Raw genomic sequence first — 57,226 nt, forward strand, 5'->3', positions numbered from 1 at the left:
CCCGCGCTCAGTAGAGCACCCGGAAGTTGCTGAAGGCTCCGGTGGCCGGAGAGATCCGCTCGTCCACGTGGTCCACCCGTCCAGGCGCCTCCGGCGAGCGCAGCCAGGCCCGGAACTGCAGCACCACCGCCTGCGGGCCCTCGACGACGACGCCGACCGTGCCGTCRTCGTTGTTCCGCACGGTGCCGCGCAGGGCGAGTTCCTCGGCCTTGCGCACTGTCCAGTACCGGAAGCCGACCGCCTGCACCATGCCCTGCACCCGGGCCGTCAGACGCACGGCGGCACCCGCGTCCGCAGCCCCGGATCCACCAGCAAAATCAGCCATGCCTCCAATGTAGTCCCGGTCCGGCGCTGCCCACATCCGGGACCTTTGCCCCTTTCAGGCTTGTCCCGGGCCAAGGAGGGTGGAAGAAGACCTCCGGCACAGCGCACTCAGCGGACACCCCGCGACGCCTGCCGGAACGCCTGAAAGGAAAAGACAATGGCAGGACAATTCGAAATCTTCACCGACGCAGAATCGAACGTCCGGTTCCGGCTGCTGGGGGCGGACGGCACAGTGCTCGCTGTCTCAAAAGCCTTCGAGGACAAGCGTTCCGCGGCGGACGGCATCATGGCAGTCCGCGAGTGCGCCGGCACCGGACTGATCCGGGAGACCCATTCAACTCCCTGGGGCGGCACCACCTGGACCAAGAGCAGCACGGCGGCCCGCCCCCACAGCCGCCAGCGACGGCACTTCCCCGCCGTGTAAATTTTGGGATGCGGGCGCCGCGCCTGGGCGCCGCGCCTGGGTGCGGCTACCCCGTCGCCTTCGCCGGCCGCAGGGTCGTAATCATCTTCCGGATTGATTGGTATTCCTCCGTGCCGGCGTAGCGCTTCGCCTTCTCCAGATACGGCAACGAGGACGGGCCGGGGGTGAGGTTGTTCGCCGGGTTGTAGGTGCCGCCGAACAACGCCCCGCTCGGCGGCCAAAGGAAGAGATGGAACATGGGGCAGGCGAGCGGCCCGGTTTCCTCCGGCATCATGGTGATCCCGTAGGCGGCCGTGGTGCTCGGGCCCGGTCCGGTGCCGTCACCGCGGGATTCGAAGACATAGCGTGGAACGCCCCGGTCCGCGCTGCCCGCTTCCACCAGGGCCTGGAGCGGTTGTGAATCGTAGACCTGGTACGGGTACTGCACGGTGCACTCCGCGCCGGTGACGATGTTGGTGCGCAGCTGGGCCATCGGTTTCCCGGCCGTATTGGTGACATCCACGAAGGCTCCACCGAGGTCACCGCCGGGATCCCGGGCGGTCCAGCCGGGCGGGTAGTCGAAGGACAGGCCGTCCGAGGTTGTGAAGGTCTGCCAGTCCGACGGCGTTGTCTCCGGCGGCGTTGCCGTTGCTGCAGTCGGTGAGCCGGGCGCCGTCGTAGTGGTGGGTGCCGTGCTCTCCGTCGGTGTTACCGGGGCTGCGCAGCCGGCGAGCAGTACGGCCAGCGCAAGCGCGGCGCCCGCCATTTGCCGAGCACGTGCCACCGGCGGACTACTTCCCCGCCGGTCGCAGGGAGAGCAGGGCTTGCCGGATGATCTTGTACTCGGCGGTGTCCTTGTACACCTCCGGCGTGTCCACATGCATGGGCTTGCCGGGCGTGGTGTCGAACGGGTCATAGACGCCGCCAAAGGACGCCGTGTTCGGCGGCCAGGTAAAGGACTGCGCGAACGGACAGGCCTCGGTTCCGGCGGGCTTCGGCGCGGAGGTGATGCCGTACGCGTAGGTCTGCGCCTTGCTCGGATCGGCCGCGGCGGAATCGACCCGTGCCTCATAGGCGAACCTTGGGGTCACTCCGGACTGGGTGAGGGCCGGGATCGGCGCGGAGTCGTAGGCCATGAACTGCGACTTGGTGCTGCACGCCGGTGCCGGTCCCGCCTGGGTCCGCAGCGTGGCCATGGTTTTGCCGTAGTCACTCACCAGCGCGGCAGCACTGCCGGTCACTTTGACCGACCAGGTCGCCGGGTAGTCAAACGTCAGGGTCCCGTCCGGCGTCGTGTACGACTTCCAGCCCGCCGGGGCCGTCGTCGTGGAGCTGGGTGCGGAACTGCTCGAGGGAGACGGTGATTCCGCCGTCGGCGAGGCGCTCGCGGTAGCGGAGGCCGACGTCGTGCCTGGCGACATGCTGGCCGGCGCACTGCTGGCTGGCGCCGCCGCCGGCGACCCGCACCCAGACAACAAAACCGCCGCGCAGAACGCGGCGGAACCGAATGTGCCGAATGAGATCCTATGGCTCATGTCACCCTCCCCCAGAGATGCAAGTGGTGGCACTATTCTGGGGCTTTGCACCGCGAATCCTAGGGGCTTAGGTCCCGAATCGTCTCCGGTGGGGCACGGATGCCGCGCGGGAGCGTTGGGGTGACCAGACCCACGTTGACATTCCACCGATTTCAGTTGATCAGCGAAGCTTGCTAGACCTTGAAGGATGCAAGACTTTCTGAGCTCTGCCATGCCCTTCCTCGCCGTGGCCCTGGCCGTGGCCGCCGGGCTGACCGCCTCCTGGCTGGTGCGCCGTGTCATCCTCCGGCTCAACCGCAAGCAGGAGGCCCTCCGGGAAACCTCCCGGATGGCACGGCTGCCGCTGCGCTTCGCGCTCTGCCTGATCGGGGTGCGGATCGCGCTGGCTCTGACCACCCACGACGCCGACTGGCGCCGCAACGTGGACCACGCCCTGGCGATCGCGCTGATCGCCTCCGTCGCCTGGCTGGCGATCGCCGTGCTGCTCATCATCGAAACCATGGTCCTCACTCGGTACCGGGTGGACGTGGCGGACAACCGGCGTGCCCGGCGGCTCCGGACCCAGGTGATCCTGGCCCGCCGGATCGGCGTCGCGCTGATCGCGGTCGTGGCGCTGGGCAGTATCATGTTGACCTTCCCCGCGATCCAGGCCCTCGGCGCGGGGCTGCTGGCCTCTGCCGGCGTGATCTCGATTGTGGCCGGTCTCGCGGCGCAGACCTCACTGGTCAACGTCTTCGCCGGCATCCAGCTCGCCTTCACGGACGCGATCCGGGTGGACGACGTCGTGGTGGTCCAGAAGGAGTGGGGCCGGATCGAGGAGATCACCCTGACCTACGTGGTGGTCCACATCTGGGACGACCGCCGGCTGATCCTGCCCTCCACGTACTTCACCACCACCCCGTTCGAGAACTGGACGCGGCGCCAGTCCGAGGTCATGGGCACCGTGGAGTTCGACCTCGACTGGCGTGCCCCCGTGGAGGCCATGCGGGCGGAGCTAAAGAAGGTCCTCGCCTCGACCGAACTCTGGGACAAGCGCGTGGGCATCCTGCAGATCACCGACGCGACGGCTGGCTTTGTCCGGGTTCGCATCCTGGTCAGCGCCGGGGACAGCGCCTCGCTCTTTGACCTGCGCTGCCTGATCCGCGAAGAGCTGGTGCTCTTCCTGCAGCAGGAACACCCGACGGCGCTGCCGCACGTCCGGCTCGAGTCCATGCCGGCCGCCGGAGCCTCGACGCCGCCCGCGCCCCGCCGTCCGGGCAAGCTCTCCGCGGCGGACGACACCGCCTCGCGCTTGCCCTCCGACCCGCACGATTCACAGCTGTTCACCGGTTCCATCGAGGCCGTGCAGCGTTCCCGTGCGTTCTCCGGCCCGGGCGAGGATGTGTTCGAGGACCGCGACAAGTCGATCGCGGCGCAGAACTAGGCCCGCCCTGCCGGGCCAGTCTTCCCTCGCGGCTGGTGCAGGTCGATAATCGGAGCCATGACCATTCCCCCAGCGCCCGAGCCATCCCCGTTCCCGCCAGAACCGGGGCCGACGTCGCCCGAGCCGCAGCCCGGCGATCCGTTCCCGCCGGAACCGGGGCCCACCCCGCCGTCGCCCATGCCGGCGCCCGGGCCAAGTCCGACGCCGGGACCCACGCCGACGCCGGGTCCGCTGCCGATCCCGGATCCTGGGCCGGTCCCGCCGCCGTCGCCTGTGCCGCCGCGGCCCGACCCCACAAGGTTCTGAACCGCGGTTTAAAGCAACGCGGGGTCACTTACGGCCCATCCCGATAGCCAGGATGGGCCGTAAGTGACCCCGCGTTGTTTGTAGAGGGTCGGGACTGACTCCTCGCCGGTCGCCTAGTCGATGACGATGTCGTGGGTCCGGTGGTCGTACTGGATGACCAGCAGGCCGCCGCGGTGGTGCACCTCGTGGTTGGCGCCGTCGAAGTGGCCGAAGGCGCCGTAGTTCTCGTCCCAGGACCGGTTGATCGCGATCTTGAAGCTGTAGGAGCCGGGCGGCAGTTCCGCGGCGAGCTTCCAGAGTTGGTCCACCTCGTCCAGCTGCATCTGGACCTCGTCGTACTGCGGGGCCCAGTTGGCAGGCGCACCCAGCAGGACGGTGAAATCGCCGGCAACGGCAACCGCCTCTGGTTGCTCGATGGCCTCCACGCCTGCTGCAGGTGCGGCTTCGGCGGACGCCTCGGACGCCGCCTTACGCTTCCGGACGGCCTTCGCCACCGGAGCCACGGCCTCTTCGACCAGCTTGGCAGCTGTGTCGGCCACCTTTTCGGCGACCTTTTCCGCCACCTGGACGGCCTTCGGGGCTGTCTTGGGAGCCGGCTTGCCGGCGGCTTTCCCGGCCGGGGCGGACGGCAGCGGGGTGTCGGCCGGGACCGGAGTACCGGCGTCGAGCGCTGCAGTGAAGGCGGCGGGGTCGGCGAAGGCGACCGTAGCGCGCTGGCCGTCCTCGGTGATGGTCCAGCCGGAGCGGCCCTTGACCAGCCAGCCGGCCTTGACCAGCTTGGCCGTCGCGGTGGTGAGGGCCTTGTGGCCGCGGGGAATGCCGCCGCTGAGCAGTTCGCGCTCATGGTCATTGAGCGGCACCCGGGCGATGGCCTCGCCCAGCACGACGCCGGCGTTCAGTTTTTCGCCTGACCAGACCCCCTCGGCCAGGACGTCCAGCACAGCCTTAAGCCGAAGGTTCGTGTTTTCCGCAGCGTTCGCGCCCATGGGTCTCCTTTAGAAGCAATTGATCCACCTGCATTTTGCCAAGGTTCGGCAGGTTCCGCGACCGGACCGGGTTAACTCTGGGTGTCGTGACCCACTATGACGGACCGGAGTGCCGCTGTGCGGCTAGATCCGGGGGATCAGCACCGGGGTGTTCTTCTTGTAGGCCTCGTAGTCGGCCTGGCCGCCCCACTTGGTGTCGGCTTTCTTTTCGAGATGCGGTACGCCGCTGACCTTGGTGATCAACAGAGCCACGAACACCGGTGAGATGAGGGCAACCCACTGCCAACCTTGCAGTGTGGGCAAGGCAATGATCGCGACGCCGACCCAGAGCAGGATTTCGCCAAAGTAGTTCGGGTGCCGGGACTTCGCCCACAAACCTGTCGAGATGAACTTGCCCCTGTTGGCGGGGTCCGCACTGAACCGGGACTTCTGGGAGTCCGCCAAAACCTCGCAGCCGAAGCCCGCCACCCACACCAGGAGGCCGGCTACGGCGAAGCCATCCAGCGCTACCCGGTTCGCGGATGTCATGGCCACCCACGCGGCAGCGGCGGTGAACGCCACCCAAATGCCCTGCATGGTCCAGACACTGAGGAAGCGGACAAAGGAGGGCTTGATGTCGTCAAAACGGTCATCCTTGCCGGCCCGGCTGATCCGACGGAACAGGAACGTACCCAGCCGGACCGCCCAGACAAGCACCAAACCCGCGAGCAACAATCCCCGCGCGTCGATGCCCGGAGTGAGCAGGACGAGCAGCAGCGTGACGGCGATGTAGCTCAGCGACCCGGTCAGGTCGAAAAACTTTTCCGTCTGCGCCAGGAACGCCGGAATGAACGCCAGCCACTGGATCAGGAAAGCGGCCCCGACGGCCAGCGCGAAAACGGGAATCCCGCCGGCCACGGCGCCGCCCTGGCTGCCGGCAACCGCCAGCAGCGCCCCAATCACGACAACCCCGGGAATGCTGGCGAGGGCTTTGCGGTCCGAGTCTTTCATCAGGATGTTCCTTTCACAGGCGTCGCCAAGCGCTGGCGCTCCGGGGCGGGGAACCCCGCCACCATCAGTATTGTTCAATACTGGAGAATCGCAGCCCTGACTGGCCGCCGCCTATACTTCGGGGAACGCCAGCACCTTGCCGACAAGAGGAGCCACCATGACCGGTCCCACCAAGAAGTGGCTGCTCGCTTACGCAGTTGCCGCCGTCATCTTTGCCGGCATCGACGCCCTCTGGATCAGCACCGTGGCGAACAACCAATACCGCAGCCAGATCGGGCACCTGCTCCCCGCCAGCTTCAACGTCCTGGGCGCGGTGCTGTTCTACGTCGTCTACGTCGTGGGCATAGTGCACTACGGCATCCGCCCCAACGATCCCAATGCCACACTGCGGAGCCGGGCGGCCGGGGCGGCGCTGTTCGGTTTCTTCACCTACGCAACCTGGGCCCTGACCGCGTTCGCGATCCTCAAGGACTTCCCCGCCGTGGTGGCATTGACCGACATCGTTTGGGGAGCCGCGGTGTGTGCGGCCGTCACCGCTCTCACCGCCCTGCTGCTGCGGCTGGGCAAACCCGTTGCCCACGGCAAACAAGCTGGCTAGAGTGGGTTGATCGCCGCCGCCCCCGCTCGCTCGGGGCTGATCCGCGGCACTCCCCTCTGGTTCAGGAGATCTCCATGGAATCACGCACCCTCGGCTCACTCACCGTCTCCGCCCTTGGGCTCGGCTGCATGGGCATGAGCGAGTTCTACGGCCAAGGCGACGAAAAGGAGTCCGTCGCCACCATCCATGCCTTCCTCGACGCGGGCGGAACGCTGCTGGACACCGCGGACATGTACGGCCCGTTCACCAATGAAAAGCTGGTAGGCAGCGCGATCGCCGGCCGCCGCGACGACGTCGTCCTCGCCACCAAGTTCGGCAACGAACGCCGCGAGGACGGTTCGTGGGTCCGCATCAACGGCACGCCCGAATACGTCCGGGCCGCGTGCGACGCGAGCCTGCAGCGCCTCGGTGTCGACCACATCGACCTGTACTACCAGCACCGGGTGGACAAGACCGTGCCGATCGAGGAAACCGTCGGCGCCATGGCCGAGTTGGTCCAGGCCGGCAAGGTCAAGCACCTGGGCCTCTCCGAAGCCAGCGCCGACACCGTCCGCCGCGCCCACGCCGTGCACCCGATTACCGCGCTGCAGACCGAATACTCTTTGTGGGAGCGCGAGCCGGAGACCAAGATCTTCCCGGTCCTCGCCGAACTCGGCATCGGCTTTGTCCCCTACAGCCCGCTGGGCCGCGGCTTCCTCACCGGCCAGCTGCGCAGCGAGGAAGACTTCGCCGAGGACGATTTCCGCCGCCACTCGCCGCGTTTCCAGGGCGAGAACTTCACCCGCAACCTCGAGCTTGTGGACCGGGTGACGGAACTCGCCACCGAGAAGGGCTGCACCCCGGCGCAGCTGGCCCTCGCGTGGCTGCTGGCCCAGGGCGAACACATCGTGCCGATCCCCGGGACGAAGAAGCGCGAACGCCTGCGCGAGAACCTGGGCGCCGTCGACGTCGAACTCTCCGAGAACGACCTCGCCCGGCTCGATGAGCTGGCTCCGGCCGGCGTCGCGGTCGGCGCGCGCTACCCGCACATGGACAGCATCGACGTCTAAGACCACAACGCGGGGTCACTTACGGCCCATCCCCAGGGGTGGAATGGACCGTAAGTGACCCCGCGTTGCGTTAAGGGCTTTAGCGTCCCGAGGCTGCCAGTTCGGCCAGCAACTCGGTTTTGCGTTCCTCGCTCGCGAAGGAGGACCGGATGGAGTTGGCCGCGAGCCGCACGCAGTCGAACTCGGAGAGCCCGATCACGGACTTGAGCTGGGCAAAGTTCTCATCCACGTACCCGCCGAAGTAGGCCGGGTCGTCCGAGTTCACACTGACGTTGAGCCCGGCCGCGAGCATGCCCGGCAGCGGGTGCTCGGCCAGGGTGTCGACCGCGCGGAGCCGGACGTTGGAGAGCGGGCAGACGGTCAGCGGCATGAGTTCGTTGACCAGGCGTTCCACCAGCTCTGGGTCCTCCATGCAGCGGATGCCGTGGTCGATCCGTTCCACGCCCAGCACGTCCAGCGCCTCGATGATGTACGACGGCGGGCCCTCTTCGCCGGCGTGCGCGATGCGGTGCAGTCCGGCCTCCTTGGCGCGGGCAAAGAGCCGTTCGAACTTCGACGGCGGGTTGCCCACCTCCGCCGAGTCCAGCCCGATGCCGGCGATCGGCGCGTCCATCGCCAGCAGTTGCTCCAGCACCTCCAGCGCCGACTCCTCGGAGAGGTCGCGCAGGAACGCGGCGATGAGCAGGGTGGAGACGCCGAACTCCTGCGCGGAGGTGGCCAGCACGGAGGCCACGCCGTTCACGCACGTCGCCAGCGACACGCCGCGGGACAGGTGCGCCTGCGGATCCAGCATGATCTCGGCGTGCCGCACCCCGGCTGTGGCGGCGCGCGCCAGGTACGCGCGGGTCATATCGGCGAAGTCCTGCTCGGTCTGCAGCACGGCCATGTTGGCGTAGTAGAGATCCAGGAACGACTGCAGGTCCGTGAACTCGTACCGCGCGCGCAGCTCGTCCAGGTCCGCGTAGGGCAGCGCGATCCCGTTTCGTTCCGAGAGCGCGAAGATCAGTTCCGGCTCCAACGTGCCCTCGATATGCAGGTGCAGCTCGGCCACGGGCAGCGCGGCATGGACTCCTGCCGGGACCTCCGCGAACTCGGGGACGCCCTCAGCCTGGGCCGCGTCGACGCCGCCATTGTTAGTTTCCATTCGGTAAGGATATGCCTGCCGGAAGCAAGGACGGATAGAGTCGAACAGATGCAGAATAATCAGCAGGCTTCCGATCTTGCCGGCCTGGCGCCGGACCGCCCCACGGATGGTTTCGTCCGGGTCCGCGGCGCCCAGGAAAACAACCTGCGCAACGTGGACGTGGACGTGCCCCGCGACGCGATTGTCGCCTTCACCGGCGTCTCCGGCTCCGGCAAGTCCTCCCTCGCCTTCGGCACCATCTACGCCGAGGCCCAGCGCCGCTACTTCGAATCTGTGGCGCCCTACGCCCGGCGGTTGATCCAGCAGGGCCACAACCCCAAGGTTGAGCTGATCACCGGGCTGCCGCCCGCCGTCGCGCTCCAGCAGCGCCGCGGCACCCCCAGCTCCCGTTCCACCGTGGGCACGGTCACCACGCTGTCCAACTCGCTGCGGATGCTCTTCTCCCGCGCCGGCAGCTACCCCGACGGCGCCGCATCGCTGGACTCGGACGCGTTCTCCCCCAATACCGCGGCCGGCGCCTGCCCCGAATGCCACGGTCTCGGCATCGCGCACACGGTCAGCGAATCCTCGCTGGTCCCGGACACCTCGCTGAGCATCCGCGACGGCGCCATCGCCGCGTGGCCCGGCGCCTGGCAGGGCAAGAACCTGCGCGACATCCTCACCCACCTGGGTTACGACGTCGATACCCCCTGGCGGAAGCTGCCCAAGAAGGACCGCGACTGGATCCTCTTCACCGAGGAACAGCCCGTGGTGGAGGTGACGCCGCAGCGCGACCGGGTGGCCAAGCCGTACAAGGGCCGCTTCTGGAGCGCCCGCAGCTACGTCCTGCACACGCTCGCGGACTCCAAGAGCAGCACCATGCGCGAGAAGGTGCTGCGCTTCATGGAAACCGGCCCGTGCCCGCGCTGCGGCGGCAGCGGGCTGCGTCCCGAGGCGCTTGCCGTGACGTTCGCGGGCAAGACCATCGCCGAGCTCAACGCGGTGCCGATGACCGAGCTGGCCGCGATTATCCGCCCCACCACCGAGCTCACGTCCGCGGGCACGGCGTCGCGGAAGCAGTCCTCGGGCGAGTCCAACGAGGTGGCTGTTGCCATCACCCGCGACCTGCTCCAGCGCGTCACCGTGCTGCTGGACCTGGGCCTGGGCTACCTCGCGCTGGGCCGTTCCACCCCCACCCTCTCCCCCGGCGAGATGCAGCGGCTGCGGATCGCCACCCAGCTGCGCTCCGGGCTGTTCGGCGTGATCTACGTGCTCGATGAGCCCTCCGCGGGCCTGCACCCGGCCGACGCCGAGCCCCTGCTCGCCGTGCTGGACCAGCTCAAGTCCTCCGGCAACTCGGTGTTCGTCGTCGAGCACAACATGGACGTGGTGCGCCGGGCCGACTGGCTGGTGGACGTGGGCCCGCGCGCCGGCGAAGGCGGCGGCGAGGTGCTCTACAGCGGCCCGGTGGCCGGCCTCGCCGAAGTGGAAGCCTCCGTCACCCGGCCCTACCTGTTCCCGGATGCTGCCGGCAAGGCGGACGACGGCGGCCCGCGGGCCCGCCGGGAGGCGGCCGGCTGGCTGGAGTTGCGCGACATCAGCCGCCACAACCTGCAGGAGCTCGATGCCAGCTTCCCGCTCGGTGTCCTGACCGCCGTCACCGGCGTCTCCGGCTCCGGCAAGTCGACCCTGGTCAGCCAGGTCCTCGCCGAGGTGGCCAATTCCTGGCTGCACCCGGACTCGGACGCCGTCACCACAGAGGAAGCAGCCGACGACGCCGGGGAGCCCAGCGCCCCGCTGAGCGTGGGTCCCGTGTCCGGGCTGGAGCAGATCGACCGGCTGGTGAAGGTGGACCAGAAGCCGATCGGACGGACCCCGCGCTCCAACCTGGCCACCTACACCGGGCTATTCGACGCCGTCCGCAAGGAGTTCGCGGCCACGGACGAGGCCAAAGCCCGTGGTTTCGGCGCCGGACGTTTCTCCTTCAATGTGGCCGGCGGACGCTGTGAAACCTGCCAGGGCGAGGGCTTTGTGGCCGTCGAGCTGCTCTTCCTGCCCGGCAGCTACGGCCCCTGCCCGGAATGCCATGGCTCGCGCTACAACCCGGAGACCCTGGAAGTAACCTACCGCGGCAAGAACGTGGCGGAAGTGCTGGGCATGACGGTCAACGCGGCGGCCGATTTCCTCACCGAGGTCCCCGCCGCCGCGCGCGCCCTGCAGACCCTGCGCGAAGTCGGGCTGGGCTACCTCCGGCTAGGCCAGCCCGCCACCGAGCTTTCCGGCGGCGAGGCCCAGCGCATCAAGCTCGCCACCGAGCTGCAGCGTGCCCAGCGCGGTCACTCGCTCTATCTGCTGGATGAGCCCACCACGGGACTGCACCCGGCCGACGTCGAACTCCTGATGGCCCAGCTGCACCGGCTGGTGGACGCCGGCAACACCGTCGTGGTGGTGGAGCACGAGATGGACGTCGTGGCCGCCGCGGACTGGGTGATCGATCTGGGACCGGCCGGCGGCGACGCCGGCGGCAAGATCATCGCCGCCGGGGAACCCGCCGTCGTCGCGCGCTCCAAAACAAGCAGGACCGCCCCGTACCTCGGGGCGGTCCTGAAGGGCTAGAGCCGGGACGGGCGTCAGGCAGTCTTGGGGAGTTCGCGGATGATGCGGACCTTCCACGCGGCGTCGTCGCTGGTGTCCAGCAGGGCCACGGTGCCCTGCGCAAGGTGCAGCGCGACGCGCTTGGCGGCGAGCAGTTCCAGGTAGAGCTGTTCGTTCATCCGGGCCGGGGTGTCGATCACGTACTTCACCGCGTCGCGGACCTTGCGGTAGTTGTCGCTGCGCTCCCGGTGCAGGTGGAGTTCGAGCAGCCGGCGCTGCCGCAGCCGCGGCTCGTGCCGGTTCAGCCATGACACGGCCGCGTGCACGGCCACCACGAGGGTCAGCGAGATGGCGTAGATTTCCCAGCCGCTGGAGAGCAGGAAGAGCGGCAGGTTGGCGATTGCGACGAGGGCGATGAAAAGGCGGAACGCGAGCAGGCGGCGCATGGTCAGGGCCACCGAGGCCAGGGCCGTGCGGAAACCGCTCTGCTCCTTGCGGGCCGCGGCAGGGTCCAGGGTGAATTCTTCGAGGACCAGGATTCCGTTGGCTTCCGGGCCGAGCATTTGTCCGTACTTGGGCGCAAAGGGCGCCGCTGCTTCAAGGGTCATGGCGGGTCTTCCGTGCGGCTGGGGTGGTTGGGCTAAATGATAAATCCCGAGGCTGGGAGCTGTCTGTAGGTATCCGCGATGTGAACACGCTCACCCGCGGCGCCCAGCAATTGGCGTTGCGGGCCCGTGGCCTCAAACTGGAGAGATGCAGACTTTCCTCCCCTTCCCCGATTTCCAGCAGAGCGCCGCGGCCCTTGACCCCGCGCGGCTCGGCAAGCAGCGCGTTGAGGCGCTGCAGATGCTGCGCGCGCTGGTGATTCCCGAGTACGGCTGGCAGTCCCACCCGGCCGTCCGGATGTGGATGGGCCACGTCCCCGCTTTGACGATGTACGGCCTGGCCATGGTGGACGAATGGACCGCCCGCGGCGGCGAAGACACCACCCGGGAGAAGATCATGGAGTTCGCTCCGCAAGCCGCGCACCCGGACTACGCCGCCAAGATCCCGATGCCGTACTGGCTGGGGAACCCGGACTTCCACGCCAGCCACCGCTCCCGGCTGCTCGCCAAGGACCAGCGGTTCTACACTGCGGTGTTCCCCGGCACGGATCCGGATCTGGAGTACGTGTGGCCTGAACCCAAGCACGAGTTGCTGCCGGAAGATCCCGCAGGAGACCGCATGTGGGTCCTCCGCCTGCCGCTGGGCGATACCGATCCAAAGCAGCTGGACACGATCAGCCTGCCGCCGGTTCGCGGCAAGGCAGCAAACGCCGGGGACGACGAGTACGAGTTCGTCTACGCGGACAACGGGTCGCGCCGGCCGGACAAGAACGCCCGCAAGCGCCCCGCCAAGCCACTGGTGAAGAAGCCCACCCGCAAGCGCCAGGCCCAGGAAGAGGCGTTCACCACGCTGCCAGGGAAATCCGTCGTGGCGATCCCGCTCGAGGGCGGCCGCTCCTTCGCCGTCGGCGAGGTCCAGGGGCGTCCGATCACGGTGGACGGCGTGTTTGCACGCAACTTCCAGGTCAACGAGGTCCTGGCCCGCCGGGACTTCGACTACCCGGCGCTGCTGCAGGATCCCCGGGCGTTCTTCCCGATCCCGGCACGGTAGCGCGGTAGTTCGGGGCGCGCGGTTAGCGGCTCCGGGCGACTCTCCTGCTCGCGGGTTCGGTCCGCCGTCGGCGCTTCCGAACGTCGAGCCCGAACGAAACCCGCGAGGGGCGGCTCCGTCGCTCACCGCGCTGCCCGCATTTACTGGCAGACTGGCCCGTATGACTGTACTGCTGGCCGGTTGCGGCGATCTGGGTACCGAAGCCGGCCTGCGCTTTGCCGCGGCCGGCCACCGCGTGGTGGGCTGGCGGCGCTCCCCGGGGAAGCTGCCGACGGCGATAGAGGGCGCCGCGGTTGACCTGACTTCCGGCGAACTGCCGCCGGTCCCGGCGGACACCACCGCCGTCGTCGTCGCGATTGCGGCGGATTCCCCCACCGAGGAAGCCTACCGGGCGGCCTATGTGGACGGCCTGGCCCATGTGCTCGACGCCGTGGCCGCTTCCGGCGCGCCGGTCCGCCGGGTGCTGTTCGTGTCCTCCACCGCGGTGTACGGCGACGCCGACGGCGGCTGGGTGGACGAAACGACGACGCCGACCCCCGGCGGGTTCTCCGGCCGCATCATCCGCGAAGCCGAGGACCTGCTCTACAGCCGCCTGCGCGGCACCGGGGTTACGCCGTTGGTCCTGCGGCTCGGCGGGATCTACGGACCCGGCCGGACCCGACTGATCGACCAGGTGCGCAGCGGAAACGCCAAGGTCCCGGCCGAGTCCCGCTTCACCAACCGGATCCACCGCGACGACGCCGCTGCCGCCATCGTGCACCTGTGCACCATGGCCGCCGAGCCGGCGCCCGTGTACCTGGGCGTGGACAACGAGCCGGCCGAACTTGGCGAGGTGCTGCGGTTCCTGGCCCGCGAGCTGGGGCTCCCGGAGCCAGGGCCTACCGAACCGGCGTCGGGGGCTGCCGGAGCAGGCGGTGGCGAGCCGTCGCGTGGCGGGAACAAGCGCGTCAGCAACGCGCTGCTGCGCGGTACGGGCTTCGAGTTCGAGTATCCGAGCTTCCGCGAGGGCTACCGTGCCATCCTGGCCGGCGTCGGCGAGCGGCACCCCTGACGCGGCGTTTGCTCGCAGAGCACTAGAGTTCACTCCCGACTTTTCCGAGGGGCAGCATGGATTTTCAGCACATCATCGAGACGGTCGGCCGGTTCATGGATTTCGCCGGCGTGGCCATCATGGTCATCGGCGCGCTGGTGTCGATCCCGATGGCTTTGCGGGGGTTCCAGCCACGGCAGCTGCCGTCCGGCTCCGAACCGCTCTCGGTCTACCGTTCCTACCGGCAACTGCTGGGCCGTTCCATCCTGCTCGGCCTCGAGCTGCTGGTGGCGGCCGACATCATCCGGACCGTCGCCGTCACCCCCACCTTCGAGAGCGTGGGCGTGTTGGCCATCATCGTGCTGATCCGGACGTTCCTGAGCTTCTCCCTCGAACTTGAAATCACCGGACGCTGGCCCTGGCAGAAGCAGCCGGCGGTCGCCCAGGCGCCGTCGACGGCCGGCTGACCGGTTCTCCCGAGAGCGGAAAGCCCTTCTCGGCGCCCACTGGCTCCGGCTAGGCTCGCGAAATGACGAATTCACTTGCCGCCAAAGCCACCGAATTGCTGAGTCTCCACCGCGCGCCCGGGATCCTGCAGGTCATCAACGTCTGGGATGTGATCACCGCGAAGGTCGTCGCCGACGTCCCCGGCACCACTGCCCTGGCAACGGCCAGCCACTCCATTGCTGCTTCGCTGGGTTATGAAGACGGCGAGAAGATCCCGCTGGACGAGATGATCGCCGCCGTCGGCCGCATTGCCGCGGCGACCTCCCTGCCGGTCAGCGCCGACCTTGAGTCAGGCTACGGCAACCCGGGCGAGGCCGCCCGCAAGGCGATCGGCGTCGGCATTGTTGGTGCCAACATCGAGGACCAGATGCGGCCGCTCGCGGACGCGGTGACCCAGATGAGTTCCGTGGTGCGGGCGGCCGAGGCCGAGGGCATCGACTTTGTCCTCAACGCCCGCACGGACGCGTTTCTGAAGGGCAAGGACCGGGACCCCGGCGCAGTGCTCGCGGACGCGGTTGAGCGCGGCCGGGCCTTCCTGGACGCCGGCGCCACGACCGTGTTTGTACCCGGGCTGCTGGACGAAGCCACCGTCAAGGCGCTGGTGGACGGCATCGGGTGGAACACGGTGTCAGTCATCAACGTCCCCGGCTCACTGGCCCCGGCCAAGCTTCAGGAACTCGGCGTCGCCCGCATCTCATACGGTCCGTGGACCCAGCGCGTGGCGCTGACCGCCCTGGCGGATACCGCGGCGGAACTGCTGTCCGGCGGAGAACTTCCGGGCGGTACCCGGGCCCTGAACTAACGGGCCGCGAACCGATGGCAAACGATCCCTGGCCTGCGGCGCCGGAGCTGCCGCGACCGGTCATCATGGACCAGCGGTGGACGGACGCCGTGTTCCTGCACTGGCGCATCCCCGAGGCGGTTGCCGCGAAATTCATGCCGCCCGGCGTTGTTCCGGACCTGTTCGACGGATCGGCTTGGGTGGGACTCATCGGTTTCCGCATGCAGGGCGCCGGCTTGGGCCACGGGCCCGGCATTCCGTACTTCGGCAGCTTCAACGAGATCAACGTGCGGCTCTACTCCCGGGAAGCGGACGGCACGCGGGGCGTGGTTTTCCTGAGCCTGGACGCGTCCCGCCTGGCGGTGGTGCTGGCTGCCCGAGTGGCGGGAATTCCCTATGTGTGGTCCCGGGACCGGTTCAGGGCAACGAACCTGGCGGACCCGTCGACCGGGTATTCGGTGCGCAGGTTTCGGGGCGGGGCACGCAGCGATTTCGCGGTAGTCCCGGAGTCCGACGCCGGAGCAACCGATCCGCTGTCCGTCCACCTCACGGCCCGGTTTGGTTTACATACCCGCTTCCGCGGCAAGACGTTCTACGTTCCGAATACGCACACGCCGTGGCCGCTGTACCCGGCTCGGGTGACGGTGTTGGAGGACCAACTCGTCGCAGCGGCCGGCATCGCTGTGTCGGGGCCGCCCGACTCGGTGTTGTTCTCGCCGGGCGTTCGGACGCAGTTCGGACGGCCGCGGGTTTTGGATTAGGGCGGGCCCGAGTCGAGTTGCGGCCTACCAGTTCGGTGCGCGTTCCGCGGCGGGCTAATAATGTCGGTGGTCGGCAGTTGAATGGGGTTATGGGAATCGGTGCAGCCCTCATCGTTCGTCCGGCCAGTTGGCCGGGCGGTGAGGGGCGCAGCGCTGGTCCTGTTGTTGACGAGGTCCTGGTGCTGCTCCGACGGTTGTGCGCGACGGCGGCCGGGGACGCGGCGCTGCTGGGATTCGCTGAGGCGGCGGAGTTCGCTGGCCGGGTCGAGGAAGTTTCCCGGGCGTTGGAGTATTTGCAGGTCGTTGCCGCGGGGGCCGTGGACCGCACCCGCAAAGAGAGCCCCGATGCGCTCCCGGCCGCCGGTGACGGGTACCGCAGGACCGGGGACTTCCTCCGGGACCGGCTGCAGATCACCGCCGTCGAGGCCCACCGCCGCCTCACCCTCGCCGGCGCCCTGCTGCCCCGCGCCGGGATCACCGGCCAGCCTCTGGCGGCCCTGCACGAGGAACTCGCCGCCGCCGTGGCCGCCGGTACCGTCCCGTCCCGGTCCGCGACCATCATCAGCCAGGCCCTAGAACGCGCCCGGCCGCTCTGCGACCCGGACACGAGTGCCCGGATGGAACACGCCCTGACCCGCACCGCCGCGGAACATGACCCGGATTTCCTGGCCCGGATCGCCCGGCGCTGGATGGACGCAATCGACCAGGACGGCGCCGAACCCGCCGAAGACGTCCTCCGCCAGTTACAGGGCGCGTTCCTCCGCAAACCCCGCCACGGCCTCCAACACCTGGAGATCTTCGCGACCACCGCACAATACGAACACCTGCTGACCGTGATGAACACCCCCACCAACCCCCGCACCACCCCGGGCGCGGCAATCGACGGCAACACCGCAACCGGCACCGCAGCACTCAACGGCGAAGAACCCGACGGGACAGGACCGGGCAGCATGGACCGGCGGTCCCGGCCGCAGAAACTCCTCGACGGACTCGTCGGCGCCTGCAAAGTCGCCCTAAGCTCCGGCGGGCTGCCCGCCGCGGGCGGACTCCGGCCCCAGATCATGGCCACCATCGACTACCGCGACCTCCTCGACCGCCTCCACCAGCGCGCAGAGACCGACACCGGCACCGGGACACTGGCGTTCACCGGACCCGTCACCGCCGCGACCATCCGCACCATCGCCTGCGACGCCGACATCATCCCCGTCCTCCTCGGCTCCCAAGGCCGCCTCCTGGACATCGGCCGTACCACCCGGCTCTTCCCGCCCCACCTCCGCAAAGCCATCACCGCCCGCGACCAAGGCTGCGCCTTCCCCTCCTGCACCATCCCCGCCCCCTGGTGCGAAGCCCACCACATCACCTACTGGTCACAAGGCGGCACCACCTCCGCAGACAACGGAACACTCCTCTGCTCCCACCATCACCACCTGATCCACAAAGAACAATGGACCATCCAACCCCGCCACGGCATCCCCTGGTTTATCCCACCGCCCCACCTCGACCCCCACCAAACACCCCGAAGAAACCACTACTTCAGATCGTGACCGCGGGGTATCGACATACAGGCGACTCGATCATTCGAACTGACCAGGCTCTGGGCTCAGAATGTCCGTTAGTTTCCGAAGGAGCGTACTCTTGTCGTCCGCGATTTGCTCGCCATAGCGGGGTTTGCGGCGGCCCTTTTTTGGTGGATTGGGCTCACCGGCTATCTTGCGGTTGGAGGTGCGGCCAGTGGCGCATCGGGGGCCGCGGTATTCCTCGCCGTACCGGCTGCCGCGACCGCAGGAACGTTTCTGGCGGCTCGCCGTCGCAGTCGCCGTGTGCCTAAATTGACCTAGGGACGAGTGCGCTTGAACTCGGTGACGGACGTCGTCAGCCCCGCAAACTGCCGCTTCGGCGCGTAGCCAATAGCTTCCATTGCCTTGCGCGCGCCGGTCTTGCTGGACACTTCCACAACCCAAACTGTGTCGTATTTAAGAATTCGATTCCTGGCCGTCTTGACGTCATAGCGCCGGTCAAAAATGCGCCCCCATTGGGCGGCCGGAAGAGCCATTGTGGGATCGTTAAGGCGCTCAAAATCGGCCCGGTAGCCCTGGAACGCCATGTCCCGGTCGTTGCTTATTACGAACGCGTCATTCGGGGCGGCGTTCCTCTGGATAGTTTCAGCAATGAAACGGAAGTCATCACTTTCAATGCGCCCATATTCCGTCCGCTGGCCGACATACGACGGCACCGAGATCACCAGGGCGGCGGCCAACACCGCAACCAGCCAACGTCGATGGACCGGCCGCCCGAGCGGCCTGGCCAGCAGCGGAGCGGCAGCCAGCATTGGCAGGGCGGCCAGTTCGAACGAAACATACCGCGGCAGGTAATAGCCGCGCCCGGCGATCGCTGATCCTAGAATCACCAGTGCCAGCGGCAGCACAAGCCATGGCAAGGCCAGCTTCACGGCGAAATGCTTTCGGGCCAGGATTGTGCCGATCAGTGCCGCAACCCAGACGACCGCCGCCAGGCCGTACATCGTAAAGTCCTCGCCCGGCGTCGGTTTGGGGCTGGTGACGAAGTTCTCCGAAACGGAATAGGCGTCGCTGAAGAACTGGATAAAGGCGACCTCGTAAGGTGTGGACGCCCCGATGGGCTGTACCCAAGCTATCTGAAACTGTTGGCGCGAGGCGACGGCGGCGATCAGGGCTGCCGGGACAAGCCACCCTAGCGAGGCCACCGCCATGCCACGCCATTGTCTGCGCAGGCGCCCGTCGACCAGCAGGGTAATCCCGTGCGCCGCGACCAAAAGCACGGCGTAAAACGACAAACTAACGGTGAGCAGGCCGGTAAGTCCGTACCAGAGCCACCGCAGTTTGGTCGGGGATTCGCGGATGAGCACCAGCAGGTAGGTTGCCAGCACAGCACCCAAAACGGTCATGGCATACGAGCGAGCGTCCGTGGCCACGTATTGGACCCGCGGGAGGATGACGAAGATGACCGCGGCGCTCACTCCGTAGGCGGTACCCCCGAGCCTGCGGCAGAGTGCCGTCAGCAGTCCAGCGGCCACTGCCACCGCGATCAGGCTGGGCGTGCGCAGCGACAATTCGGACAGTCCGAAAATTCGAGTCCAGCCATACATCAGGCCGTAGTAGGCGCCGTGAACCGCATCCACTTTCCCCAGCATGGTCCAGAGCTCGGGAAAGTCCCGGTTGACCGCGCTGACGGTGGCTGCCTCGTCAGTCCAAAAGCTCGGGACGGACACTCCGACCATTGAATAGAAAAAGGTAAGCAAACCCACGATTAAGGGGACGCGGCTGGTTCTACTCACCGGACAATCTAAGCATGGATGCGCAGGTGCATTGGCTGCCCCGCGTGGGGCGTCCAAGCCTCCCTATGCGCTACCGCCCCGCCGCGTACCCTTGGGCGCCGCGGGGGTTGGCCGCGGCCTGCAGCACCCCCGTTGCGGGGTCCCGCACGACGGCGGACAGCCGGCCGAGGGTCCAGCCGCCGGCCACGGTCACCACGTGCCCGCGGCGTTGGAGCCCCGCGATGACGTCCTCGCCCAGCCGGTCCTCGACCACTGCGCCGCCGGGCTCCCAGGTGCGCGGCCAGAACGATCCAGGCATCGACGTCGTATGGAACGTCGGTGCGTCGATGGCTTGCTGCGGCGAGTAGCCGCCCACGATCGTTCGCAGCAAGTACGGCAGCTGCCACTGGTCCTGCTGGTCACCGCCCGGCGAACCCAGCGCGGTCACGGCATGCCCCTCCCGGAGGACCAGGGTCGGGGTCAGGGTGGTGCGGGGCCGCTGGCCCGGAGTGAGGGTGGAAGGTGTGCCCGGCTCCAACCAGGTCATCTGCAGGCGGGTGCCGAGGCAGAAACCCAGCTCTGGAATCGCGGGCGAGGACTGCAGCCAGCCGCCGGACGGGGTGGCCGAGACCATGTTTCCCCAGCGGTCCACGACGTCGATGTGGCAGGTGTCGCCGCGGGTTTCCCCGCTCGGCGCTACGGTTGGCTCGCCGACGCCCAGTCCCGCCGGTCCGGACCCCACACCGTTCCGGACCAAAGCTGGCGGCGTGTATTCGGTGCGCAGCTGCGGCAGATAAGGCTCGCGCCCCGGGACCTTCCCGGGCCGGAATTCGTGTGACGCCCGCTCCGTGATCAAATCGCGGCGGCCCGCGCTGTACTCCTCGGACAGCAGGTACTCCAGCGGTACGTCCGTGTCGCCGTAGTACGCCTCGCGGTCGGCCAACGCCAGCTTCTGGGCCTCCAGGATTGTGTGCGCCCCGAGCTCGGTCGACGGATCGAGATACTGGTCCTCGAACCCGGCGAGGATGGCCAAGGTCTGCAGCAGCGCCGGACCCTGACCCCACGGCCCGGTCTTCGCGATCGTGTGGCCCCGGAAATCGATGGTGGCCGCCGACTCATAGCCTGCTTCGAAGCCGGCCAGGTCGGACACCGCCAGGACGCCCCGGTGGTCGGTCCCAGAGGAGTGCCGGTGCGGGGCCTGCACGGATTCGACCATCGCCCGGGCTACGAAGCCCTCGCGCCATTCCCGGCGGGCAGCATCGATCCGCGCCTCCCGGGACCCGTCGGACCCCAACGCCGAGCCTGCTTCGATGAGCCGCTCCAGCGTCCGGGCGTAGGCAGGGTTGCGGATGACGTCGCCCTCGGCCGGAATCCGGCCGCCCGGCATCCACAGCTCGGCCGAGCTGGGCCAATGCTCCTGGAACAGCTCCGCCACCGCGGCAATCGTGGTGCCGACGCGGCCGAGCACCGGGTGCCCGTCGCGCGCATAGCCGACCGCGAACGCCAGGATCGCGTCCAGCTCCCAGGTACCGTGGTCGCGCAACAGCAGGAGCCAGGCGTCGACGGCGGCGGGCACCGCGGCGGCCAGCGCCCCGGAGCCCGGCACCAGGTCCAGCCCTTCGGCGCGGTAGTGCTCGACCGTGGCCGCAGCCGGCGCCGGCCCCTGCCCCATCAACACCACTGGCCTGCCGGGTTCGGCCGCCGTCACGAAGACACCCGTCATGTCCCCGCCCGGGCCGTTGAGGTGCGGCTCGACAACGTGCAGCACGAAGGCGCCGGCCGCGGCGGCGTCGAACGCGTTACCGCCGCGTTCGAGCACCGCCTGCGCTGCCGCCGTCGCGATCCAATGGGTGGATGCACTCATCCCAAAGGTGCCCTGCAAGGTGGGGCGGGTGGTGAACTGCTCAGCCGCGGTGAAGGTCATGGATCAGCCGAACAGCGCCGCCACGCGGGTCAGGGTCTCGTAGACCCCGTAGGCCAGTGGCACGCCGACGAGGGCCCATGCCACCGCGATTTTGCCGGTGGACGCTGTGACCGCCGTCTGTGTACCGGGGGTATGTGCTGTGCTCATCTCAGGCCTCCATGGCGGGTTCTGCAGACCGGTCGCGGTCCGGGCGGGGTTCGTGGAATCGTGCGTCGACCGGCTTGACCAGCAGGTTGGCCACAAAGCCGATCACCAGCAGCGCCACCATGGTCAGCAGCGCGGGCTGGTAGGACGCGGCATTCAGCTGGCCGGGCTTGCCCTGGGCGTCCAGGAAAGCGTTGACGATCAGCGGTCCGGCGACGCCGGCAGCCGACCACGCGGTCAGCAGCCGGCCGTGGATGGCGCCGACCTGGAAGGTGCCGAAGAGATCCCGCAGATAGGCCGGAGCCGTCGAGAAGCCTCCGCCGTAGAAGGAGATGATGACAAAGGCGAGCGCCACGTAGAGGACCGTGGTCGAGGAACCGGCGAGGGCCAGCACCGTGTAGAGCAGCGCGCCGACGCCGAGGTACACCATGTAGATGCGCTTGCGGCCGGTCACATCCGAGGTCGCGGACCAGGCAAAGCGTCCGGCCATGTTGCCGATGGAGAGCAATCCCACGAAGCCGGCGGCGACGCCGGCACTGACCAGGGACACGCCGTCGGACTTCCGGAAGAAGTCCTGGATCATCGGGGCAGCCTGCTCCAGGATGCCGATCCCGGCGGTGACGTTGCAGAACAGTGCGATCCAGACGAGCCAGAACTGCCGGGTCTTGACCGCGTTCTTCGCCGAGACGTTGTCCGTCGTGACCAGCTTTGACGCCTTGACCTTGGCCGGGTCGAAGCCGATGGGCTTCCAGCCGTCGGCTGGCACCTTGATGGTGAAAGCGCCGAAGAGCATGTAGGCGAGGTAGACGACGGCGAGGGTCAGGAAGAGCTTGCCGACCGAGTCACCGCTGGCAATCCAGCCCTTGGCGCCGGAGTTGGGGTCGTACATCTTCAGCAGCGCGGTGGAGACGGGGCTCGCGATCAGCGCGCCGCCGCCGAAACCCATGATGGCCATGCCGGTGGCGAGTCCCGGGCGGTCCGGGAACCACTTGATCAGGGTGGACACCGGCGAAATGTAGCCGATACCCAGGCCGATGCCGCCGACCACGCCGTAGCCGAGGTAAACGAGCCAGAGCTGGTGCGTGAAGATGCCGAGCGAGCCGATCACGAAGCCGCTGGCCCAGAACATGGCGGACGTGAACATCGCCTTGCGCGGGCCGTTCTTATCCACCCAGGTGCCCATGATCGCGGCGGACAGGCCGAGCATCACGATCGCGATGGAGAAGATCACACCGATTTCGGTCAGGCTGGCGCCGAAGTGCTTGACCAACGCCGTCTTGTAAACGCTCGTCGCGTACGCCTGGCCGATGCACAGGTGGACGGCGAGCGCCGCGGGCGGCACAAGCCACCGGTTGAACCCCGGTGGGGCAATAGTTCGTTCGCGGTCCAGCCAGCCCATAGTTGCTCCCTAGCATGTCGAAAGACGCCGATGTCTCGGCGCTCTAGAGGCGAAAGGCCCAAATGCGGGCAGTTGCCTCCGGCAATCATGGTGCAATTCATCAGCAAACGTATCAGTTGTGCGCCGAGCGGTAGGGATTCCGCGATGAACGGTCAGGTTACTTGCCGAGGCCCGCTCTCCGGAGCGCCTCGGCCATCGCGGTGTTGGCGGGCGCCGACGCCGGGGCCGCCGCCGGGGCCACTTTGGGGCCAGGCGTGGGTGAGCCCTGCCTAGCCGGGGTCGGCGTGGCGGCGGACCTGGGCTGCGGTGGCTTCGCCTGGCCCCGACGGCCCCGGTCCTGCGAACCTGCCGCGGGTTCGTCGTCGAGCCGGAGCGTCAGTGAGATGCGTTTCCGGTCCGGGTCGGCCTCCAGCACCTTGACCCGTACCACTTGGCCGGACTTGACCACCTCGCGCGGGTCGGCGACGAACCGGTTGGCCAGCGCGGAGACGTGGACCAGCCCGTCCTGGTGCACTCCGACGTCCACGAACGCGCCGAACGCGGCCACATTGGTGACTGTGCCTTCCAGCACCATGTCGGGCTTGAGGTCCGAGATCTTCTCGATCCCTTCCCGGAACGTCGCCGCCGCAAACGCGGGCCGCGGGTCCCGGCCTGGTTTTTCCAGCTCGGCCATGATGTCCCGCACGGTCGGCAGCCCGAACGAGCCGTCCACGAAGTCCTGGGGGTTGAGCGCAGCCAGGCCGCCGCCCTGACCGGCGCCCTGACCGGCGCCGGCCGCGGCCTTGATCTTCCGGGCCAGCGGGTACGCCTCCGGATGCACGCTGGAGGCGTCCAGCGGCTCCGCTCCCCCGCTGATCCGCAGGAAGCCGGCGCACTGTTCAAAAGCCTTCGCGCCCAGCCGGGGCACCTTCTTCAGCTCGCTGCGCTTGTTGAACGGACCGTGCTCGTTCCGGTACGCCACGATGTTCTCGCTCAGCAGCGGTCCGACGCCGGCCACCCGGCTCAGCAACGCGGGTGAGGCGGTGTTGACGTCCACCCCGACGGCGTTGACGCAGTCCTCGACGACGGCGTCGAGGCTGCGGTCCAGCTTCGACGCCGTGACGTCGTGCTGGTACTGCCCGACGCCGATCGACTTCGGCTCGATCTTGACCAGTTCCGCGAGCGGATCCTGCAGCCGCCGGGCGATCGACACCGCGCCGCGCAGCGACACGTCCATGCCGGGCAGTTCGGCCGCGGCGAGCGCCGACGCCGAGTACACAGACGCCCCGGCCTCGGACACGACGAGTTTCTGCGGCGCGCCGCCGGCTTCGGCACCGAGCTGTTTGATCAGCTCCGCCGCGAGCTTGTCCGTCTCCCGCGAGGCGGTGCCGTTGCCGATCGCCACGAGTTCAACACCGTGTTTCCGGGCCAGCGCCAGGAGCGTGCGCAGCGCCTCATCCCACTTCCGTGCCGGGGCGTGCGGGTAGACAGTGTCCGTCGCAACCACCTTGCCGGTCCCGTCCACCACGGCGACTTTCACGCCGGTGCGCAGCCCCGGGTCCAGTCCCAGGGTGGCGCGGTTGCCGGCGGGTGCGGCGAGCAGCACGTCCCGGAGGTTGGCGGCAAACACCCGGACGGCCTCGTCCTCGGCCGCGGCGAACATCCGGCTGCGCAGGTCGCCGCTCAGGCGGCTGAGCACCCGCGAGCGCCACGCCTGCTGCGCCGTCTGCAGCAGCCAGGCATCGGCGGGCCGGCCTCGGTCGGCGACCCCAAGGAACTTGGCCACAGCGGCTTCGTACCGGCCGCGGGCGGCGGCCAGGGCGGCGTCGTCGTCCGGTTCCGCCTCGCTGAGATCCAGTTCCAGCACGCCGTCCTTTTCACCGCGCAGCAGCGCGAGGACCCGGTGCGAGGGCATCCCGGAGGGAGCCTGGGAGAACTCGAAGTAGTCCTTGAACTTCTGCCCCTCGGTCTCCATGCCCTTCTTGACCCGCGACACCATCCGGCCCTGGCTCCAGAGCCGCTCCCGCAGGGTGGCGGCCAGGTCAGCGTCCTGCGCGACGCGCTCGACAAGGATGGACCGGGCTCCGGCCAGCGCAGCGGTGGCGTCACCGATGGCATGTTCTTCGTTCAGGTACCGGGCGGCTTCGCGTTCCGGGTCCAGCTCCGGCCGCTTCAGCAACGAGTCCGCGAGCGGTTCCAGGCCGGCCTCGCGGGCGATCTGGGCCTTGGTGCGCCGCTTCGACTTGAAGGGAAGGTAGATGTCCTCCAGCCGCGACTTGGTGTCGGCGGCGACGACGGCGGCCTGCAACTCCGGGGTGAGCGACCCTTGGGCGGCGATTGCTTCCAGAATGGTCCGACGCCGGTCCTCCAGCTCGCGCAGGTAGCGCAGCCGCTCTTCAAGCCCGCGGAGCTGGGTGTCATCCAGGGTGCCGGTGGCTTCCTTGCGGTACCGGGCGATGAACGGCACCGTGGACCCGGCGTCGAGCAGCTCCACGGCCGCTTTCACCTGCCAGGGTTTCACGCCGAGCTCGGCGGCAATCTGGGTTTCAATCGGGGTGGTCACGGCTGGGTGCTGCGGGAGTTGGCTCACCCAGCCATTTTGCCTTACGCGGGTCAGGAGCCGGGCGTTCCCGCAGCGTCGGGGGTCTCCTGCACGTCCTGCACGACCTCGTTGTGGCGCAGGAACCACGGCTTGAACGGCGGGTCAAAGCGGGCGAACCTCGGCGGCCCCACCGGCGTCAGCCCGGCCACGATCAGCGCCGACTGCAGCCCGTCGTTGCGCCGCGCGAACGCGGTTTCCGAGCCGCTGCCGGAGAAGCGCAGCGCCGCGGCCAGCGAGCCGGGAACGGCCCGGATCCTGACCTCGGGGTCGGTCGGGACCGGAGCGGTTTCTGCGCTCATGCCCGCGGGGAGGACAAAGGCGACCACGAAGTCGGCCGGCGCATCCTTCCCGGGCAACGGGCCGCTTTGGAGCACCGGAGTGGTCATCGCCAGTTTCTGCGAGGGGCCGTGGCCCGAGCTCCCCTGGCCTCCGACTCCCGGGCCACCGGTCCCCTGGATCACCGGGGCGGTCATCGCCAGCTTCTGCGACGCGCTGTTGCTGCCACTGATGTAGTTGAACAGGTGGCGGAAGGCCGCATTTCCTGCGCGGTCAAAGCTCGCGTTGACCCGGATCTCGGCGACGACGTGCGCGGGATAGCGGCGCAACTCGAAGTGGGGGTAGCTGCGGACCAGCTCGAAGGGTTGTTGTTCGGTCATGGTCTTGCTGACCTTACGCCGCTCCCACGACGACGGCCAGTGTTTGAGTGTCAGAGGGCTTTGGTAGCTTGGCAGAAGAGAGATCGACGGCGTCGGGAGCCGGCCGGTCGGTCAAAAAGAGTCAGTCGGCCAGAGCCAAGCAAAGCGGGGCGCAGTGTTTTTTCTTGAACCGGAAGTACCGGGCGCGGCACCGGATCTGGTCTACTCCGCGAGCGACCTTGTGGTGGCCGTCGGCTGCGAGTACCAGCTGCTCCGGAAGCTCGACGAAAAGCTGGGCCGTGCCCCGAAGGCTGACTTCGGCACCGATGAAATGCTCCAGCACGCGGCCATGCTGGGCGACGTTCACGAGCGCAAGGTCCTGGACGGGTTCATGGACGAGTTCGGCACCTGGGACCCCACCCGCGGGCGCGGCGTGTACGACGTCGTTCCCGCCACTGCCATGGACCGCGCCACCTTGGCGGCCAAGCACCACGAGTCCATCGAGGCGCTGCGGGCGGGCGCCGACGTCGTCTTCCAGGCCGCGTTCTTTGACGGCCAGTTCCACGGCCGCTCCGACTTCCTGGTCCGGCAGGCCGACGGCGGCTACGCCGTGTTCGACACGAAACTGGCCCGCCACGCCAAAGTGACCGCCCTGCTGCAGCTCGCCGCCTACGGCGACCAGCTGCTCAAGGAGGGCATCCCGGTGGATCCCGCGGTCACCCTTGTCCTCGGCGCCACGGTGCAACTGGCCGACGGCGGCTACGACTACGTCCGGAGCCACCACAAACTCGCCGAGATCCTGCCGGTCTTCCGGGAACGCCGCGAACGTTTCCTCGCCCTGACGGCCGCGCACATCGCACTGCCAGACGCCGTCCGCTGGGGCGCGGAGGACGTCGCCGCCTGCGGCCGGTGCGACTACTGCCAGGAACAGGTCAAGGCCACCGACGATCTGCTCCTGGTGGCCCGGATGAACTCGGTGCAGCGCAAGAACCTCCACGAGCTGGGCATTCACACCGTCACGGAGCTGGCCCAAACCCCGCTCGCCAAGCCGACGCCCACGCTCCTGCGGCTGCAGGAACAGGCCCGGATGCAGAGCGGCGTTGGACCGGCCGACGGGGAAGTGCAGTACCGCAAGGACGGCGAGGAACACACGCTGCGCTACGCCGTGCTCCCGCAAAACGCCCTGGCTGAGCTTCCACCGCCCAGTCCGGGCGACATCTTCTTCGACTTCGAGGGCGATCCACTATGGCAGGACAGCGCCACCGGGGTGTGGGGACTCGAGTACCTTTTCGGCGTCGTCGAGGCGCCCACCGGGCCGAGCGTTCCGGGCGTGTTCCGGCCGTTCTGGGCGCACAGCCGKGCGGCGGAGAAGCAGGCGTTCCTCGACTTCCTGGACTACGTGGAACAGCGTCGACGGGACTACCCCGATATGCACGTCTACCACTACGCCCCTTATGAGAAGACGGCACTCCGCAAGCTCTCCGTGCTGCATGTGGCCGGCGAAGACATTGTGGATGAGTGGCTCCGCGAAGGCCTGCTGGTGGACCTCTACCAGACGGTCCGGAACAGCATCCGCATCTCGGAAAACTCGTACAGCATCAAGAAGCTCGAGCCGCTCTACATGGGCACGAACCTCCGGACGGGCGACGTGAAGGACGCCGGCGCCTCCGTTGTCGCCTACGCCCACTACTGCGAGGCGCGCGAGGCTGGCAAGGTGGATGAGGCCAGGGCCGAGGACGCCGCGAGGATCCTCGCCGGCATCTCCGACTACAACGAATACGACTGCCTCTCGACGCTGGAGCTGCGGAATTGGCTGCTCCAGCGGGCCAAGGAACGTGGGATCGAGCCGGGCGGGATTGAGCCAGGCGGCACCGGCTCCGGGCCGGGCGGGGACACCGGGTCCGGGTCGGGCGGCGCCGGTTCCGTACCGGCGGGCGCCGGGGACGACGTCGACTCCCCGGCCGCTGCTGCCGCGCTTGGCCCGGCCGAGCTGGCGTTGCTGGCCCTTGCCGAGCCCGGGAGCGGCCTGTCCGAGGAGGATCGCAAGGCCGTCGCCATGCTGGCTGCGGCTGTGAGCTATCACCGCCGGGAGCGCAAGTCCTTCTGGTGGGCGCATTTCGACCGGTGCGAGCAAGGCCCGGACACGCACGAGCGGGACCGGAACGTCTTCCTTGTCGATTCCGCCGTGATCCTCGACGACTGGCAGCAAGAAGGCCGGAAGCTTCCGGAGCGGCGGGTCCGGCTGACCGGCACTGTGAGCCCCGGCTCGGATTTGCGCGAAGGCAGCAAATGGTTCCGGATGTACGGGCTGCCGCTTCCCGCAGGGCTGGAGGGCACGGGCAAGAACGGTGCCGGTCGAAGCGGCTGGTTCGGCACGGAGGTTCTGGAACTTGGGCACGAGGACGGCAAGGACACCGTCGTCATTCGGGACCGGCTGCACCGAAACGTATCGCCCCACAGCGAGGTGCCCATCGCGCTGACCGAGGACCAGCCGCTGGCCACCAAAAGCCTGGAGCAGGCGTTGGAGTCACTCGCCGACCTGGTAGCCGATGGCTTGCAGTCCGGTTCCATCCCCCGGCACCCTGCCCTTGACCTCGTCCGGCATCTGCCGCCACGGCTGTCCGGCGGCGCGTCATTGCCGCAGCCGGGCGACGGTCCGGACCGCTTCATCGATGCGATCACCACGGCGGTCTTGGGACTCGACCACTCCTACCTGGCGGTGCAGGGTCCCCCGGGAACCGGCAAGACCCATGTGGGTTCCCACGTCATCGCCCGGCTCGTCGCCCGAGGCTGGAAGGTCGGCGTCGTCGGCCAGTCCCACGCCGTGGTGGAGAACCTGCTGACGACCGCCATCACCAAAGCGGGGGTCAGCCCCGCCCTGGTCGCGAAGGACGTGAAGCACGACAATCCCTTGCCGTGGCAGGCGCGTACCGCCAAGGACGTTGCGGCGCTGCTGAGCGCGCCCGGCGGTGCCCTGGTCGGCGGCACGGCGTGGACCATGACCGGCGCCACGGTCCCGGCCGGCTCACTCGATTTGCTGGTGATCGACGAAGCCGGCCAGTTCTCGCTGGCCAACACGCTCGCGGTCGCCCAGTCCAGCAGCCGGCTGCTCCTGCTGGGCGACCCGCAGCAGCTCCCGCAGGTCAGCCAAGGCAAGCATCCCGAGCCGGTCGACGAGTCGGCGCTGGGCTGGATCTCCGCGGGGCACGCCACCTTGCCGCCGGAGCTTGGCTACTTCCTGGCCGACTCGTGGCGGATGAACTCCGAGCTGTGTCTGGCGGTCTCCGAGCTGTCCTACGAGGGCCGGCTGCGGTCTGCGCCGTCCGCTGACCTCCGGCGACTGGATGGAGTTCCCGCCGGGATCGAAACGGTGATGGTGCCGCACAGCGGCAACACGACGTCGTCCCCGGAGGAAGCCGCCGAAGTCGTCCGGCAGGTGCGGCGCCATCTGGGTCTGGCGTGGCACACTCCGGAGGGGTCGCGCCCTCTTGAGGCCTCGGACATCCTTGTGGTGGCTGCCTACAACGCCCAGGTGAACCTTGTTCGCGAAGCCCTGGACCGGGCCGGACTGTCAGGCGTACGGGTCGGAACCGTGGACAAGTTCCAGGGCCAGGAAGCCGCGGTGGTGATCGTGTCCATGGCGTGTTCGGCGGTGGCCGAGGCGCCCCGGGGCATGGAGTTCCTGCTCTCCCGGAACCGGATCAACGTGGCTGTGTCACGCGGGCAGTGGCGCGCCGTCGTCGTGCGTGCTCCGGAGCTGACAAACTACCTGCCCACCCATCCGGAAGGCCTGGAGCAGCTGGGCGGCTTCATCGGCCTCTGCCAGCGGTCCGTGTCCCCCGCCCCCTAGGGGACATGCCGATCCTTCACACCCACCATTGGACATGCCCGTCCTCTGGGTGCGCCACGGTACATGCCCCTCGCCTTCGAGCTGCTCCGGGGGACATGCCCATCCTTCACACCCACCATTGGACATGCCCGTCCTCTGGGTGCGCCACGGTACATGCCCCTCGCCTTCGAGCTGCTCCGGGGGACATGCCCATCCTTAAACGCCAACAGTGGACAGAATCGGATTCTGTCCACCGTTCGAGGCGTGCACTGGGCATGTCCGGTGAATGATTACGCCGGCGCCCCGCTCCTAGTTTTGGTAAGCCGGGTAATCGGTGTAACCCTCGGCGCCGTCGGAGTAGAAGGTGGCCTGGTTGGGCTCGTTCACCGGGAGCCCCTCGCGCCAGCGGCGCACCAGGTCGGGGTTGGCGATGGCCGGTCGTCCAACGACCACAGCATCAGCGTGGCCGTCCGAGACCAGGGACTTGGCTACTTCGGCAGTCGTGATGACGCCAAAGCCGGTGTTCAGCAGGAAGGTTCCATTGAAGCGCGTGCGCAGTTCCTGGACCAGTTCGCTCGTGGGCTCCTTGTGAAGGACGCTGAGGTAGGCCAGCTTCAGCGGGGCCAGGGCGTCCACGAGGTAGCCGTAGGTTGCGCGGACGTCGGCGGCGTCCAGTTCCAGGGCGCCCTGGACGTTGTGCTCCGGCGAGATGCGGATACCTACGCGGTCGGCGCCGACGGCGTCCACAACGGCCTGGACGACTTCGATGACGAAGCGGGCACGATTTTCGGGTGAGCCGCCGTAGTTGTCCTCGCGCTGGTTCGCGGCCGGCGTCAGGAATTCGTGCAGCAGGTAGCCATTCGCGGAGTGAAGCTCGACGCCGTCGAACCCTGCGTCGATCGCATTGCGGGACGCCTGAACGAACTCTTCACGGATGCCGGACAGTTCATCAGTAGCCAGCGCGCGCGGCACCGGGAAAGCCTGCTTGCCCTCGTAGGTGCGGGTCTCGCCGTCAATGGCGATCGCGCTCGGGGCGACGACCTCATGGCCGCCAGTGGTGTCCTCGTGCGTGACGCGGCCCGCGTGCATTACCTGGGCGAAGATCCTGCCGCCCTCGGCGTGCACGGCGGCGGTGACGTCGGCCCAGCCCTTGAGCTGCTCCTCGGTGACCAAGCCGGGCTGTCCCGGGAATCCCCGTCCGGCCGGGCTGGGGTAGGTGCCTTCGCTGACGATCAGCCCCAACGAGGCTCGCTGCCGGTAGTGCTCGACCACCAGCGGCCCGGGAATGCCTTCCTTGCCCGAACGGACGCGGGTGAGCGGCGCCATCACGAGCCGGTTCGGTAGTTCAAGCTGGCCGATGGTCAAGGGGGAAAACAGCATGCGCAGTTCCTTTCGGAGTGGATTGGGTCCACTGGCGGAAACTTCATAGCGTCTGCAACTATTCCTGTTGAGACTCAGATCACGCCTGAATTACCGCGAGGCCGGTGGTGAGCCGGGGCAACCCTGGCCTTCCGGATTTTGGAGACAATCGTCGGCATAGTTGCGGGTGATGGACCGCCAGACGCTAACGGTCTGTGGCGGGGAGCTGAACTGTCCTTCGCCCGGGATCGGCAGCGGTGGGCCGCCGTTGACGGAGTAGGTCCCTTGAAAATACGTGGTCAGCGTCACGGAGAAGTCCCCGGTCTGGGTGTAGATGTGGCTGGTGGTCGTCTTTTCGCCCCAACGGTCCTGCGGCAGTGGTCCGCCGGCCGAGCTCTGCGGGCCCAGCGAAGTACCGTCACCGTAGTTCCAGGTGTATTGGACGGGCTTGGCGTCGACATGGACGGCCTGGGCCAGGATCTTGATGTCGAACTGCTGTTCTGCTGCCTCAGCAAAGAAGTTCGTCTCAGCGCCCCGAAGCGTGTGCGGACTGGGTTGCGCGGTTACTCGGCCCGCGGCGATCGGAAGTTTCCGGAATTCGGCTTGGATCATGGCGGCGATGCGGGGCAACAAGTCCTCGGGTCGCGCATCAAACAGGCACGTTGGCCCGGAATGGTAGCTCCAGACTGGGTTGGGGACCCCTGCAGGAGCCTTGAACCAAGTGACGGGAATCCCGTCTTTACCACCGGGACCGTTCTTGCACTCCATCACGGTCGCCAGGCACTCGGCGTCGAAGTCGCCACCGCCAAGATGGCATTGGAGTTCGTATTTGTACTGGAAGGGGTCGCTTGAGATGGTGCCTGGCTCCTGATGCACAAACTTTCGGGCTGCCTCGTCCCAGCTCCACCCATCAAGATGAACCCCGTCGGGTCGCCAGTCACCGAAGATGTCCGGGTCCGCTTGCACGGCAACGGCACCCCCGAACAAAGTCATGAGCCCTGACAGTGCTGCTGCTGTCACCCACTTCCTATATGCAATCGCCGCCCCCACGTTTCACCCAACGATTCTGCCGATGTCAACGAGTTTCCACGCCCCATTGGCGAATGCGACGAACAGGAGATTTCCGGTGTCGTCCGGCTGAGAGCCGCGGCGAGCGACGCTGCCGTCTTTTCGCATGTACGCGAGGGGTGTCTGATGCGCCTGCACAGCAACTTGATACGTCTGGCCGGGACCTTGGACGAATTCGGTGGTGACCGACTGAGTGGTCACCACGCCGCCCACAAGCCACCTTCCCTCCGTGTTCCAAGCATTAATGACCTTTTTGGCCGTTGCGCACGGTTGACAATCATCTGAAGTGACGACGTTCAGAGGCCGCAGATCTCCCGTCTCATATCCGTAGCTCAGCAGGCTAAACCAGTGTTTGGCGAACGAAATTGCGCCCTCCTTCGTCTTCGCCTTCGCGGCCTCCGGCAGCACCGGAACCGGGACGTTCTGGGCCCTCCCCTTGGCGTCGGCCGGCTTATAACTGGCAGTGGCGATGGGCGTCGCGGTGGCGCTGGGAGTCCGGGACGTGGACATGCTGGTCGACGCATCGCTCGGTGCCGCACTCGGCGGCGCCTGGCCGGCGGTGCAGGCCGTTCCCATCAGGGCAATACCGGTGAGCAGGGCGGCCGCGGCGGTGAGCCTGCGGCTGAAGGTTGGAGTGCGAGATGTCATGTTCAGCTAATCCCCCGATAGAAATCAAGACGCCTGAATCCAAACAATGCCTAAGGGTAACTGACACCACACTCTCGCCGTAAGGGTTATCCACAGGCCCCCCGCCTCACTTCTGAACCACGCGCCCCTAGGGACGCAGGCGCCCCAAAAGCCTCACTCCACACCCCCAAAGACACCCCCAAACGCACTACAAAGACACCCCAAACGCGCCCCCAATTGCCAACGCAAACAGGGCGTTGCAGAAGTTCCTGCAACGCCCCCGCCGTGGGCCGGATTTCAGGCCCGGCTCAGCTTCCTACTTCTTTTTGTCGGCCCCGAGGCCCGAGCCGCTGCAGCTTGCCATGGCGCCCTGGCCGGTTCCGGAGTTCTTCGAGATCGACTTGCCGTCAAACAGAATTTCGCAGCCAACCTTTGCCGCGGCATTCGAAAAATCCCCGCTGACAACCAAGGAGAGCAGATCCGAATTCTTTACGGTCTGCTCCTTCTTCCAGCCAGTGCTGACATCAACGTTGGATGTCCCGCCGCTGGTCCAGTAGCTGACCGAGGCTTTGCCGTTCGTGGTCACCACGTACTGGACCTTGTGCTCCGAGTTCAGCGCCTGATCGGCCGAGGAAACAGCAGCGGACACCACGGCCATCCAGATAGCAGCGATCACAATGCTCAGAATGCCAAGAACGATGCCCGCAATCGCGGCACCCTTCTTGGCGAACTTGCGGGTAGCACCGATGATCCCGAACAGGACGGCCAGTGGACCCAGGACAAAGGCGACGACGCCCATCACCGGGACGAACGAAAAGACGACAGCAACAATGCCGAGCACCAGCGCGGTGATGCCCCAGCCGTTGCCCCGCGGGGCAACAGGAGCGCCGCCCATGGTCGGAACGGTGGACGTGGGCGCATCCGCGGGCGCGGTGCCGTATGTATTGAAAGTACTCATGATTCCCCATACTCATGGCCAGGCGGCGCCTGGCGGTGCGAAGTGTCCGGGCCCAAGCGCCCCCATGGCGCGGAGGGGCATCTCGTCCAGCGGAAAAACACCCTGATGGGCCGCCGCTGGATGCGATGCAATCCGAACAAGATGAACGATAGGGAGGGGGTCGGACAATATAGCGACCGCAACGTCACGACCGACTAAGCAATCAATTCCGATTGCCTCTGGCGTTTTTCTACACGGGACAGAACAATGAGCCCATGATGTTCGAACACGCAGACAACAGCCCCATCTTGAACCTGTCCGAGGATGAGACCTGGAAACTCATCGAAGGAACTAAACACGGCAGGCTCGTCGTCACCGTGGCCGGCGAACCGGATATTTTCCCGGTGAATTACGCCGTCGACAACCGGAAGCTTTACCTGCGCACGGCGCCCGGCAACAAGCTGGCCGAACTGACCATCAATTCCAAGGTGCTGTTTGAAACCGACGGCATCCTCTCCGAAGAGGCATGGTCGGTGGTCGTTCGCGGCACGGCACGGGTCCTGGAGCAGTCGGCGGACATCGCCGTGGCCGAGGCGCTGGGCCTTAAACCGTGGGTGCCGACGCTGAAAGACTTCTACGTTGAAATCGCTCCGACGTCGGTCAGCGGCCGGCACTTCCAGTTCGGCGAACACCCCGAACGGGAAATCTAGGCCAAATTCGCGGCAGACAGCCGCCGCCTAGACTTAAGCCATGGCGGACAGTCTGACCCCGGAGCGGCGCAGCTGGAACATGTCCCGCATCAGGGGGAAGAACACCAAGCCCGAACTGCTGGTCCGCCGGATGCTGCACGCGAAAGGCTACCGCTACCGCTTGCACGGCACCGCCCGTGGCGGCAGGCTCCCCGGAAACCCCGACCTGGTGTTCGCCAGCCGCCATAAAGTCATCTTCATCAACGGCTGCTTCTGGCATTTCCATGACTGCAGGGTCGGCCAGCATGCACCCAAATCCAACGCGGATTTCTGGGAAACCAAGCGCGCCCGCACGCGGGCCCGCGACGCCGAACAGCGCCGCCTGCTCGAGAGTTCGGGCTGGGACGTTCTCACCGTCTGGGAGTGCGAGCTCAAAGACCTCTCGGCCCTCGAGCAGCAACTGGACAGTTTCCTCGGCCGCTAAGTCTGCGCTAAGACTGGTGGTGCGCAATCAGCCACTCGGCCATCTCCCGCGACCGGCCGGCGGCTGCGCGGTCTCCTCCGGCCGCGGCGACGATCGAGCCCTTCATCAGGATGTACCAGGACCGGGCGAAGCCGTCAGGATCCGCCAGGGCCGCCTCCTCGGCGAGCTGCTGCACATGGCCCCGGATCTTGTCGAGGTAATCGATGCTCGCCCTGCCCAATGGATGCGACGGGCCCATCTCCAGCAGGATGTTCACGAAGGAACAGGCCTCGAAGTCGTCCCGCGCGAACCAATCGGCAAACACATCGAAGATGGCCAGCAGCTGCTCCACGGGGGTGCGCCCCCGGCGTCGGGCCTCGGAAATGATGGTGGCTACGGTCCACTGCCGGTCGCGGCGTTCCAGGAAAGCCAGCACCAGCTCGTCCTTGGAGCCGAAGTGCCGGTAGAAGCTGGCTTTCGCCACTCCGGAGCGGCCGATGAGTTCGTTAATGCCCACGTCCCGCACGCCGCGACGCGAAAATAATTCGTACGCGACATCCAAAATACGCTCCCGGATCCCGGTAATCTCAGCACCACCGGCGTTGGTCCCACCGCCGGACGCAGGAACGCCACCACTGCCCGCGCCATGGGGCTGTGGAGAGGGAGCCTGGGAATTGGTTGAAACAGACATCAAAAATATAGTACCGCTACGCGAGACAGACTGGTCTCCCTGAGCTAAGATCAAAACTCGGGGACTAGGACTCTATTGGTCAGTACGTGGGGATACTACAAACTCCGCAGGAGAGCACCATGCCACACTTGTTGTTGTCTACCGAGACCCGCACGCGGCACGCCGCCCGGAGCCCCGAAACACATGAGGATCTGGAGCCCCTGCGCCGTCAGGTTTCCGCCATCATCGAGGCGATTCTTGAAGAGACCAAGCCGGACGAGGCCTTGGTCCGGGAACAGCTCCGCTGGCACGTCGCGAACAATCCCGGGGAGCCGGAAAAAGCGCTCCTGAACCACCTGCTGTCAGTCTCCACGACCCTGCAGGACGACACCGCGTAGATGGGCATCCCGTCAGCGGCTGATCGTCGCCTGACGGACCACTTCGCCCCACGACTGCTGCGCCAGGTCAGCCACTGACGCCAGGATTTCCGACGGCGGCAGCGACAGATCCAGCGGAAATTCCACCACATCGATATCCGTGTTGAGGATCCGCCGCAGCTTGATCTCCCCCGCGCCGGCGTAAACCAGCCACGCCGTCGGCACCCGCAGCGACGTGCAATACGCGAGCATCCGGTAGTGGTCAGCGGACAGTGAGGCGCCGATGTCGGACGCCGCCTTGTACTTCGCGTCGTACACCATCACGGGCCGGCCGCCCAGCAGATGCACCGCGCCCGGTTGCACCATGATCCGGTCGGAGTCCCGCACCGCCTCGTTCAACATCGAGTTGTAGCGCAGCCGCATCTCCCCCGGGTACGCGGCCATGGCCTCGCGCAGCGCGATGCCGACAAAGTCCTCGAAGACTTTGGACATGTCCACCACGAACGACGCCGAGTGCTGCTTTCCGTCCCCGGCTTCGGCCGAGGCGTTGCGCAGGATGACCTCCGCGAGCCGCAGGGCCGCGTGGTAGCGGGTGTTCATCCGGCTGGCCCGCCACGACGGCAGCGGGGCGCCGGACTGCAGGCGCGTCACGGCGTCGAGCTTTCCCTTCAACCGCCGCAGCCGGCTCAGCACATCGGCCCGCACCCCCGGCACCTGCGACATCCGTTCGAGGGCCGCGCGCAGGATGCGGTTTTCCGGGATGTCCTCGGTGAACTCGTCGTAGGAGACCTCGAGCGGCACCAGCATGCCGGGGCGGCGGGAGATCTGGTCGGACATCCTGATCCGGCCCTTAACGGTGCGGAGCGACTCGTCGACGTTCAGGTAGCCCTGCAGCACCCCGCGGCTGAGGGCCCGGTCGGCGAGCTGGGCCAGCGACTCGGCGAGGGCGCTCCAGAGATCGGTGTCCTCGACCGCGGCCACGGCGTCATCCCGAAAGCCCTGGTTTTCCGTATAGCCGAGCAGGAACAGCAGCCGGCCGAGGCCCAGCCGCTCCTTGGGCCGGACTTCCAGCTGCACTGAAGGGGTGCGCACGGAGCCCACCTTGCCGACAGGTTCGATCCGGAACAGGCCCATGCCCAGCGGAGAAGCCTTGGCCAGTCCGCTGCCGTTGATGTACGCGGCGCTGCCCGCATCGATCCGTTCCACCACTCCCCCGGACAGCTCATCCAGGACGATGTGGCGGACGGTGCCGGCAGGGGCGAGGCTAGACGCGAGCAAGGCGGCTCAACAGTTGCTCCAGTCCGAACCGTTCCTCCAGCTGCGCCCGGTTGAGCTGGCCGTGGTAGTGCTCCTCCAGCAGCGGCATCAGCTCGTACTTCCAGATCCGGCGCAGCCCGGTGGGTGTCTGGGCGGCCTTTTTCATGAAGTAGGACGGCCCGATCATCAGGTCCCGGTCCCACTCGTCGATGGCGTTGTTCAGTTCGTCGAGCAGCAGCGCCGGCGTCGTGTCCAGGCCCCGGGCCTGCAGGAAGCGCAGCAGCGAGCCCTTCACCGGTTCGGTCTTGGGATGCAGTTCGATGAAGGAGAACCGGCGGCGGATGGCGGCGTCCATCATCGCGATGGAGCGGTCCGCGGTGTTCATGGTGCCGATGATGTACAGGTTGTCCGGCAGCGAGAACGGCTCCGTGGGGCTGTATTGCAGGTAGATCCGGTCGTCGCGGTACTCCAGCAGGAAGTACAGCTCGCCGAAGACCTTCGCCAGGTTGGCCCGGTTCATCTCATCGATGATCAGGAAGTACGGCTTGCCCTCGTTGCCGGGTTTGGCGGCCTCCTCGGCCAGCCTGCGGAGCGGTCCGGCCACCAGCTTAAAGGACACCTGGCCCTCGTCGGTCTTGTCCGGCCGGTAGCCCTCGAAGAAGTCCTCGTACGCGTAGGAGGGGTGGAACTGGACGAGTTTGACCCGCTCGTCGCCGGTGTCCCCGGCCAGTTCGGCGGCGAGGTGCTTGGCCAGGTAGGTTTTGCCGGTGCCGGGCGGGCCGTAGAGCACCAACTGGCGGTTTTCCTCCAGCAGTTCGGCGATTTCCTGCAGCGGTTCGAGGTCCATGTGCAGGGACGCGGCGAATTCGGCCGTCAGCGGCCGGAAGCCCTCGCACGGCTCGACGACGGCGTCCGGCTCGGCGCCGTCGTCGGCCTCTGCCTCGGCTTCGGCCGGGAGCAAGGTCTCGAGCGCCTGGATCACCCGGGTGACGTCCACGATGAGCCCCGAGCTGGCCAGCTGGCGCTGCACGTGGCGGGGCAATTCGGCCATCGAGTGGACCTCGTCGAACCAGCGGACCTTCCGGCGTAGCCGGCGGTTGTCATCATGGTGTTCGGGTTCGCCCAGCACCACGCCGACTCGGACGGTCCCCGAGTTCTGGTACAGCGTGAAGTCGCCCGGTTTCATCACGGTCAGGAAGGCGAAGACGGCGGTCTTGGTGTCCTCACGTTCCACGTAGCTGAGGTGCTTGTAGTCCTCGTCCACGGCGTGTTGGACCAGGCCGGCGGTCACGCCCGGGTCCAACAGACGGAGGTGTTCGACGTCGAGGGTCACCGCTTCGTCGTCCTGCCAGGCGGCCAGCAGCTCGGCGTTGTCGTGGTGGCTGCGCAGCAGCCACGCGCGGCGGCCGGGATCGGCCACCTTCCGCCACTGGCTGACCAGCTGCCGCGAGTACCAGTCGATCCGCTGCCCGGCCTGCTCGTCGAGGTGCAGCCTGATGCGGTGGATGTCCGCGGAGATTTCCTCGTCGGAGTCACCCCTGGCACCGCCAACCAGGGAGGCGAAGGCATCCCGGATCTCCTGGCGTTCGACGTCGGCAACGACGGGCTCGAAGTAGCCGGGCCAGACCAGGAATTCGATGCTGCGCCGGATCGCGGGCTGGTCTTCCGGGGTGCCAATCGTGAGTTCGTGGAAGGCCAGCGGGTCCTTGATCGCGGCTTGGACGACGCCGGCCGGTCGCTGGGCGACGTGCCGAACGAAGCGGCAGAGCCACTTCAGGTGGTCCCAAATCGTCCAGTTGAACTCCGCGGTGCGGTCCCGGATCACCCCGTGGTCCGTCATGCCCGCATAGAGTTCGTCCGGGAGCGCCAGCGGAGGCTCCAGCCAGGACGCCGCCTCTGCGACGCGGGCCCGCTTGACCTTGAGTGACTTGACCTCGTGCGCCAGCGGCAGCGACTGCAGGAACAATAGCTCGACGGCCAGCTGCTTCGCCCCGCGGGTGGCGCCCTCAAGGTTTTCGCGGAGGTTGGTCATCATCGGCGCCTTGGGGTCCGGGATGCCCCGTTCCAGCCGCTCCAGCAACTCCGAGGCCGCCGCAACCGACCACGTCCTAGTCCGGCCGTCCAGCGGCGACGCCTTGCCGAGCAGCCCCGGGCCCAGTACAAACCACGCCGCGTCTTCGATCTCTTTGGAGATGCCGAGGGCGCGGTGCATGGCGGGCTTTTTGTTGGGGGTCATGCCTTCAATTTACAGGCTTAAGCTGAACGCCCGCATCACGCCGCAGATCAGAACTACCGGCGAGTAGCTTTGTTCCGCGGTTCTGGCGGAGCCCGCAGAGCGCCCGCGGAGGGCGGCCGGGGTATTACTTGACGGCCGGGCGGCGCCTGACGCCGAAGGTGAAATAGCTGCCCGGGCCGACGAAGTTGATGAGAGTGGCTGCCCGCCACAACGCTTTGCTGCCGCGGATCTCCTCCGCCGGACGGCGCGAGATGTCGCGCTGGGCGGCAATCAGGAGGGAGAGCTGGACGACGGCCGCTGTGATGGTGCCGAACTTCGCCATCGGCGAGAGCTCTTTCCAGGTCTTCTTCCGCGCCTTCATCTTGCTTCGCTTGGCCATGATCCGTGCTCCTAAGGTTTGCATCCTGCCGGCTTCCCGCGGGCCTGTTCAGTCTAGGACCGATCCCGGCAGCGAGGTAGGGGCTAGTGGGTCTGGCGGGCCGCCGGCCCAACTAGCTCGCATTAGTTGTCGTTTAGCGGGCTCAAAACGACAACTACTGCCAGTCAGTTGGGTTCGTGGCGGGCCGCCGCGAAAGGCGCGAGCTTTGCCTTCTGCTCGGGGGTCAGCCGAAGCACCCGCCCGGTGGCTTCGTCCACGAACGCGAGGTGGCTGCTCGCCTTGACGCAGTCTTCGCCGGTGACGGGGTCCTGGACCAGGTAGTGGATGTCGAAGCTGGCCCCTTTGACCGCGCCGACCCACAACTGCACCACGGCGGGAACGTTGCGGTATTCCAGCGTCCGGACGTAGCGGATCTTATGCTCCACGACCAGCGCCAGCGTGCCCTCCGGGATGTCGTTGAAGAGCGACACCTGGGGTTCCATGCCGGGCAGGCCCGCTCCCCGCGGCGGCCCGAAGGCGGCGATGCGGGCCTCCTCCAGGATCCGGACGATCTGCACGTTGTTGATGTGGCCGTAGGCGTCCATATCGCCCCAGCGCATCGGCACCTGCACCTCGAGGCGCCGGGGTTCGCTGGTTCCGGGCATGCTCCCGGCCCCGGTCCCGGCGCTCAGCTGTGCACCGCCGTCGGCTCTTCCTCGAGAGACGCCTCAGCGTCTTCGCCGGCGAACTGGGACATGTACAGGCGGTAGTAAGCACCGCGCAGTTCGAGCAGTTCCGCGTGCCTGCCCTGTTCGACGATGCGTCCGGCTTCCATCACCAGGATGGTGTCCGCGTCCCGGATGGTGGAGAGGCGGTGGGCGATCACGAAGCTGGTCCGCTCGGTGCGCAGCGCGGCCATGGCCTTCTGGACCAGAACCTCGGTGCGGGTATCAACCGAGCTGGTGGCCTCGTCCAGGATCAGCAGCGAGGGGTTGGCCACGAAGGCCCGCGCAATGGTGATCAGCTGCTTCTCCCCGGCGCYGACGTTGTTGCCTTCCTCGTCGATGACGGTGTTGTAGCCCTCCGGCAGCGCCCGCACGAAGCGGTCCACGAAGGTCGCCTTCGCCGCGGCCATGATCTGGTCCTCGGTGGCGTCCAACTTGCCGTAGCGGATGTTCTCGTAAATCGTGCCGCCGAACAGCCACGCGTCCTGCAGGACCATGCCCACCTTGGAGCGCAGTTCGGCGCGGCTGAGCCGGGTGACGTCGACGCCGTCGAGCGTGATGCTGCCTGCGTTGAGCTCGTAGAAGCGCATCACGAGATTCACCAGGGTGGTCTTGCCCGCCCCGGTCGGGCCGACGATGGCCACGGTGTGCCCGGGCTCGGCGGTGAAGGACAGGTCCTCGATCAGCGGCTTGTCCGGGGTGTAGCTGAAGGTGACGTGCTTGAACTCGACGTGCCCGTCGGTTTTGGCCGGGAGGTGCTCGAGGGCGGTCTCGGCGTCCTGTTCGTCGGCGTCGAGGAATTCGAAGACCCGCTCGGCGGAGGCCACGCCGGACTGCAGCATGTTGGCCATGCCGGCCATCTGCCCCAGCGGCTGGGTGAACTCGCGCGAGTACTGTATGAACGCCGTGGCGTCGCCCAGGCTCATCCCGCCCGAGGCCACCCGCAGCCCGCCGACGACGGCGATCCCCACGTAGCTGAGGTAGGAGACGAACTGCATCACCGGCATGATCATGCCGGACACGAACTGGGCGCCGAAGCTGGCCTTGTAGAGTTCCTCGTTCCGTTCGTCGAAGCGGGCCAGCATGTCGGCGTCGCGGCCGAAGACGCGGACCAGGTCGTGGCCGGAGAAGGATTCCTCGATCTGGCCGTTGAGCTCGCCAGTGTTCTTCCACTGCGCGGCGAAGAGCTTCTGGCTGCGGGCGCCGATGATGCCGGCGGCCACCCCCGAGAGCGGGAGGGCGATGAGCGCGATCAGGGCCAGCTGCCAGGACACGATGAACATCATGATCACGATGCCGATCACGGTCAGTGCCGAGTTCACCAGCTGCGCGAACGCCTGCTGCAGGGCCTGCTGGATATTGTCGACGTCGTTGGTGACGCGGGAAAGGATGTCGCCGCGCTGGCGGGTGTCAAAGTAGCCCAGCGGCAGCTTATTGAGCTTCTTCTCGGTGTCGTCGCGCAGCCGGCGGACCACCCGCATGACCAGCACGTTCAGGACGTAGCCCTGCAGCCACAGGAAAATGTTCGCGACGAAGTACATCACCAGCACGATGCTGATGAGGAAGGCGAGCTTCTGGAAGTCGATGCCCACGCCGGGCACAACGTCCATCCGGGCCAGCATGTCCGCGAAGTTGTCCTGGCCCTGGGAGCGCAGTCCGGCGATGAACTGGTCCTTGGTGGCGCCGGCCGGCAACTGCTTGCCGACCACTCCCCCGAAGATCACGTCCATCGCCTGGCCCAGGATGCGCGGGGCAATCACGTTGAGGACGACGGCGACTGTCACCATCGCGAGGACCGCGGCGATGCCGGCCCGCTCGGGTTTCAGCAGGCCCATCAGCCGCTTCGCCGAGGGCCAGAAGTGTTGGGCCTTCTTCGCCGGCACGGCGCCGAACATGCCGCCGTCGGCTTCGCCGGGGGTGAATTCCTCCTCGTAGAAGTCCTCCTCGGGAGCTTCGGCGGGGGCCTCCACGGGCGCCTCGTGGGGAGCCTTGCCGGCGGAGCCGTGGCTGAGCTTTTCGTTGGTGCTCATGCGATGGCCTCCGCGGTCAGCTGGGATTCGACGATTTCCTGGTAGGTGCTGGAGCTGGCGAGGAGCTCCTCGTGGGTTCCGCGGTCCACGATCCGGCCGTTGTCCAGGACGAGGATCTGGTCCGCGTCCGCGATGGTGGAGACGCGCTGGCCCACGATGATCACCGTCGCGTCGGCCGTCTTGGCCTTGAGCGCCTTCCGCAGCCGGGCGTCGGTGGCGACATCCAAGGCGGAGAAGGAGTCGTCGAACAGGAAGACCTTGGGTTCGGTGACGAGTGCGCGGGCGATGCAGAGACGCTGCCGCTGGCCGCCGGAGACGTTGGTGCCGCCCTGGGAAATCCGGGCGCCGAGTCCGTTTTTCTTTTCACGGACGAAGTCTGCGGCCTGGGCCACCGTGAGGGCGTCCCAAAGTTCCTCGTCGGTCGCTTCGGACTTGCCGAAGCGCAGGTTGTGCTCGATGGTGCCGGAGAACAGGTAGGGCCGCTGGGGCACCATCGCGACGCGCCCGGTGATTTCGGCGCGGTCCAGTTGGGTGACCGGGACGCCGTCGAGCAGCACCTCGCCGGAGGCGGCGTCGAAGAGCCTCGGCAGCAGCGCCAGCAGGGTGGTCTTGCCTGCGCCGGTGGACCCGATGATCGCGACGGTCTGGCCCGGTTCGGCGGTGAAGCTGATGTCACTGAGCACCGGTGCCTCGGCACCGGGGTAGGCGAAGGAGACGTTCCGGAACTCCACCCGGCCAGCCTTGGCAGCGGGCGCCACAGGGGCGAGCGGTTCGTGGATGGAAGGTTCGACGTCGAGCACCTCGCCGATGCGGTCCGCGCAGACGGAGGCGCGCGGGATCATCATCGCCATGAACGTGCCCATCATGACGGCCATCAGGATCTGCAGCAGGTACTGCAGGAACGCCGTCAGCGAGCCCACCTGCATCTCCCCGGCGTCCACCCGCTGGCCGCCAAACCAGAGCACGGCGGCGGTGGAAACGTGCAGGATCATCCCGATCGCRGGGAACATCAGCACGAACAAGGCACCGATCTTGAGCGAGACGTCGGTGAGTTCCTTGTTGGCGGCGCCAAAACGCTGCGCTTCGTGCGGCTCGCGGACGAACGCACGGACCACGCGGATGCCGATGATCTGCTCGCGCAGGATGCCGTTGAGCCGGTCGATCTTGGCCTGCATGGAACGGAACAGCGGCATCAGGCGGACCACGAGGTAGCCGACCACGACCACCAGCAGCGGCACCGAGACCCAGACCAGCCAGGACAGGTTGAGGTCCTCGCGGAGGGCCATGACGATGCCGCCGATGCACATGATGGGCGTGGCCACCATGAAGTTCAGCCCCATCAGCATGAGCATCTGGACCTGCTGGACGTCGTTGGTGCCGCGGGTGATCAGCGTTGGGGCGCCGAAGACGTTGACGTCCCTGGCGGAGAAGCTGCTGACCTTGCGGAAAACGCCCCGGCGCAGGTCCCGGCCGAACGCCATCGCGGCCTTGGAACCGAAGTACACACCGGCAATCGCGGTGACCACCTGGACCAGGGCGACGCCGAGCATGAGACCGCCGGTGCGCCAGATGTAGTCCGTGTCGCCGCGGGAGACTCCCTCGTCGATGATTTGGGCGTTGAGGCTGGGCAGGTACAGGGCCGCGATAGTGGAGGCCAACTGGAAGATGACGACGGCCGCAATAAACGGCAAATACGGCTTGGAATAGCGCCGTATGAGGGTGACAAGCATGCCCACGGGTCCTTAAGAATGGTTCATGAAGCGCAGAAGAGGAAGAACAGCAGACGAACAAGGAAAGTTATAGCAGCCGGGACCGACAGCCTTAGCTGTCCCACTCTACGAAATCCCGTGCCGGGGTGGTACCTCCAGCTGCGGATGTCAGCCAATCGTTGTACTTAACCCGCTGCGGCGGCCACCGCCAGGGCGCCGAGCCGTCCAAAAGCGGCCCCGCGGCTCCCCCGGAGGGCAGACGCGGGACCGCATTCGTGGGGTCGTTTACTCGCCGCGGTGCCGGCCCTGCGTGGCGATGTAGTCGGCCGCCGCGCGCTGGAGCTTGCGTTCCTTGGCGAGCTGGCGCCGCAGGGTGGTGAGTTGCTCCGCCACCCGGGCTTGTTCGGCCGCGATCGCGCGCTGTTCCGCCGCCTGCTCGTGGACGGCACGCAGGGCATCCGCCAGCTGCACCTGCTGTTCGGCCAGCAACCGCTGGGTCTGGAGGAGCAGTGGCACGACGTCGGCGTCGTCGGCGCGCGCCTCGGCCACCATGGTCCGGGCCCGGAGCCGGGCGCCTTCACGCTCGGCCCTGGCTTCGCCGTCACTGTTCTGGCGGTTGTCCGCACCCAGCCGCGCGGCGTCCGGGAACCGGGACCCGGTGGCGCGCTGCCGGCTCAGGACCTCGATGAACTCGCGGTCCAGGTCGACGATGCCGGTCTCGGCGGAGTCGTGCCCTGGCGTGGGAGCCGCGGCGGGCCCCGCTGCGGGGCCGGAAGCGGCGGCGGCGCGGGCAGCCACCCCGGCGGCAGCTTCGACGTCGGCGGCGGTTCCGGAACCGGTAACGGCGGCGGAGGCCGAAGCTTCCGGTCGGATGTCGACGGTGCGGCGGAGCGGCTTTTCCTTGATGAACAGGATGGCCACCAGCGCCACGAGACCGATGATGGCGGAGATCAGGAAGACCTCTGCGATCGCGTCACCGTAGGCGGCCCGCATGATGTCGCGGATCGGTGCGGGCATGTCCTTGAGGTCCATGCTGGCCCCTGTGGATCCTGCCGGGACCTTGATCCGGGCGGCAGCGAGGCCTTCCACGGCCAGATCCTTGACCCGGTTGCCCAGCACGGCGCCGAGGACCGAGACCCCGATGGCGCCGCCGACGGACCGGAAGAAGGCTACCGAGGCGCTGGCCGTGCCGATGTCCTTGGCCTGGACCGTGTTCTGGACGGCAAGGACGAGGTTTTGCATCAGCAAGCCCAGCCCGACGCCGAGGATGGCCGTGTAGATCCCGGTCAGCCAGAGCTCGGTTGTGTGGTCCATGCTGCCGGCCAGGCCGAGGCCGCCGATCAGCGCGACGGCGCCCGCGACCAGGTAGCGCTTCCACTTGCCGGTGCGGCTGATCAGCTGGCCGGAGAGCACGGAGCCGATCAGGTTGCCCGCGATCATGGGCAGCGTGAGCAGGCCGGCTTCGGTGGGGGTGGCACCGCGGGCCACCTGGAAGTACTGGCCCAGGAACGTCGAGGAGCCGAACATGCCGACACCGACGGCCACGGAGGCGAGGATTGCCAGGGCGGTGGTGCGCTCGGAGATAATCTTAAGCGGGATGATTGGCTGGGCCACCTTGGATTCCACCAGCACCAGCAGGCCCAGGAGCACAATGCCGCCGCCCACCATGGCGACCGTCTGCCAGGACCACCAGTCGTAGTAGTCGGGGTTGCCGGCGAAGGAAACCCAGATCAGCAGCAGGCTGACGCCGGAGGTCAGCAGGATGGAGCCGAGCCAGTCGATCTTGGCCGGGCGCTTGACGTGCTGGATCTTCAGCGTGACCTGCAGCAGGATCAGGGCGACGACGGCGAGCGGGACGCAGACGAAAAAGGTCCAGCGCCAGCCGAGCGGGCTGTCGACGATGAAGCCGCCGAGCAGCGGGCCGCCCGCCGTGCCGACGGCCATGACGCCGCCCATGTAGCCGGAGTACTTGCCGCGGTCGCGCGGCGGGATCATCGAGCCGATGATGGCCTGCGCCAGGGCGGTGAGGCCGCCCATCGCGATGCCCTGGATGACGCGGGCGGTCAGCAGCAGCGGGATGGTCTCGGACAGGCCCGCCATGACGGAGCCGGCCACGAAGATCACGATGCTGAGCTGGACGAGGACCTTTTTGTTGAAGAGGTCCGCGAGCTTGCCCCAGATCGGGGTGGTGGCCGCGTTGGCCAGCAATGCGGCCGTGATGACCCAGGCGAAGTCCGTCTGGGTGCCCTTGAGTTCGGACATGATGGTCGGCAGCGCGTTCGCAACGATGGTGCTGCTCAGGATGGCAGTGAAGAACGCCGCCAGCAGGCCGGTCAGCGCTTCCATGATCTGCCGGTGGCTCATGGCCGCCTGCGGTTCGTGGTGCGGTTGCGGTGCGGGGGCCGCTTGCGCGGTGGGGGCCGGGGACGGCCCGGCGGCGGCAGCGTGGCTGGCCATAGATTTACTCCTCAACAAAGTTGGTCGTGTCGGCGGATCCGGCCGTCTTTGCCCGGGCTGAACTCCTGAGGGATTCAGCTAGTTTCTTCAAGGTGCGCGAGGTCTCTTCGACGTCGTCCTCGCTCCAGTCCTGCAGGAAGCCCTGCAGCGTGGCGGCGCGCTGCGCCTCGATGGAGCGCAGTTTCTCGGTCCCGGCCGGCGAGAGCGCGATGAGCTGCGCCCGGCCGTCCTCGGGATCCGGCCGCCGGACCACGTAGCCCTGCTCGAGCAGTTCGGCGAGGTGCCGGCTGAGGACGGGGGCGCTGACGCCCAGCCGCTCCGCGAGCTGCGTGGCACGGGTTTCGCCCTCCCCCACAAAGCGCAGGACGCCCTGCAGCGCGACGCCGGTATCGTCGCCGCGAAGGTTCGCCGCGGCGACGCACCGGACGGCGCGCTGGAGATCGAAGATTTGGTGGACCAGCTTGGCTGCAGTGGTCGATGCAACTGACATGTTTGGAAGCCCCTTACTTACTTGCCTGAAGCAACAATACAATAAATTGATTGCTTTGGGAAACTAAGAAGCCTCGACGGGGAGCGCACCCACACACAAAAGGGCCCCGGATCCGTGAGGATTCGGGGCCCTGTTGTGTTCGTTCGTTGGGATGGGGGTTTAGACGTCCAGGTGCGTGGGGGCGAACATCTTGAGCAGGGTTTCGACGACGACGACGTTCGGCCCGTCCGCCGCGAAGCCCGCCTTCAGCGCGTCCCCGACGTCCTCGGGGGCCACCCGGACCGCCGGGACGCCGAAGGCCTCAGCCAGTTTCACGAAGTCGGGACGGGCCAGCTCGGTGGCAGTGGCTTTGCCGAACGCGCCCACCATGTACTCGCGCAGGATGCCGTAGCCGCCGTCGTCGACGATCAGCCAGGTGACCGGAACGTTGTGCTGCTTGGCGGTGGCCAGCTCGGAGATCGAGTACATCGCCGAGCCGTCGCCGGACACCGCGAGCACCCGGGCCGAACCGCCCGGTTTACCGGTGGTCTCCAGCCCCACGGCGCCGCCGATTGCCGCCGGGAAGCCAAAGCCGAGGCCGCCGGCGCCCTGGGCGGAGTGGAACTGGCCCTCGCGGGCGTCCCAGCAGCTCCAGGCCCAGTAGGCGGAGATCGTCATGTCCCAGAACGTCTGCATCTGCGCAGGAACGGCTTCGCGGATGTCGGCCATGAACTTCAGTTCCTTGGCGAGGTCCTGCGATTCCAGCCGGGCCTTTACCTTGGCCAGGGTCTCTTTGACCATGCTCTCGGCCGAACTGCCGTGCCAGTCGGGGCGGGCGTCGGCCGGTGCGGCTGCCAGGGCCTCGTCGAGGGCTGCGAGCGCCTGGCCGGCGTCGGCACGGATGCCCAGGCCCGGACGGTTGGACTCGAGCACCCGCGGCTCGGCGTCGATCTGGATGATCCGGCCGCGGGGTTCGAAGGTGAAGTAATTGGAGGTGACCTCGCCGAGCGAGGAGCCGATGACGATCAGCACGTCGGCGTCCTCGAGCAGCTCCGTCATGTACTGGTCCTCGATCCAGGACTGGAGCGAGAGTTCATGGGTCCAGGGGAACGCGCCGTTGCCGCCGGGAGTGCAGATCACCGGCGCGTGCAGCTTCTCCGCGAGGGACAGCAGCGACTTCTCCGCGTGGCCGCGGCGGGTGCCGCCGCCGGCGATGATGGCCGGACGCTTCGCCTCCGCAAGCCATTTCGCGGCTTCGCGAACCAGCTCCACGCGGGGCGGGTTGTCCGCGGCTTCGGCGAGTGCGTCCTCCACCGGGGGCACCATGATCGGGTCCAGCAGGACATTCTGCGGGATTTCGATCCACACCGGGCCCTGCGGTGAGGAGATGGCCTCGGTCCAGGCGTCCTGGATGGCCGAGGGGATGCCGGAGGCGTGCTGGATCAGCCGCTGGCTCTTGGTGACGTTGGCGGCCGAAGCTTTCTGGTCATCGAGCTGGTGCAGCATGCCCTTGCGCCGCGCACCGAGGCCGTCGAGCGGAATCTGGCTCGCCACGACCACCATCGGCACCCCGGTGGCGTAGGCCTCCTGCAGGCCGGCCAGGGAGGTCAGCGCCCCGGGGCCGGTGGAGAGGAACAGGACACCGACCTCGCCGGTGGCCCGGGAGTAGCCGTCGGCGGCGAAGGCGGAGTTGTTCTCCACCCGTGAGGAGACGAAATGCAGTTTTCCGCGGCCCATTGCATCGAAGAGGCCGAGGGCGTGCTGGCCGGGGATGCCGAAGACGGTCTTGGCGCCGAGCGCCTCGAGCGTCTCAACGACCAGGTCGCCGCCGTTACGCACGCCGGTCACTGGGCGGCTCCGGTTTCGACCGGCTGGGCTGCCGAAGCGGCGAACCCGGCAGGACGGCGGGACTCGTGGCCGAGGGCCTGCGCGGCGTAGCCGCTGGGCGCACCGGCGCGGTCGCCGTCGACGGCGCTGTCGGCCATCAGGGTGACGAGTTCGTAGGCGACATGGCTGGCGGCGACGCCGGTGATCTCGGCGTGGTCGTACGCCGGGGCGACCTCGACGACGTCGGCCCCCACCAGGTTCATGCCGCGGAAGCCGCGGATGATCTCCAGCAGTTCGCGGCTGGTGATGCCGCCGGCTTCCGGGGTTCCGGTGCCGGGCGCGTGGGCGGGGTCGAGGACGTCGATGTCGACGGAGATGTAGAGCGGGCGGTTGCCGATCCGGTCGCGGACCTTGGCGACGGTTTCCAGCACGCCCTGGTAGTAGACATCGGCGGAGGTGACAATGCCGAAGCCGAAGCGGTGGTCGTCGTCGAGGTCCTTCTTGCCGTAAAGCGGGCCGCGGGTGCCGATGTGGCTGATTGCCTCGGTGTCCAGGATGCCTTCCTCGACGGCGCGGCGGAAGGGGGTGCCGTGGGTGTATTCGGCGCCGAAGTAGGTGTCCCAGGTGTCCAGGTGCGCGTCGAAGTGAAGCATGGCGACGGGCTGTCCGGCGCGTTCGGCGGCGGCGCGAAGCAGGGGCAGCGCGATGGTGTGGTCTCCGCCCAGCGTCAGCAGCTTGCCGCCGGCAGCGGTCAGGTCCAGCGCGTTCTGCTGGATGGTTTCGATGGCCTCGTTGATGTTGAACGGGTTGACGGCCATGTCCCCGGCGTCGGCGACCTGGATGTTCTCGAAGGGGCTGACGTCCCAGGCCGGGTTGTACGGCCGCAGCAGCCGGCTGGCTTCACGGACGTGGTTGGCGCCGAAGCGCGCGCCGGGGCGGTAGGAGACACCGGAGTCAAAAGGAACGCCGACCACCGTGACGTCAGCCTTGGCCACCTGGTCCAGCCGGGGCAGGCGGGCAAAAGTGGCGGCGCCGGCGTAGCGCGGGATGCGGGAGGAATCGATGGGGCCAAGGTTGCCATTGGCCTCGATGCGCAGCTCTTCCAAGGGAGGAGTCTCCTTCGAGGGTTGTCCGACGGGTGTGACTGCCATCATACACTCGGAGTTGTCTGCTGCGCATCAGTTGTTTACCAACGACGGCCACTAAGCTCGCGCTCGGACCGGCAGCGAGCGCTCCCTCCCAGTTCTTGGGTCGCGCAGCGTGCGCCGCCGCGGCCGGTCCTCGGCTTTCCGGGCTTTCCACGGCCACCGGGGCCGGCCGGGCCTGGAGAACTGGGCGGGAACGCGGCCGCCGACGGGTCCGGGCGGGCCAGGGCGCCCTCGGGGTTTGTCCAGATAGCCCGGTTGCCGGGTGTCGCCGGACCGGTCACGCCCCTGTACTGGCCTGATGGACCTCCTCGACTACCTCGGCCGGGTGGGCGGCGTCGCCCGGACCGGCCAACTCCTGGCTGCCGGCTTTTCCCGAACGGACGTTGCCCGGCTGCCTGACGACGGCGTGCGCCAGCTGCGGCGGGGCGTATTTGTCCTTCCCGGATGCGCTCCCGAGTTCGTAGCCGCACTCCGGCACAATGCCCGGGTCAGCTGCGCCAGCGCCGCCGGGCACTACGGCCTCTGGTTGCGTGAACCGCCGGACCGGCACCACCTCGCCTGCAACCACGGCCACGGATCCGGCTTCATCAGACACAGGACCGTCAGGTTCGAGGGTCATGCGACACTACCGCTGGCGGCGGTCGAGGACGTGGTCCTGCACGCCATGAGCTGCCTCGCTCCCCCGGCGTCGACGGCGATGGCGACCTCGGCGCTACGGCTGCATGGTGTGCCGCTGGAGTTGCTGAAGGGCGAGCTCCCGGGCAAAAGATCCGGACCGGTGCGCACTGCACTGCATCTCCTGGACCTGCGGGCCGAATCCATTGTCGAGGTCGACGCCCAGCACCTCTTCAAAACCAACGGAATCGGCTACGACGCCCAGAACTACCTGCCCGGAATTGGCCGGGTGGACTTCCTGCTCGACGGATTCCTCATCGTGGAGGTGGACGGCTTCGCGTTCCATTCCAACCGCGACGCGCTCCGCCGCGACCTGGGCCGGAACAACGCATCGACCCTGCACGGGTTTGCCGTGCTCCGGTACATGCCCGAACACATCTGGTTCGAGCCGCAACGTGTCCTGGCCGAGATCCGGGCCGTGCTGGGCCGGGGCCCGCAGTCTGCCCGCTGACGTTCCAGCCTGCCCGCTGACGTTCCAGCCCAGTTCTTCGACGTCGGACTCCCGCGCTGCAGCGTCGACCCGCGGAACTCCGGGGCTCGCCTCGGCCAGGCACTAGCCGGGGAGCCAACAACCGGGCAGGAACGCAGCCGGCCCGGGCAGCGCGGCCGCCTGGCGGGTCCGGCCGGGCCTGGAGAACCTACCGGCTCGCGGCCGGAACCAGCACCCAGAGCACCTCAACGGGCTCGTCGCTGGGGTTGATCCAGGTGTGCGGCTCGCGGCCGGGGAAGGTCACGGTGTCTCCGGTTCCCAGCTCGAACTCCTCGTTGGTCAGGATGAGCCGGATGCTGCCCTTGACCACATGGAGCACATCGACGTCGCAGTCCACGGCGTACAACTCGGATTCGCCGCGCCCGCGGGGCTCGATCACGGCCTGGATGATCTGCACCCGGCGCTCGGAGCGGGCGGTGAGCAGGCGTTCCACGATCCCTTCGCCGCCGAGCGAGATCCGGGGGCCCTCGCCCTGCTTGGTGAGGTGGGTTTCCGGCGCGGCAAACAGCTCGCCGATCGAGATGGAGAGGACCTGGCACAGCGTCACCAGCGAACTCACGGAAGGCGAGGTGAGATCACGCTCGACCCTGCTGAGGAAGCCTTTGGTCAGGCCGGTGGCATCAGCGACCTGTTCGATGGTGAGCCGTTGAGACTGCCGGGCGGCACGGATCCTGGAACCGATGGCAACGGGAACGTTGCTCGGTTCTACGGGTAGAGCCTTCATAAGGGAACCTTTCACGGCCGGCCGCGCGGCCCCATCATTGGAGCCAATCCTAGCCGCAGACCGGCACCGGGATGCCCGGAAGGACACGCCGCGGAAAGACCTTGACTGTTACCCCCGTCACAACTTACTGTTTGGCAACAACTGTTGCCTATTGGGCAATGGAGGGAGTCTCACCGGCTGCCCTCCCGCAATCTACCGTCAAGCAGTAACGGACGCCGGCCGCAAGGTTGCGGCCCGGACGCCCTGCGCTGCTTCCGAACAGCTCCAAGGAGCCCCCTTATGGACGCAAGTTTCGTCAACATCGCCATCGTGGTGGTGTACCTCATCGCCATGCTGGCCTTCGGCTGGTGGGGCAAGTCCCGCACAAGGAACAACAGCGACTTTCTGGTGGCAGGTCGCCGGCTCGGGCCTTTCCTGTACACCGGCACCATGGCCGCCGTCGTCCTTGGCGGCGCCTCGACAGTCGGCGGCGTGGGCCTCGGCTACAAGTTCGGTATCTCCGGCATGTGGCTCGTGGTCGCGATCGGCGCCGGGGTGCTGCTGCTCAGCCTGCTCTTCGCCAGCACCATCCAGAAGCTCAAGATCTACACGGTCTCCCAGATGTTGACCCTGCGCTACGGCAGCCGGGCCACCCAGACCTCGGGGATCGTCATGCTCGCCTACACGCTGATGCTCTGCGCCACCTCCACAGGCGCGTACGCCACAATCTTCGTCGTCCTCTTCGGCTGGGACCGGGCGCTGGCCATCGCCATCGGCGGCGCCATCGTCCTGGTCTACTCGACCATCGGCGGCATGTGGTCCATTACCCTGGCCGACCAGGTGCAGTTCGTGATCAAGACGGTCGGTATTTTCCTGCTGATGCTGCCGTTCACACTCAACGCCGCCGGCGGCCTCGACGGCATCCGCAGCCGCGTGGATGCCAGCTTCTTCCAGATTGACGGCATCGGCGTCCAGACGATCATCACCTACTTCGTCGTTTACACCCTCGGCCTGCTGATCGGCCAGGACATCTGGCAGCGCGTGTTCACCGCCAAGACCCCCACGGTCGCGCGCTGGGGCGGCGCGACGGCCGGCGTCTACTGCATCCTCTACGGTGCCGCCGGCGCCCTGATCGGCCTGGGCGCCCGGGTCGCCCTGCCCGACATCGACGTCAAAGCGCTCGGCAAGGACGTGGTCTACGCCGAGGTCGCGACCAACCTGCTGCCGATCGGCATCGGCGGCCTGGTGCTCGCCGCGGCCGTTGCCGCCATGATGTCCACCGCCTCCGGCGCCCTGATCGCCGCCGCAACCGTGGCCCGCGCCGACGTCCTGCCCTTCGTCGCCGGCTGGTTCGGCAAGACCATCAATACCGACGACACGGACAACCCGGAGCACGACGTCAGGGCCAACCGCTTGTGGGTGCTGGGCCTGGGCGTCGTCGCGATCGTGATCGCCATCATCACCAAGGACGTCGTCGCGGCGCTCACCATCGCCTACGACATCCTCGTGGGCGGCCTGCTGGTCGCGATCCTTGGCGGCCTGGTGTGGAAGCGCGGCACCGGGGTGGCTGCGGCTGCCTCGATGGCCGTCGGGTCGGTCCTGACCCTCGGCACCATGATCGTGCTGGAGATCAATGCCGAGGTCCCGCTGGACGGCATCTACGCCAACGAACCGATCTACTACGGCCTGCTGGCCTCCGCGGTGGTCTACGTCGCGGTCTCACTGCTGACCAGGCCGACGGATCCCGCGGTGATGAAGAACTGGCACGACCGTGTTGCCGGCGACGCCACGGAGGAACAGGAAAAGGTCCCGGCGCTGAGCCACTAGTCCACGCCTGAGCACATGCCCGGCCCGGGAAAGCGGGCCAGGCAGCACCGGCTCCCACAACAACGACGGCGGTGCCTCCCACCCGGGGAGGCACCGCCGTCGTACTGTCCGGATTGTTGCTGAAACAGCCGGTCTGACGCGGGCCGTCTACTCTTCTTCCTCGGCTTCACGGAACTCGTCCGTATCGGCAGGCACTATCGGCTGGTCGTCTCCGAGGAAATCCTCCGCATCGAGCGGGACGTTCCGGTCTGCTTCTTCGAGCAGCTCCTCGTCCACGGTCTCCGCATCGCCGACCGGGGCATCCTCGGCAAAGTCGTAGGCAGGATCAGACTCGACGGAGTCCCTGGCCGGCTGGGCGGCCTGTGGTCCGGTGTTGTCCATGGTGCGACCTCCGTGCGCTCGGGCTGCGGCAGTGGTCTTCAAGCCGCCCGGGCCCTCAGGCTCACGCCCGGAAACGGCCGGACGGGCCTGCCGAAGAACCCGCCCTGATCTTTATTCGAACACCGCCGGCGGTGGGGGTCAAGGGCCGTCCTGCCCGGACGCCGCCGGGCAGTAAGGGTGCTTACTTTACGGCGTACCGAAACTTTCCACTGAGGATTGCCAGCCGAAAATCCGCGGAATTACGGGGTACGCTGGAGTCGCAATGGGGCCGAACCATGCCCCATCAAGCCCAGGAGTTTACGTGTCTCAGCACGCCCCATCTGACCCAAACCATTCTGCCCACAGCCCCTCCGCGGGATCCCCGCCGCGCCCGACGGCAAGCCTCACGGCAAGTCCCGCCGCCACCTCGGCGGACATCAAGCGCTGGCGGCAGTACCTCGCCGACGAACGCGCCGAGGCATCCGTCTACCGCGACCTCGCACAGAACCGCAGCGGCGAGGAACGCGACATCCTGCTCGCCCTGGCCGAAGCCGAGGGACGCCACGAGGCGCACTGGCTGCAGCTCCTCGGCGAACATGCCGGCCGGCCGCGCCCCGCCTCGCTCCGCAGCCAGTTCCTCGGTTTCCTGGCCCGGCATTTCGGCTCCGTGTTTGTCCTGGCCCTGGCGCAGCGCGCCGAGAGCCGCTCCCCGTATGCGAACGACCCCAACGCCACGCCGGCCATGGTTGCCGACGAGCAGATTCACGAGGAAGTAGTCCGCGGGCTGGCCACACGCGGCCGCAACCGCCTCGCCGGGAGCTTCCGCGCCGCGGTGTTCGGCGCCAACGACGGGCTGGTCAGCAACCTCTCCCTCGTCATGGGCATGGCCGCCTCCGGCGTGGGCAGCTCCGTGGTCCTGCTCAGCGGTGTGGCCGGCCTGCTGGCCGGGGCCCTGTCGATGGGAGCCGGCGAGTTCATCTCCGTGCGTTCCCAGCGTGAGTTGCTGGCCGCCACCCGCCCCACCCAGGTCACGCTCGCGGCTGCGCCGTCGCTGGACATCGAACACAACGAACTCCTGCTCGTCTACCTGGCCCGCGGCATGTCCCGGGAGGCGGCCGAGCACCGCGTCTCCGAGCGCATGGGGCTGCTGGACTGCGACTGCGATCCGAGTCTTTCATTGCGGCCGGAACTTCCCGAGACGGAGGACCAGCACGAGGCCGTGGGCACAGCCTGGAGTGCCGCGGCGTCGAGCTTCTGCTTCTTCGCCTCCGGCGCGATCGTGCCGATCATCCCGTTCCTGTTGGGCATGACCGGGATCGCCGCCCTCGTGGTCTCCGCCGTCCTGGTGGGGATCGCGCTCCTGCTGACCGGCGGTGTGGTCGGCCTGCTCTCCGGCACCTCCCCTGCCAGCCGCGCATTCCGCCAGCTCGCCATCGGCATCGGTGCGGCCGCTGTTACTTATCTTCTGGGCATGGTGTTCGGCGCGGTGGTCGCCTAGTGGACGATCCCGGGTTCCGGGACCGCTCCCCGCGGCACAGCCGCGCCCGCAGTGCCGTCAGGGTGGTCCGGAACCTTGCGGCTGTCATCCTGATCGCCGGAGCGGCCTTCCTGTCGGCCGGGCTGGTGTACGGCGACCCGCGTTTTGTCGGGCTCTTCGAGTTCAACGGCGGAGCCGACGCCAAGCCGGCCAGCGCCCCGGCGAGCCACCCGACGGCCAGTCCGRCGGGCAGGAAAGCCGGAATCCCCGAAGATGAATCGCAAATGGCTGTTCCACCGCCCGGTTACGAGGAGCAGGACCAGCCCCTGGGACAGCCGCAGACGCCGCCGTCCGCCAGCAAGTCCTATAAGTTCCTGGCCACCAACGCCGACGGCGGCCCGGTGAGCTACTCCCCCTGCCGGCCCCTGCACTATGTGGTCAACTCCGCCCTGGCCCCCAGGGGCGCCGGGCCGCTGGTGGAAAACGCGATCAGGACCATCTCCGAGGCGACCGGAATCAAGTTCGTCAACGACGGCCCCACCACGGAGGCCCCGTCCCAGTCCCGCGCGCCGTACCAGAAGGCGAGATACGGCGAGCGCTGGGCTCCCCTGCTGATCGCCTGGACCACCCCGGAGCAGGCGCCGCAACTCAAGGGTGCCGTGATCGGCACCGGCGGCAGCACCCACTTCAGCTTCGGTGACGGCCCCAAGAGCTTCGTCACCGGCAGCCTGGAACTGGACGCGCCGCAGATCACGCAGGACCTGGACCGCGGGGACAGCTCGGCGTATGCCACGGCGGTGATCCTGCATGAGCTGGGCCACGTGATGGGCCTGGAACATGTGGACGACCCCACGCAGCTGATGTACCCCGAGATCGGCGCGCCGGACGGGCTGGCCGCCGGGGACCTGAACGGCCTCTACGAGCTTGGCCACGCCCCCTGCCGCAAGGACCTCTAGGCCCCTGGGCACGCCGGCCCCTTGAGCGCCGCGGGCTCCTAGCGTTCCAGCACCGCGAGGGCTTCGTCGACCGTGTCCACCAGGAAGATCCGGTTTTCCATCCGCCGGCCCGCGGCCAGGCTCTGCAGCAGGGGCCAGGCCGGGAACCTGCGCAGCCAGTGCTCCTCGCCCACCAGCACCATGGGCGTGATGGTCTCCGGGGCGCCGTAGTAGTTTTCGCAGGCGTCCTGGAAGATCTCCTGCACGGTGCCGCCGGATCCCGGCAGGAAGATGATCCCGCCGTTGCACAGCTCGAGCAGGACGGCCTCGCGGATCGCGTTGGCGAAGTACTTGGCGATGTGCGTGGCGAAGAAGTTGGGCGGCTCGTGGCCGTAGAACCAGGTGGGAATCCCCAGCGACGGCGTGCCGTCCGGATGGCGTTCGACGACGGCAGCCGCTGCCCGCGCCCATGCCGACACCGA

Annotated in this window: 51 protein-coding genes (1 of these 51 only partly in view); 19 read left to right on the forward strand and 32 right to left on the reverse strand. The window is 67.6% G+C overall.

Annotated elements, in window-relative coordinates:
- Nucleotides 1-7 precede the first annotated feature (7 nt).
- Nucleotides 8-325 (reverse strand): acylphosphatase, encoded by a 318-nt coding sequence (locus AC1DGE_RS09720; protein WP_441418357.1) that lies wholly within the window; start codon nt 323-325, stop codon nt 8-10.
- A gap of 156 nt (nt 326-481) precedes the next feature.
- Here AC1DGE_RS09720 and AC1DGE_RS09725 point away from each other — a divergent pair, with 156 nt between their 5' ends.
- Nucleotides 482-748, forward strand: coding sequence for a YegP family protein (locus tag AC1DGE_RS09725; RefSeq protein WP_441418356.1), 267 nt, complete (start codon nt 482-484; stop codon nt 746-748).
- Nucleotides 749-794: 46 nt separating this feature from the next.
- On the opposite strand, the gene AC1DGE_RS09730 is transcribed toward AC1DGE_RS09725, so the two are convergent.
- The 3 genes from AC1DGE_RS09730 to AC1DGE_RS09740 are packed head-to-tail and all read right to left on the reverse strand — an operon-like array spanning nt 795 to nt 2,194.
- Nucleotides 795-1,493 carry a hypothetical protein gene (locus AC1DGE_RS09730; RefSeq protein WP_476917375.1) on the reverse strand — a complete coding sequence of 233 codons (699 nt, stop codon included), beginning with the start codon at nt 1,491-1,493 and terminating at the stop codon, nt 795-797.
- A 25-nt stretch (nt 1,494-1,518) separates the two neighbouring features.
- Nucleotides 1,519-1,968, reverse strand: coding sequence for a hypothetical protein (locus AC1DGE_RS09735; protein WP_476917376.1), 450 nt, complete (start codon nt 1,966-1,968; stop codon nt 1,519-1,521).
- A 25-nt stretch (nt 1,969-1,993) separates the two neighbouring features.
- Nucleotides 1,994-2,194 carry a hypothetical protein gene (locus tag AC1DGE_RS09740; protein ID WP_476917377.1) on the reverse strand — a complete coding sequence of 67 codons (201 nt, stop codon included), beginning with the start codon at nt 2,192-2,194 and terminating at the stop codon, nt 1,994-1,996.
- 255 nt (nt 2,195-2,449) lie between these two features.
- Here AC1DGE_RS09740 and AC1DGE_RS09745 point away from each other — a divergent pair, with 255 nt between their 5' ends.
- Entirely contained in the window at nt 2,450-3,685 is a 1,236-nt protein-coding gene (locus AC1DGE_RS09745; RefSeq protein WP_476917378.1) for a mechanosensitive ion channel family protein, read from the forward strand.
- Between the two features lie 419 nt (nt 3,686-4,104).
- Here AC1DGE_RS09745 and AC1DGE_RS09750 read toward each other — a convergent pair whose 3' ends face one another.
- Nucleotides 4,105-4,977, reverse strand: coding sequence for a pullulanase X25 domain-containing protein (locus AC1DGE_RS09750; protein ID WP_476893086.1), 873 nt, complete (start codon nt 4,975-4,977; stop codon nt 4,105-4,107).
- Nucleotides 4,978-5,100: 123 nt separating this feature from the next.
- Nucleotides 5,101-5,967, reverse strand: coding sequence for a DUF1295 domain-containing protein (locus AC1DGE_RS09755; RefSeq protein ID WP_476917379.1), 867 nt, complete (start codon nt 5,965-5,967; stop codon nt 5,101-5,103).
- Between the two features lie 157 nt (nt 5,968-6,124).
- Between AC1DGE_RS09755 and AC1DGE_RS09760 the strand changes: the two genes are divergently transcribed.
- Nucleotides 6,125-6,565: a DUF2177 family protein gene (locus AC1DGE_RS09760; RefSeq protein ID WP_441418349.1), complete on the forward strand. Its 441-nt coding sequence runs from the start codon at nt 6,125-6,127 to the stop codon at nt 6,563-6,565.
- Nucleotides 6,566-6,639: 74 nt separating this feature from the next.
- A complete protein-coding gene (locus AC1DGE_RS09765) occupies nt 6,640-7,614 on the forward strand; it encodes an aldo/keto reductase (protein WP_476917380.1) in 975 nt (324 codons plus the stop codon).
- Between the two features lie 79 nt (nt 7,615-7,693).
- Here the strand turns inward: AC1DGE_RS09765 and AC1DGE_RS09770 are convergent, their stop codons facing one another.
- A complete protein-coding gene (locus AC1DGE_RS09770; RefSeq protein WP_476917381.1) occupies nt 7,694-8,758 on the reverse strand; it encodes an adenosine deaminase in 1,065 nt (354 codons plus the stop codon).
- 48 nt (nt 8,759-8,806) lie between these two features.
- Here AC1DGE_RS09770 and uvrA point away from each other — a divergent pair, with 48 nt between their 5' ends.
- On the forward strand, nt 8,807-11,353 hold the full coding sequence (gene uvrA, locus AC1DGE_RS09775; RefSeq protein WP_441418346.1) for an excinuclease ABC subunit UvrA: 2,547 nt from the start codon (nt 8,807-8,809) through the stop codon (nt 11,351-11,353).
- Nucleotides 11,354-11,367: 14 nt separating this feature from the next.
- Here the strand turns inward: uvrA and AC1DGE_RS09780 are convergent, their stop codons facing one another.
- Nucleotides 11,368-11,940 (reverse strand): hypothetical protein, encoded by a 573-nt coding sequence (locus AC1DGE_RS09780; protein WP_476917382.1) that lies wholly within the window; start codon nt 11,938-11,940, stop codon nt 11,368-11,370.
- 145 nt (nt 11,941-12,085) lie between these two features.
- On the opposite strand from AC1DGE_RS09780, the gene AC1DGE_RS09785 reads away from it, so the two are divergent.
- From AC1DGE_RS09785 to AC1DGE_RS09810, 6 genes are all read left to right on the forward strand, one after another.
- Nucleotides 12,086-12,988, forward strand: coding sequence for an MSMEG_6728 family protein (locus AC1DGE_RS09785; RefSeq protein WP_441418344.1), 903 nt, complete (start codon nt 12,086-12,088; stop codon nt 12,986-12,988).
- Between the two features lie 160 nt (nt 12,989-13,148).
- On the forward strand, nt 13,149-14,039 hold the full coding sequence (locus tag AC1DGE_RS09790) for an SDR family oxidoreductase (RefSeq protein ID WP_476917383.1): 891 nt from the start codon (nt 13,149-13,151) through the stop codon (nt 14,037-14,039).
- Between the two features lie 56 nt (nt 14,040-14,095).
- On the forward strand, nt 14,096-14,485 hold the full coding sequence (locus AC1DGE_RS09795; protein WP_476917384.1) for a DUF1622 domain-containing protein: 390 nt from the start codon (nt 14,096-14,098) through the stop codon (nt 14,483-14,485).
- 62 nt (nt 14,486-14,547) lie between these two features.
- Nucleotides 14,548-15,327: an isocitrate lyase/PEP mutase family protein gene (locus tag AC1DGE_RS09800; protein ID WP_476917385.1), complete on the forward strand. Its 780-nt coding sequence runs from the start codon at nt 14,548-14,550 to the stop codon at nt 15,325-15,327.
- A gap of 14 nt (nt 15,328-15,341) precedes the next feature.
- Nucleotides 15,342-16,067: a YqjF family protein gene (locus AC1DGE_RS09805; RefSeq protein ID WP_441418340.1), complete on the forward strand. Its 726-nt coding sequence runs from the start codon at nt 15,342-15,344 to the stop codon at nt 16,065-16,067.
- Nucleotides 16,068-16,156: 89 nt separating this feature from the next.
- Nucleotides 16,157-17,611, forward strand: coding sequence for an HNH endonuclease signature motif containing protein (locus AC1DGE_RS09810; protein ID WP_476917386.1), 1,455 nt, complete (start codon nt 16,157-16,159; stop codon nt 17,609-17,611).
- 290 nt (nt 17,612-17,901) lie between these two features.
- Here the strand turns inward: AC1DGE_RS09810 and AC1DGE_RS09815 are convergent, their stop codons facing one another.
- The 6 genes from AC1DGE_RS09815 to AC1DGE_RS09840 form a co-directional block, all read right to left on the reverse strand.
- Entirely contained in the window at nt 17,902-19,380 is a 1,479-nt protein-coding gene (locus AC1DGE_RS09815; protein WP_476917387.1) for a glycosyltransferase family 39 protein, read from the reverse strand.
- Between the two features lie 70 nt (nt 19,381-19,450).
- Nucleotides 19,451-21,283, reverse strand: coding sequence for a gamma-glutamyltransferase family protein (locus AC1DGE_RS09820; RefSeq protein WP_476917388.1), 1,833 nt, complete (start codon nt 21,281-21,283; stop codon nt 19,451-19,453).
- A 3-nt stretch (nt 21,284-21,286) separates the two neighbouring features.
- Entirely contained in the window at nt 21,287-21,430 is a 144-nt protein-coding gene (locus tag AC1DGE_RS09825; protein ID WP_441418336.1) for an MFS transporter small subunit, read from the reverse strand.
- A gap of 1 nt (nt 21,431) precedes the next feature.
- On the reverse strand, nt 21,432-22,826 hold the full coding sequence (locus AC1DGE_RS09830; protein ID WP_476917389.1) for an OFA family MFS transporter: 1,395 nt from the start codon (nt 22,824-22,826) through the stop codon (nt 21,432-21,434).
- 157 nt (nt 22,827-22,983) lie between these two features.
- Nucleotides 22,984-25,395 (reverse strand): Tex family protein, encoded by a 2,412-nt coding sequence (locus tag AC1DGE_RS09835; RefSeq protein ID WP_476917390.1) that lies wholly within the window; start codon nt 25,393-25,395, stop codon nt 22,984-22,986.
- Between the two features lie 23 nt (nt 25,396-25,418).
- The gene (locus AC1DGE_RS09840) at nt 25,419-26,063 is read right to left on the reverse strand and encodes an SOUL family heme-binding protein (RefSeq protein ID WP_476909149.1); all 645 of its coding nucleotides are present in this window, start codon (nt 26,061-26,063) and stop codon (nt 25,419-25,421) included.
- Nucleotides 26,064-26,217: 154 nt separating this feature from the next.
- Here AC1DGE_RS09840 and AC1DGE_RS09845 point away from each other — a divergent pair, with 154 nt between their 5' ends.
- Entirely contained in the window at nt 26,218-29,892 is a 3,675-nt protein-coding gene (locus AC1DGE_RS09845; RefSeq protein ID WP_476917391.1) for a TM0106 family RecB-like putative nuclease, read from the forward strand.
- A gap of 288 nt (nt 29,893-30,180) precedes the next feature.
- Here the strand turns inward: AC1DGE_RS09845 and AC1DGE_RS09850 are convergent, their stop codons facing one another.
- From AC1DGE_RS09850 to AC1DGE_RS09865, 4 genes are all read right to left on the reverse strand, one after another.
- Complete coding sequence (locus AC1DGE_RS09850; protein WP_476909147.1) at nt 30,181-31,251, reverse strand: alkene reductase; 1,071 nt, start codon at nt 31,249-31,251, stop codon at nt 30,181-30,183.
- 90 nt (nt 31,252-31,341) lie between these two features.
- Nucleotides 31,342-32,250 (reverse strand): PKD domain-containing protein, encoded by a 909-nt coding sequence (locus tag AC1DGE_RS09855; RefSeq protein WP_476909146.1) that lies wholly within the window; start codon nt 32,248-32,250, stop codon nt 31,342-31,344.
- Between the two features lie 33 nt (nt 32,251-32,283).
- The gene (locus tag AC1DGE_RS09860; protein WP_476909145.1) at nt 32,284-32,946 is read right to left on the reverse strand and encodes a DUF6318 family protein; all 663 of its coding nucleotides are present in this window, start codon (nt 32,944-32,946) and stop codon (nt 32,284-32,286) included.
- A gap of 295 nt (nt 32,947-33,241) precedes the next feature.
- A complete protein-coding gene (locus tag AC1DGE_RS09865; RefSeq protein ID WP_476909144.1) occupies nt 33,242-33,883 on the reverse strand; it encodes a DUF4190 domain-containing protein in 642 nt (213 codons plus the stop codon).
- 254 nt (nt 33,884-34,137) lie between these two features.
- Here AC1DGE_RS09865 and AC1DGE_RS09870 point away from each other — a divergent pair, with 254 nt between their 5' ends.
- Nucleotides 34,138-34,572: a pyridoxamine 5'-phosphate oxidase family protein gene (locus AC1DGE_RS09870; RefSeq protein WP_476909143.1), complete on the forward strand. Its 435-nt coding sequence runs from the start codon at nt 34,138-34,140 to the stop codon at nt 34,570-34,572.
- A gap of 40 nt (nt 34,573-34,612) precedes the next feature.
- On the forward strand, nt 34,613-35,035 hold the full coding sequence (locus tag AC1DGE_RS09875) for a very short patch repair endonuclease (RefSeq protein WP_441418326.1): 423 nt from the start codon (nt 34,613-34,615) through the stop codon (nt 35,033-35,035).
- Nucleotides 35,036-35,042: 7 nt separating this feature from the next.
- Here the strand turns inward: AC1DGE_RS09875 and AC1DGE_RS09880 are convergent, their stop codons facing one another.
- A complete protein-coding gene (locus AC1DGE_RS09880) occupies nt 35,043-35,705 on the reverse strand; it encodes a TetR/AcrR family transcriptional regulator (protein WP_441418325.1) in 663 nt (220 codons plus the stop codon).
- 119 nt (nt 35,706-35,824) lie between these two features.
- On the opposite strand from AC1DGE_RS09880, the gene AC1DGE_RS09885 reads away from it, so the two are divergent.
- On the forward strand, nt 35,825-36,082 hold the full coding sequence (locus tag AC1DGE_RS09885) for a hypothetical protein (RefSeq protein ID WP_441418324.1): 258 nt from the start codon (nt 35,825-35,827) through the stop codon (nt 36,080-36,082).
- Nucleotides 36,083-36,094: 12 nt separating this feature from the next.
- On the opposite strand, the gene AC1DGE_RS09890 is transcribed toward AC1DGE_RS09885, so the two are convergent.
- From AC1DGE_RS09890 to speB, 10 genes are all read right to left on the reverse strand, one after another.
- Nucleotides 36,095-37,339: a 5-methylcytosine restriction system specificity protein McrC gene (locus tag AC1DGE_RS09890; protein ID WP_476909142.1), complete on the reverse strand. Its 1,245-nt coding sequence runs from the start codon at nt 37,337-37,339 to the stop codon at nt 36,095-36,097.
- Nucleotides 37,326-39,554 carry an McrB family protein gene (locus tag AC1DGE_RS09895; RefSeq protein WP_476909141.1) on the reverse strand — a complete coding sequence of 743 codons (2,229 nt, stop codon included), beginning with the start codon at nt 39,552-39,554 and terminating at the stop codon, nt 37,326-37,328. The genes AC1DGE_RS09890 and AC1DGE_RS09895 overlap by 14 nt, the downstream gene beginning before the upstream one ends.
- A 124-nt stretch (nt 39,555-39,678) precedes the next feature.
- Nucleotides 39,679-39,933, reverse strand: a complete 255-nt coding sequence (locus AC1DGE_RS09900) for a hypothetical protein (protein WP_441418321.1) — start codon at nt 39,931-39,933, stop codon at nt 39,679-39,681.
- Nucleotides 39,934-40,097: 164 nt separating this feature from the next.
- Nucleotides 40,098-40,532 (reverse strand): acyl-CoA thioesterase, encoded by a 435-nt coding sequence (locus AC1DGE_RS09905; protein ID WP_441418398.1) that lies wholly within the window; start codon nt 40,530-40,532, stop codon nt 40,098-40,100.
- Between the two features lie 68 nt (nt 40,533-40,600).
- A complete protein-coding gene (locus AC1DGE_RS09910; RefSeq protein WP_476917392.1) occupies nt 40,601-42,667 on the reverse strand; it encodes an ABC transporter ATP-binding protein in 2,067 nt (688 codons plus the stop codon).
- Nucleotides 42,664-44,397, reverse strand: coding sequence for an ABC transporter ATP-binding protein (locus AC1DGE_RS09915; RefSeq protein WP_441418319.1), 1,734 nt, complete (start codon nt 44,395-44,397; stop codon nt 42,664-42,666). The genes AC1DGE_RS09910 and AC1DGE_RS09915 overlap by 4 nt, the downstream gene beginning before the upstream one ends.
- Nucleotides 44,398-44,661: 264 nt before the next feature.
- Entirely contained in the window at nt 44,662-46,740 is a 2,079-nt protein-coding gene (locus tag AC1DGE_RS09920) for an MDR family MFS transporter (protein ID WP_476909201.1), read from the reverse strand.
- Between the two features lie 97 nt (nt 46,741-46,837).
- Nucleotides 46,838-47,323 (reverse strand): MarR family winged helix-turn-helix transcriptional regulator, encoded by a 486-nt coding sequence (locus AC1DGE_RS09925; protein WP_476893106.1) that lies wholly within the window; start codon nt 47,321-47,323, stop codon nt 46,838-46,840.
- A gap of 159 nt (nt 47,324-47,482) precedes the next feature.
- Nucleotides 47,483-49,150, reverse strand: coding sequence for a thiamine pyrophosphate-binding protein (locus AC1DGE_RS09930; protein WP_476917393.1), 1,668 nt, complete (start codon nt 49,148-49,150; stop codon nt 47,483-47,485).
- Nucleotides 49,147-50,235, reverse strand: coding sequence for an agmatinase (gene speB / locus AC1DGE_RS09935; RefSeq protein WP_476917394.1), 1,089 nt, complete (start codon nt 50,233-50,235; stop codon nt 49,147-49,149). The genes AC1DGE_RS09930 and speB overlap by 4 nt, the downstream gene beginning before the upstream one ends.
- Nucleotides 50,236-50,575: 340 nt before the next feature.
- On the opposite strand from speB, the gene AC1DGE_RS09940 reads away from it, so the two are divergent.
- Complete coding sequence (locus AC1DGE_RS09940) at nt 50,576-51,403, forward strand: DUF559 domain-containing protein (RefSeq protein WP_476909138.1); 828 nt, start codon at nt 50,576-50,578, stop codon at nt 51,401-51,403.
- A gap of 187 nt (nt 51,404-51,590) precedes the next feature.
- Here AC1DGE_RS09940 and AC1DGE_RS09945 read toward each other — a convergent pair whose 3' ends face one another.
- Nucleotides 51,591-52,166: a helix-turn-helix domain-containing protein gene (locus AC1DGE_RS09945; protein ID WP_441418314.1), complete on the reverse strand. Its 576-nt coding sequence runs from the start codon at nt 52,164-52,166 to the stop codon at nt 51,591-51,593.
- Nucleotides 52,167-52,445: 279 nt separating this feature from the next.
- On the opposite strand from AC1DGE_RS09945, the gene AC1DGE_RS09950 reads away from it, so the two are divergent.
- Nucleotides 52,446-53,972 carry a sodium:solute symporter family protein gene (locus AC1DGE_RS09950; protein ID WP_441418313.1) on the forward strand — a complete coding sequence of 509 codons (1,527 nt, stop codon included), beginning with the start codon at nt 52,446-52,448 and terminating at the stop codon, nt 53,970-53,972.
- Between the two features lie 147 nt (nt 53,973-54,119).
- Here the strand turns inward: AC1DGE_RS09950 and AC1DGE_RS09955 are convergent, their stop codons facing one another.
- Nucleotides 54,120-54,353 carry a hypothetical protein gene (locus AC1DGE_RS09955; RefSeq protein ID WP_441418312.1) on the reverse strand — a complete coding sequence of 78 codons (234 nt, stop codon included), beginning with the start codon at nt 54,351-54,353 and terminating at the stop codon, nt 54,120-54,122.
- Nucleotides 54,354-54,654: 301 nt separating this feature from the next.
- Here AC1DGE_RS09955 and AC1DGE_RS09960 point away from each other — a divergent pair, with 301 nt between their 5' ends.
- Both AC1DGE_RS09960 and AC1DGE_RS09965 read left to right on the forward strand, forming a co-directional pair.
- Complete coding sequence (locus AC1DGE_RS09960) at nt 54,655-55,830, forward strand: VIT1/CCC1 transporter family protein (RefSeq protein ID WP_476909137.1); 1,176 nt, start codon at nt 54,655-54,657, stop codon at nt 55,828-55,830.
- Entirely contained in the window at nt 55,830-56,765 is a 936-nt protein-coding gene (locus AC1DGE_RS09965) for a matrixin family metalloprotease (protein WP_476917395.1), read from the forward strand. The genes AC1DGE_RS09960 and AC1DGE_RS09965 overlap by 1 nt, the downstream gene beginning before the upstream one ends.
- A gap of 38 nt (nt 56,766-56,803) precedes the next feature.
- On the opposite strand, the gene AC1DGE_RS09970 is transcribed toward AC1DGE_RS09965, so the two are convergent.
- Nucleotides 56,804-57,226, reverse strand: partial view of an LOG family protein gene (locus AC1DGE_RS09970; protein WP_476909135.1) — the end only. Its footprint extends 711 nt past the window's final position; only the last 423 of its 1,134 coding nucleotides appear in the window; its start codon lies beyond the right edge, outside the window — the gene reads right to left on this strand; its stop codon occupies nt 56,804-56,806.

The sequence above is a fragment of the Arthrobacter sp. 05N425 genome (assembly GCF_056397125.1).

Coding starts and splice junctions, on each gene's coding strand:
- AC1DGE_RS09760 (WP_441418349.1), top strand. CDS start 6,125: ATGACCGGTCCCACCAAGAAGTGGCTGCTCGCTTACGCAGTTGCCGCC.
- uvrA (WP_441418346.1), top strand. CDS start 8,807: ATGCAGAATAATCAGCAGGCTTCCGATCTTGCCGGCCTGGCGCCGGAC.
- AC1DGE_RS09955 (WP_441418312.1), bottom strand. CDS start 54,353: ATGGACAACACCGGACCACAGGCCGCCCAGCCGGCCAGGGACTCCGTC.
- AC1DGE_RS09840 (WP_476909149.1), bottom strand. CDS start 26,063: ATGACCGAACAACAACCCTTCGAGCTGGTCCGCAGCTACCCCCACTTC.
- AC1DGE_RS09895 (WP_476909141.1), bottom strand. CDS start 39,554: ATGACCCCCAACAAAAAGCCCGCCATGCACCGCGCCCTCGGCATCTCC.
- AC1DGE_RS09830 (WP_476917389.1), bottom strand. CDS start 22,826: ATGGGCTGGCTGGACCGCGAACGAACTATTGCCCCACCGGGGTTCAAC.
- AC1DGE_RS09805 (WP_441418340.1), top strand. CDS start 15,342: ATGGCAAACGATCCCTGGCCTGCGGCGCCGGAGCTGCCGCGACCGGTC.
- AC1DGE_RS09790 (WP_476917383.1), top strand. CDS start 13,149: ATGACTGTACTGCTGGCCGGTTGCGGCGATCTGGGTACCGAAGCCGGC.
- AC1DGE_RS09770 (WP_476917381.1), bottom strand. CDS start 8,758: ATGGAAACTAACAATGGCGGCGTCGACGCGGCCCAGGCTGAGGGCGTC.
- AC1DGE_RS09850 (WP_476909147.1), bottom strand. CDS start 31,251: ATGCTGTTTTCCCCCTTGACCATCGGCCAGCTTGAACTACCGAACCGG.
- AC1DGE_RS09865 (WP_476909144.1), bottom strand. CDS start 33,883: ATGAGTACTTTCAATACATACGGCACCGCGCCCGCGGATGCGCCCACG.
- AC1DGE_RS09810 (WP_476917386.1), top strand. CDS start 16,157: ATGGGAATCGGTGCAGCCCTCATCGTTCGTCCGGCCAGTTGGCCGGGC.
- AC1DGE_RS09900 (WP_441418321.1), bottom strand. CDS start 39,933: ATGGCCAAGCGAAGCAAGATGAAGGCGCGGAAGAAGACCTGGAAAGAG.
- AC1DGE_RS09885 (WP_441418324.1), top strand. CDS start 35,825: ATGCCACACTTGTTGTTGTCTACCGAGACCCGCACGCGGCACGCCGCC.
- AC1DGE_RS09950 (WP_441418313.1), top strand. CDS start 52,446: ATGGACGCAAGTTTCGTCAACATCGCCATCGTGGTGGTGTACCTCATC.
- AC1DGE_RS09925 (WP_476893106.1), bottom strand. CDS start 47,323: ATGTCAGTTGCATCGACCACTGCAGCCAAGCTGGTCCACCAAATCTTC.
- AC1DGE_RS09750 (WP_476893086.1), bottom strand. CDS start 4,977: ATGGGCGCGAACGCTGCGGAAAACACGAACCTTCGGCTTAAGGCTGTG.
- AC1DGE_RS09730 (WP_476917375.1), bottom strand. CDS start 1,493: ATGGCGGGCGCCGCGCTTGCGCTGGCCGTACTGCTCGCCGGCTGCGCA.
- AC1DGE_RS09800 (WP_476917385.1), top strand. CDS start 14,548: ATGACGAATTCACTTGCCGCCAAAGCCACCGAATTGCTGAGTCTCCAC.
- AC1DGE_RS09880 (WP_441418325.1), bottom strand. CDS start 35,705: ATGTCTGTTTCAACCAATTCCCAGGCTCCCTCTCCACAGCCCCATGGC.
- AC1DGE_RS09780 (WP_476917382.1), bottom strand. CDS start 11,940: ATGACCCTTGAAGCAGCGGCGCCCTTTGCGCCCAAGTACGGACAAATG.
- AC1DGE_RS09745 (WP_476917378.1), top strand. CDS start 2,450: ATGCAAGACTTTCTGAGCTCTGCCATGCCCTTCCTCGCCGTGGCCCTG.
- AC1DGE_RS09820 (WP_476917388.1), bottom strand. CDS start 21,283: ATGACCTTCACCGCGGCTGAGCAGTTCACCACCCGCCCCACCTTGCAG.
- AC1DGE_RS09795 (WP_476917384.1), top strand. CDS start 14,096: ATGGATTTTCAGCACATCATCGAGACGGTCGGCCGGTTCATGGATTTC.
- AC1DGE_RS09940 (WP_476909138.1), top strand. CDS start 50,576: ATGGACCTCCTCGACTACCTCGGCCGGGTGGGCGGCGTCGCCCGGACC.
- AC1DGE_RS09765 (WP_476917380.1), top strand. CDS start 6,640: ATGGAATCACGCACCCTCGGCTCACTCACCGTCTCCGCCCTTGGGCTC.
- AC1DGE_RS09945 (WP_441418314.1), bottom strand. CDS start 52,166: ATGAAGGCTCTACCCGTAGAACCGAGCAACGTTCCCGTTGCCATCGGT.
- AC1DGE_RS09825 (WP_441418336.1), bottom strand. CDS start 21,430: ATGAGCACAGCACATACCCCCGGTACACAGACGGCGGTCACAGCGTCC.
- AC1DGE_RS09785 (WP_441418344.1), top strand. CDS start 12,086: ATGCAGACTTTCCTCCCCTTCCCCGATTTCCAGCAGAGCGCCGCGGCC.
- AC1DGE_RS09860 (WP_476909145.1), bottom strand. CDS start 32,946: ATGACATCTCGCACTCCAACCTTCAGCCGCAGGCTCACCGCCGCGGCC.
- AC1DGE_RS09870 (WP_476909143.1), top strand. CDS start 34,138: ATGATGTTCGAACACGCAGACAACAGCCCCATCTTGAACCTGTCCGAG.
- AC1DGE_RS09755 (WP_476917379.1), bottom strand. CDS start 5,967: ATGAAAGACTCGGACCGCAAAGCCCTCGCCAGCATTCCCGGGGTTGTC.
- AC1DGE_RS09905 (WP_441418398.1), bottom strand. CDS start 40,532: ATGCGCTGGGGCGATATGGACGCCTACGGCCACATCAACAACGTGCAG.
- AC1DGE_RS09725 (WP_441418356.1), top strand. CDS start 482: ATGGCAGGACAATTCGAAATCTTCACCGACGCAGAATCGAACGTCCGG.
- AC1DGE_RS09875 (WP_441418326.1), top strand. CDS start 34,613: ATGGCGGACAGTCTGACCCCGGAGCGGCGCAGCTGGAACATGTCCCGC.
- AC1DGE_RS09920 (WP_476909201.1), bottom strand. CDS start 46,740: ATGAGCCACCGGCAGATCATGGAAGCGCTGACCGGCCTGCTGGCGGCG.